The organism is Kitasatospora sp. NPDC085895 (genome assembly GCF_040702125.1).
Lineage (GTDB): Bacteria > Actinomycetota > Actinomycetes > Streptomycetales > Streptomycetaceae > Kitasatospora > Kitasatospora arboriphila.
Map to the genome: position 1 here is coordinate 55,964 of NZ_JBFBJY010000007.1, position 55,589 is coordinate 111,552.

The following is a 55,589-nucleotide window of genomic DNA, read 5'->3' on the forward strand; positions in this document are numbered from 1 at the left end:
GCGTCGAGTTGGAGGCCGGGTCGTACCGGCTGCGCGAGCGCTCCGACCGGGCGGCCTTCGCCAACGCGGCGGGCCCGCAGTCATGGAAGTCCTACCTGCACCCGGCGAGGGTCCGCCAGTGGCGGGCCGACCGGTCGGCGGGCGGACCGGCGGTGGAGTCGGACGAGCCGGTGCCGCACCGCTTCGCGTTCCTCGGGGTGCGCCCGTGCGATCTGCGGGCCATCGCCGTCCAGGACCGCGTGCTGGTCGGCGGCCGGCACCGCGATGCGGTCTACGAGGGACGGCGGACGGGGGCGTTCCTGGTCGCGGTCGAATGCACCGAGCCGGGCGGCACCTGCTTCTGCGTGTCCATGGGCACCGGCCCGGCGGCCGGCCCCGGCCACGACCTCGTCCTGACCGAGGTGGCGGACTCGGCGGGGCACCGGTTCTGGATCCGCAGCGGGAGCCCGGAGGGCGCCGAGGTCCTCGCCGCGCTGCCGCTGCGGCCCGCCGACGCACGGACCGTCGGCGCCGCACGCGAGGGCGTCTCCTCCGCGGCGGGACGGATGGGCCGCAGCATGCCGGAGGTGGACCTGCACCGGCTGATGGCCGGCACGCTGGACGCCCCGCGCTGGGACGAGGTCGCCGAGCGCTGTCTGACGTGCGGGAACTGCACGATGGTCTGCCCGACCTGCTTCTGCACCACGACCGAGGACGTCACCGACCTCACCGGCGACCACGCCGAGCGCTGGCGGGTGTGGGACTCCTGCTTCGACCTCGACCACTCGTACCTGCACGGCGGCCCGGTGCGCGCGTCCGCGCCGAGCCGCTACCGGCAGTGGCTCACCCACAAGCTCGGGACGTGGTGGGACCAGTTCGGTTCCTCCGGCTGCGTGGGCTGCGGGCGGTGCATCGTCTGGTGCCCGGTCGCGATCGACATCACCGAGGAGGCAGCGGCCCTGCACGACTGGGCCGGGCTGCGGGCCGACTCGGGCGGAGACGGGGACGGGCGGTCGTGACCCAACCGGAGCCACTGCTGGACGGCCTGTCCGACCTGCACCGGGCCCGCCTGCTCGGACTCGCGGACGACCGCGAATTCCCCGCGGACAGGCGCCTGTTCGACGAGGGCGGGGCAGCCGACCGGTTCTGGCTGCTCCGCTCCGGCGAGGTCGCCCTCGATCTGCACGTGCCCGGGCGCCGGCCACCGGTGGTCGAGACGGTCGGCGCCGGCCAACTGCTCGGCTGGTCCTGGCTCTTCCCGCCGTACCGCTGGCACCTCGGCGCCCGGGCTCTCGGCCCGGTCTCCGCGTGGGAGTTCCCCGCAGGGCGGGTGCGGGCGCTCTGCGAGGCCGACCCGGAGTTCGGCCTGCGGCTGACCGTGCACTGCGCCGCCGTGATCGCGGAACGGCTCCAGGCCGCCCGACTGCGCCTGGTGGACCTCTACGCACCGGACGGAGGCGGTCCGCCGTGAGCACCGTACCCGTCCCGTACCGGGTGCTCTCGTCCCGGCCGGAGACCTCGGACTGCGTCTCGCTCACCCTCGCCGCGGACGGCGCGTCCCTGCCGGCCTTCTCCCCCGGGCAGTTCGCGATGGTGTACGCCTTCGGCGTCGGCGAGGTACCGATCTCCGTCAGCGCCGTCGGCGACCGGACGGTCACCTTCACCGTCCGCGCGGTCGGTGCCGTGTCGGCAGCGATCTGCCGATCCGCTCCCGGCGGCGCCCTCGGGCTGCGCGGCCCGTTCGGCACCGGCTGGAACCTCGACGGGACGGACGGCTCCGATGTCCTGGTGGTCGCCGGCGGCCTCGGACTGGCGCCGCTGCGGCCGGCCGTGCACCGGCTCCTGGGCGGGGCCGGGCGCCTCACCGTCCTGGTGGGGACACGCACCCCGGCGGACCTCCTCTTCCCCGGCGAACTCGCCCGCTGGAGCGACCGGTGCCGGGTGGAGGTGACGGTGGACCGGCCGACTCCGCAGTGGCGGGGCAGCGTCGGGGTGGTGACCGCCCTGCTCGACCGGGTGGCCGTCGGGGCGGGCACCGCAACCGCCCTCGTCTGCGGGCCGGAGGTGATGATGCGGCGCACCGCGGATGCGCTGCTCGCACGCGGCATGCCGCCCGAGCGCATCCAGATCTCGCTGGAGCGCAACATGCGCTGCGGAACGGGACACTGCGGCCACTGCCAGCTCGGACCGCTGCTGCTCTGCCGCGACGGCCCGGTGGTCGACTGCGCGGTCTCCCGACGACTGCTCGCGGTGAGGGAGCTGTAGACATGGACGATGCCGACCGGCCGACCCTGGCGGTGTGGAAGTTCGCCTCCTGCGACGGCTGCCAGCTGACCCTCCTCGACTGCGAGGACGAACTGCTGCCGCTCGCCGGGCGGGTGAGCATCTCCCACTTCCTGGAGATGAGCAGCGCGGAGGGTACGGGCTCCCGGGGTCCGGCCGGCCTCGAAGGTGCAGGGCCGTACGACCTGTCGCTGGTCGAGGGCTCGATCACCACGGACGAGGACGCCCGGCGCATCCGGCGCATCCGCGCCGTCTCCCGCCGCCTGGTGACCATCGGCGCCTGCGCGACGGCCGGCGGTGTGCAGGCGCTGCGCAACTTCGCGGACGTCGCCGAGTTCCGCTCCGCCGTCTACGCCCGCCCCGAGTACATCGCCACCCTCGGCACCTCCACCCCGATCTCGGCACACGTCCCGGTCGACTTCGAACTGCGCGGCTGCCCGATCGACCGGCGCCAACTGATCGAAGTGATCACGGCGTACCTGGTGGGCCGCAAACCGGGCGTCCCGGCGCACAGCGTCTGTTACGAGTGCAAGATCCGCGGCACCACCTGTGTCACCGTGGCCCACGGCACGCCCTGCCTCGGCCCGGTCACCCACGCGGGGTGCGGGGCGATCTGCCCCACGTACGGGCGCGGCTGCTACGGCTGCTTCGGCCCGGTGGCCGACCCCAATCTGGCGTCGATGGTCCGCCAACTCGGCCGGGACGGCATGTCCGAGCTGGACGTCGTCCGCGTCTTCCGCACCTTCAACGCCGCGGCGCCCGAGTACGGTCCGGTGCCGGAGATCGCCGAAGGGCTCGGCGGGGAGGAACCGCAGTGAGCCACGGGTCGTCGCGGGTCCTGCGGTTGGACGCCCTGGCCAGGGTGGAGGGCGAGGGCGCCGTCCGGCTGCGCCTGAAGGGGCAGGAGGTCGTCACCGCCGAGCTGCGGCTCTACGAGCCGCCCCGCTTCTTCGAGGCCTTCCTGGTCGGCCGGGGACACACCGAGCCCCCGGATCTCACCGCCCGGATCTGCGGGATCTGCCCGGTCGCCTACCAGATGACGGCTTGCCAGGCGGTCGAGGCGGCCTGTGGGACCACCGTCGACGGACAGCTCGCGCGACTGCGCCGGCTGCTGTACTACGGCGAGTGGATCGAGAGCCAGTCCCTGCACGTCCACCTGCTGCACGCCCCCGACTTCCTCGGCTGCGCCGACGCCGTCGAGGTCGCCCGCGGACACCGGACGGCCGTCGAGCGGGGGCTGCGGATCAAGCAGGCGGGCAACGCGGTGGTGGAGGTGCTCGGCGGGCGCCCGATCCACCCGGTCAACGTCAGGGTCGGCGGCTTCCACCGGACCCCGTCACGGGCGGAACTCGACCCACTGGCCGAGCGGTTGCGCCGGGCGCGGGACGAGGCGCTGGAGGCCGTGGGCTGGGTCGCCGGGTTCGACTTCCCGGAGGCCTCCTTCGACGGCGAGTTCCTGGCGCTGCACGACCCGGGCGGTTACGCGATCGACTCCGGCGAGCCCGCCGTCCTGCCGCCGGCGGGGAGCCCGGGCGGGCCGCGGCGCCTTCCCGTCGAGGAGTTCGAGCACCGCGTCGTCGAGGAGCAGGTGCCCTACTCGACGGCGCTGCAGTCGCGGCTGGACGGCCGCCCGTACCTCACCGGCCCGCTCGCCCGCTACGCGCTCAACGGCCGCTGGCTCCACCCGGCGGCCGCGGAGGCGGCGCGCGGCGCGGGACTCGGCGATCCGACCCGGGGGGACCCCTGCCGCAACCCGTACCGCAGCATCGTCGTACGGGCCGTCGAGGTGGTGCACGCCCTGGAGGAGGCCCTGCTGATCATCGAGAGGTACCGGCCGCCGGAGCGGCCGTACATGGAGGCGCCTGCACGGGAGGCCGTCGGCTGCGCCGCCACCGAGGCGCCGCGCGGCCTGCTGTACCACCGCTACGCGCTCGGCCCCGACGGAACCGTCACCCGGGCCCGGATCGTGCCGCCCACCGCACAGAACCAGGCGGCGATCGAGGAGGACCTCCGCCGCCAGGTCGGGGCCCGGCTGGCGCGGTCCCCGGCCGCCGTCGGGGACGGGGAGCTGGCGGCGCTGTGCGAGCGGGCCGTCCGCAACCACGACCCGTGCATCTCCTGCGCCACGCACTTCCTCGACCTCAGCGTGGAGCGGGAGTGACCGGCCGGGTGGTGGTGATCGGGGTCGGCAATCCCTTCCGCCGCGACGACGGCGCCGGGCCGGCCGTGATCGAGTCGCTGCGGGCGCGCGGTGCGCCGGCCGCCGTGCTCGCCCTGAGCGACGGGGACCCGGGCCGGCTGCTGGACCTGTGGGGTCCGGCCGACACGGTGGTCCTCGCCGAGGCGGTGCGCTCCCCCACCGGCCGCCCCGGCCGCCTGCACACCCTCCGGGGCGGACGGGCGGCCTCGCTGGCGGCCGCGACGGCCAGCACCCACGGGCTGGGCCTCGCGGAGACGGTGGCCCTGGCCGCCGCCCTCGACCGGCTGCCGCGTGCACTGGTCGTCCACGCCGTCGAAGGCGCGGACTTCGCCCCCGGGCTCGGCCTCACCGACGCCGTCCGGGCTGCCCTTCCCGCCCTGGTGGGGCTGGTGGCCGGCTCCGTGCGGGCCGCCTGCGGGGCGGTGCCGCCGGTCGGCGACCTGCGGTGATGCCCGACCGTCGCGGCCGGGACGTTCTCCGCCGGGGACGGGGCCACCCGGCCCCGGCGGAAACCGCCACGGGGACCGAGACTGGAGGTGCCGTACCGTGGCCGAGCGTGCCGGGCCGGAGTGCCGGTCCGTCCGGAGAGGAGCACACCGTGCAACTCCGCACCGTCGAGGACGTCATGACCCACGACGTCGTCGCGGTCCGTCCCGAGACCGCGTTCAAGGTGATCGTGGGACTGTTCCACCGCCACGCCATCACCGCGGTGCCCGTGGTCGACTCCGGCTACCGCCCGGTCGGCATCGTGTCCGAGGCCGACCTGATCCGCGAGGAGGCGGCCCTGCCGGACGAGGACGCGTCGCGTTCCCGCCGGTTCCCGTCGCACGCCCCGCACCGGACGGACGGGGGGACGGCCGAGTCCTTGATGACGAGCCCGGTGGTCACCGCGCGCTCCGGATGGAGCCTGGTCGAAGCAGCCCGGCTGATGCACCGCAGGAAGCTCAAGCGGCTCCCCGTGGTCGACGCCTCGGGCCGGCTCACCGGCATCGTCTCCCGCAGCGACCTGCTCAGCCCCTTCCTCAGGCAGGACGACGACATCCGGGAGGAGATCGAGCGGGAGGTGCTGCTGGACGCCCTCCGACTCCCCGCGGACGCCGTGCACGTCACCGTCGACGACGGTGTGGTCACCCTGCGGGGCGCCGTCGGACGCAAGAGCCTCGTCCCCGTCGTCGAGGGCATGTGCCGCTCCCTCGACGGGGTGGTCGCCGTCCGGCAGGAACTGGGCCACCGCATCGACGACACCGGTGCCACCGCCGCGCCGCCCGCCGTTCGAGCCGCGCCCGGCCCTCACCCCGCCGCCCGGCCGTGAGCGGGCCTGCGGCCGCGGACAGGAGTGAACCGTGCACGAGGAGATCGCCGTCGGACTCGACGGCTCACCCGGAAGCAGGTCCGCCGCGCACTGGGCGGCCCGGGAGGCCCAGGTGCGGGAGGTGCCGCTGCGGCTCTTCCACGTGTGGGTCCTGCCGCCGATGACCGCTCAGCAGACCGCCCGGGAGGGCGAGCAGGCGCTCGCGGGAGAACGTCTGCTGCAGCACATGGAGAGCGAGTTGCGGGAGCAGTACCCGGATGTCCTGGTCCTGACCCGACTGGTGCCCGGCGAGTCCCCCGCCGAACTGCTGCCCGCCGCACGCGGGGCCGCACTCCTGGTGGTCGGATCCCGCGGGCTGGGCGCCGTACGCGGTCTGCTGCTCGGGTCGGTGGCCCTCCAGGCGGTCTCCCGCTCCGAGGTGCCGGTGGTCCTGGTCCGCGCGCCCGTGAGTGCGGCCGCCCCGCGGGAAGCGGCCGCACTCACGGGCGCGGTCGTGGCGGGCGTGAGTCTGCGGCCCGGACACGAGACCGTCCTGGAGTTCGCCTTCGCCGCGGCGGAACGCCACGGCGCGCCCTTGCTCGCCCTGCACGCGGGCGCCGGCGGACCACCGGACCGGGATGCGCTGACCGCAGCACTGCTGCCGTGGCGCGAGAAGCACGCCGGGGTCCGGGTGGTGGAGCGGTGTGTCCCGGACGGCCCGGCCCGCGCACTGGCGACGGGCACCGAACGGGCCCGGCTCGTCGTGGTCGGCAGGGGCGGACACCGCAGCGGCCCGACGCCCCGGATGGGGCCCGTCGCACATGCCGCCGTCCACCGCGCGCCCTGCCCGGTGGCCGTCGTCCCCCGCACCTGAACGCCACGGTCCGCGCGGACTCCGGGGCACGGGCCGCCGGCCGCGGCCGACGGGCAGGCGGTCGTCCTCGCCGGCGCGGCGGGCGGACCGCTCACGGCTTTCATACCCCAGGGGGTATCATCGGGACGGCAAGGACCAGTGACGTGAGACCGGGAGTTCCACCATGTGCCGACGGACGACGTGCCGCACCTGCGGCAAGGCCACCTACGCGGGGTGCGGGATGCACGTCGAGCAGGTTCTGGCCGGAATCCCCAAGGCGGACCGCTGCACCTGCAACAGGGCCGCCGGGAGCGGCCGCGGATTCCTGGCCAGGCTCTTCGGCCGCAGCTGAAGCGTCAGGCTTCGTCCCGCAGCTCCGCCACCCGGGCACCGAAGGCGCGCCAGCGGCGCTCGTTGTCGTGCACGAGCGCGGCCGACTCACTGAGCAGGTCCGCGGCACGGGCGACCAGCTCGGCGGCGGAGTAGAGCCGCTGCGGACCCGCCGGCCCCTCGGCGAGGTCCGCACGGAGGGCCGCCGGCCGGAGGTCGACCCGTTCGAGGATCTCCGCGGCCCGCCGCAGCAACAACCCGGCCAGGTCGGCATGGTGGGCCGCCTGCCAGTCGTCGGCGATGATGCGGTGCCGCTCGCCCAGCAGGTCCGCGAAGCCGGGGAGGTCGAGCAGCGCCCGCACACTGTCCCACGACGCCTGCATCGCCTCGGCGAGCCAGCGGGCACCCGACCCCAGGTCGTCCGCGGTCCGCACGAGATCCCGCTTGAGACGGGCGAGTTCGACCGGCTCGCCCTCGCCCTCCATGAAGAGGACACCGCGGAGCTGGATGCCCGCCGGCGAGGTGAGGTCCTCGGCGCCTTCGAACGGGTTCAGCGGCGAGGGCGTTGCCGGCCGGACCACGGACCAGCGGTCGGCCAGGGCCAACAGGGTCCTCGCGTCGCGTTGGAGCAGCACGGCCTGCTCCCGGGGCGCCGAGGCGTAGAACTCCTCGTGCTCACGGTGGAACCGCGCCAGGTTCGCCATCGTGTCGAGCAGCGCGGGCGGTGGGCGGCCCGGGCCGGGCGAAACGCTCCCGTTCATGCCCCCATCGTCGCGCGCCGCCCGACGGACGGCCTGCCGGGCACCCTCCGCGACGGCCGCCCCGCGGCAGCACCGCTCAGGCGAGGGCGAGGAAGAGCTTCTCGAGTTCGGCCTCGGTCATCGGCGGGGTGTCGCCGTCGGCCGCGGCCATGCACTGGCGCATACCGCTGGCCACGATCTTGAACCCGGCCCGGTCGAGCGCGCGGGAGACCGCGGCGAGCTGGGTCACGACGTCCTTGCAGTCGCGCCCGGCCTCGATCATCGCGATGACCCCGGCGAGTTGGCCCTGGGCCCGGCGGAGGCGGTTGAGGACCGCACCGACCGAATCGTCGTCGACCTGCACTGCTGCACCTCCACTACGTATCGCGTGAAAAGCCCAGTGTACCCCGTGGGGTATCCATGCGGAGATCACCACCGTCGGACGGCACGGCCCTGCCGCCGGGTCCGGGCCCGTTCGCCCCGGGTGAAATCCGGTTGACCACGGACCGCCGTACGGCTGCACTGTGGCGGGGCACCACATCGCCGTGGTGCCGGTACCCGGGGAGGCAGCGCCAGCCATGGAGATCCGTCCCACCGACGACCAGGACCTGGACGTCTTCGTCGACACGCTCCACGCCGCGTTCGGGCGGTTCCCGGAGACCCCCGTCGACGGCGGCGGGGTCTGGTGGGCCGCGCTGGAGATGGACCGCAACCTCATGGCCCTGGCGCCGGACGGGCGGCCCGTCGGCACCGCCGGCGCGTACTCCTTCGAGCTGACCCTGCCCGGCGGGGTCCTCGCCCCGGCCGCCGGGGTCACCGCCGTCGGCGTCCTGCCCTCGCACCGGCGCCGCGGCGTGCTCACGGCGATGATGCGGCATCAGCTCGCCGACCTGCGCGACCGCGGGGAGTTCCTCTCCGTGCTGCTGGCCTCCGAGGCCGTGATCTACCGCCGGTTCGGCTACGGACCGGCGACCTACACGGCCCGGGTGACGGTGCCGCGGCACCGTTCCGCCCTCGCGCACCGACGGGCCCCCGGAACGGCCGAGGCCCCTGCGGCCGCTCCGGTGAGCGACTCGGCGACCGACTCGATCGAGGTGGTGAAGCGCGCCGACTGCGGCGAGCTCCTCGAAGGGGTCTACGACCGGTACCGCCGCGCGCAGCCCGGCGCGCTGTCCCGGCCGCACCGCTGGTGGTCCTCCGGCGCGGGACAGCCGCCGATCGCCCCGGCGCCGCGGTACGTCGCCGTCCACCGGGACGCCGACGGCGTCCCGGACGGCTACGCGAGCTACTCGTTCGAGGCCGGGGCCCTGACCGTCGACGAGATCATCACCACCGGGGACGCCGTCACCACCGCCCTGGCCCGGTTCCTGCTCGACCACGACCTGGCCGACCGGGTCGCGTTCAAGCACGTCCCGACCGGGCATCCGCTGCGCTGGCAGTTCGAGGACTTCCGCGCCGCCGAGGTGACCGGCGACACCGACTGGCTCTGGGTCCGGCTGCTGGACGTCCCCCGGGCGCTCACCGCACGCGGCTGGTGCTCGGACGGCGAGCTCGTCCTCGACGTCGACGACCCGTTCCTCGGCGAGCGCGGCCGCCACCTGCTGACCGTCCGGGACGGCAAGGCCGACTGCGTCCCGACGGGCCGGGAGCCCGACCTGTCCCTGGACGTGAGCGACCTGGGGTCGATCTACCTCGGCGGCACCGCCCCGAGCACGCTGGTGCGCGCCGGGCACGTCCGGGCCCACCGCCCGGGTGCGGCCCTGCTCGCCGACGCCCTCTTCCGGGCCGAGCGCTCCCCGCACTGCCTGCACTGGTTCTGACCCCGCGTACGGTCGCCCGCCGGTGACGCCCACGCCGGCTCAGACCGCGGCCCGCCCGGCGGCCTGCCAGGCGCCGTAGCCGCCGAGCAGGTCGGACACGTCGGCGAAGCCGTGGTGGCGCAGCAGGCTGGCGGCGACGGAGGAGCGGTGGCCGCCGGCGCAGTGCAGGACGAGGGGCCGGTCGGCCGGGATCTCGGCGAGGCGGCCGGGCAGTTCGTTCAGGGCGATGTGCAGCGAGCCGTCCACCGCTCCCTCGGCGCGCTCGCCGCAGCTGCGGACGTCGACGACGAGCGGCGGGCGCTCGGCGGCGAGGGCGGTGCGCAGCTGGTCGACGGTGAGCCGGCCGGCGGGGGTGAGGTCGTCGGCGAACGCGGCGAGGGTGCTCCCGGGCTCGTCGAGGTGGCCGGCGGTGCGGTCGAAGCCGATGCGCGCGAGGCGGGTCACCACCTCGTCCTCGCGGCCGTCGGGTGCGACGACCAGGATCTCGGCGTCGGGCGAGAGGACGGTGCCGGCCTGTTCGGCGAAGCGGCCGTCGACGGGGACGTTGATCGCGCCGCACAGGTGTCCGGCGGCGAACTCCTGCGGGGTGCGGGCGTCGACGACGACCGCGCCCGCGGCGCGGCGGGTGCCGAACTCGTCGGCGGTGAGCGGCCGGTGGGCCCGGGCGGTGTCGAACAGGGCGCGCTCCCGGCGGTTGAGCACGGCGTCGTGGCCGAAGTAGCCGGGTGCCGCGGACTGGCCGGCGGTGACGATGGCGACGAACCGTTCCTCGCTCATCGGTGCGCAGGCGTAGTTGGTGGCGCGCTGGGCGCCGATGGTGGACTGCCGCTCGGTGGAGAGGTTCTTGCCGCAGGACGACCCGGCGCCGTGGGCGGGGAAGACCCGGACCTCGTCGGGCAGGGCCATCAGCTTGTGCTGGACGCTGTCGTAGAGCATCCGGCCGAGTTCGTCGGCGCCGGTGCCGGCGGAGGCCAGCAGGTCGGGGCGGCCGACGTCGCCGATGAACAGTGCGTCGCCGGTCAGCACGCCGTACGGGACGGTGTCCGCCGCGTGCTCGAAGACCAGCAGGCTGATGGACTCGGGGGTGTGCCCGGGGGTCTCCATGACCTGCAGGGCGACGTCGCCGAGGCTGATCCGCTCGCCGTCGGCGAGCTTGCGGATCGGGTATTCGGTCTCCGCGCGCCGCCCGTAGCCGATCCAGGCGCCGGTGCGGGCGGCCAGTTCCAGGTGTCCGGCCAGGAAGTCGGCGTGGAAGTGGGTGTTCACGACGGCCTCGACGGTGAAGCCGCGGGCCTCGGCGTCCGCGAGGTACTCGTCGACGTCCCGGCGCGGGTCGACCACGACGGCGCGGCCGGTGGTCTCGTCGGCGACCAGGTAGGACGCCTGGGAGAGGCAGTCCAGGTAGTACTGGGCGAAGAACACGTCGATCTCTCCTGACAAAAATACGGGTGGGGGTATCCCTTGCTCCCCAAGATACCCCCATGGGTATTATCGGAGGCAAGGGGCGGCGCTCATCGGCCGCCGTCGTCACGCGGCCCGTCCCCCTTCCCCCGCCAGGCCCGGCGCCGTTCCCGGCACCGGAGCGCCACGGCCCACCCGCCCTGCAGCACGACCACGGAGGCACGCCATGCTCCTGTCCCACCAGCCCCGCGCACCGCAGCCGACGCCCCCCACCGGGGCCGGGCTCCCCGTCGCCACGGCGGACGGCCTGCACGGGCGGGTCGCGTGACCGCGCTCGTGCTCGCCCTGGCCGCCGGTGCCGTCGTCGGCCTGGCGCTGGGCGGCCTCGGCGGAGGCGGCAGCATGCTCGCCGTCCCGGCCCTGATCTACCTGCTCGGCTTCACCCCCGCGCAGGCCGGCACCGCCAGCCTCCTGATCGTCGCCGTCACCTCGCTGACCGGCCTGCTCGCCCACGCCAGGGCCGGGCGGGTCCGCTGGCGCACCGGCCTGCTGTTCGCCGCGGCCGGCCTCCCGGTCGCGGCGGCCGCGGGGGCGCTGTCCTCGCACCTGCCCGCCGCCCTGCTCACCGTCGCGTTCGCGGCACTCGCGGGCACCGCCGCCTGGCGCATGCTCGCCTCCGCCCGCAAACCGAAGGACGCCGCACGGCACCGTCCGGAGGAGATACCGGACGACCGCCCGGCCGAGAGCGGGCCGGCCCGCTCGGCCACCGCAGGAGCCGGCCTCGGCGCCGTCACCGGCCTGCTGGGGGTGGGCGGCGGCTTCCTCGCCGTCCCCGCGCTGGTCTCCGTCCTCGCCTTCACGATGGCCGAGGCCGTCGGCACCAGCCTGCTGGTCATCTCCGCCAACTCGCTGGCCGCACTCGTCCCACGGGTCGGAGCGGCCGGCTCCCTCGACTGGGCCGTCATCGCTCCGTTCACCGCCGCCGCCGTGCTCGGCGCCTGGGACGGCAAGCGTCTGGCCGACCGCTTCAGCGGCCGCGCCCTGCAGACGGCCTTCGCCGTCGCGCTGCTCGCCGTCGCCGCCCTCATGCTCGTCGACGCCCTGCGCTGACGAACCCCCGTGCTCCGCCCGGTGCCCCCGCCCGGGCGGCCCGCCCCGCTGTCCCGGAAGGACTCCCCCGCACCATGACCACCCCCGTGACCGTCGCCCAGCTGCACCCCCGCCTCGCCGAGTTCACCGTCGTCGACGTCCGCTCCCCCGGCGAGTACGCCGCGGGCCACATCCCCGGAGCCCACAACATCCCGCTCGACCGGCTCGACGAGGCCCTGCCCACGCTGCGCGCCGTGGCCGATGGGGGCGGGATCGCCGTGGTGTGCGCCTCCGGCAACCGCTCCCGGACCGCCTGCGAGCGGCTCGCCGCCGAGGGGATCACCGCGCTCACGCTGACCGGCGGCACCTCGGCCTGGGCCGGCGGCGGCCACCCGCTCGACCGGGTCGCCGGCGCACCCGCCGTGTGGGCCATGGACCGGCAGGTCCGCCTGGTCGCCGGCGGCCTCGTCCTCGCCGGTGTGCTGGCGGACCTCGTGCGGCCCGGCGCCCGCTGGATCCCGGCCGCGGTCGGCGCCGGGCTCGCGTTCTCCGCCGTCACCAACACCTGCGCCATGGGCAACCTGCTCGGCAGGCTGCCCCACAACCGCTCCCGCCCGGCCGGCACCGATCTGGCCACGACCCTGGCCGGTCTCCGCGGCTGACCCCGCGGGGACCGGGTCCCGGGGACCGGCGTCCCGTGCCCGTCCGTCCAGGGGATCAGGGTCGAACGGCCCCAGCGCCGGACCGGTTCCCCGGCCGACGCTGGTGGTACGGGCGCAGGCGCAGCGACCCGCACGGCGGGTCACGCACCCCACCCGGCCGCATGCCCGGAGGAGGCGACGGAGCGATGACCGGAGGACCGGCCCACACGCCGATGCACACCAAGACCTGGACCCTCAAGCTCGACCTGTTCGAGGCGGGGGACACGACCACCGCGCACGGCGTGCTCGACACCGGCGACAACGTCCTGCAGAGCCGGAGCAGTGCCCGTCGCAACCCGCAGGACGCCGCCGTGCCCGAGATCGGCGACGAGTACGCGGCCGGGCGCGCCCTGATGGAGCTGGGGCATCAGCTCCTGGTCGCGGGCATGCACGACGCCGCCGCCAACACGCCCGCGGCCGGCAGCTGACCGGCGGAGCGCGGGAAGAGAGGAGCGAACCATGTCCAGGCCGCCGACCGGCAGCGGAACGGCAGGAGCCCCGGCCGGGCAACGGGGTGACATCGCACGGCGTGTGACGCTGTGCAGGGAACGGCTGGGGCTCAGCCGCCAGGAGGTGGCGGAGCGCGCCGGCATGGCCCTGGAGTACCTGGAGTACCTGGAGTCGTCCGCCGCGGTGCCCGACTCGGCACCCCTCACCAGGCTCGCCGGTGTCCTGGGCACCTCCGTCGGCGAGCTGCTCGGCGCCGGCACGGAGGTGCCGCCCGGGCGGACGGCAGCGGCCGCGCAGCCGGTGGTCGAGGAACTCGCACCGGCGGCCTGCTGGGCGAAGCTCACCCCCGGCGGGGTCGGCAGGGTGGTGCTGTCCACCGGGGACGGTCCGGTCGCACTGCCCGTCAACTTCCGGGTGATGGACGGTACGGTCGTCTACCGCACCGCGGAGGGGAGCAGCGTGTGTCCGGAGGCCGGCGCACGGCTCGCGTTCGAGGCGGACCGCATCGACGACGCGCTGGGTTCGGGCTGGAGCGTTCTGGTGAAGGGCACCGCCGTACGGCTGGACGAGCCGGAGGTCGTCGAGCATCTGGAACACCGCGGCCGGCCCGACCCGTGGGTCGGTGGGGGGAGGGACGTCTGGGTCCGGATCCGGACGTCGTCGGTGAGCGGCCGGCGGATCCGTCCCGGCGGATCCGCCGCCTCCCGATGACACGGTGACCGGTGCCGCCCGCCGTTCGCGGGCGGCACCGGTCACCGTGCGGCGGAGGTCACCGTACGGCGGGCCGCCGTCACGGGGACGGCGGCCCGGATCCGTCGGGCACACCCGGTCAGCTGCCGGCGTGGTAGGCCTGCGGGTGTTCGAGGCGGACGTCGGTGTCGTCCTCGACCCAGTCGAGGGACTGATGGACCGCCACCACTCCGTCGACGGCCCGGCACAGCTGCTCGGCGATCGGGATCAGGCTGCGGCGCGGGAGACGGCCGGCGACGGTCACGACGCCGTCGTGGACGGCGACCCGGACGGTCTCCGCGGGGGTCCAGAGGATCTGCCCGAAGACGTCGTGCACGATCTCCTCACGGATCGCCGCGTCGTTCCGCAGGAACACCTGGAGCAGGTCGCGCCGGCTGACGATGCCGACGAGCCGGCCCGCCTCGTCCACCACGGGCAGCCGCTTGACCTTGTGCCTGTCCATCTGCCGGGCGGCCTCCGGCACCGACCAGGTGGGCCGGGCGGTCACCGCCGGCGAGGTCATCAGCCCTCCGGCCGTCTCGGCCTCGGCGCGGGCACGGTCCTTCGGCGGCAGCCAGCGGCCCGGCGTCCGGCCCTCCGGGTCGGGCAGCACCGCCTCCTTGCGGATCAGGTCCGCCTCGGAGACCATGCCGATCGGCCGGTCCTGGTCGTCGAGGACCGGGACGGCCGTGATGTCGTTGCGGTGGAACAGGCCCACGACCGCCTTGAACGGCGTGTCAGGCCTCGCGGTCACCACTTCCTGGGTCATGACGTCGTGAACGCTCCGGTGCTGCATGGTCCTTGCTCCTCCCTCGTCGGGTCTGCCCCTCCACTGTGCGTCGGCGGTCCCGGCCGGTGCAGGGCCGTTCGGTCCTGCACGCCGGGCCGACCTGCCTCGGACGGCCCGTCGCGCGTCAGCCGCGGGACCCCGTACGGTCGGTGACCGAGACGACGCCGTCGATCGACCGGCAGAGCCTGTCGACGACCGCCGCCAGGTAGGGCGGGTCGATCGTGCCGCTGAGCGTGACCCGGCCCTGGTCGACCCGGAGGTCCACGGCAGCCGGGTCGACGCCGTCGATCGCGCCGAGCACCTCGTCGGCGATCTGCTCGGCGATGGCCCGGTCGTCCCGGAGGAAGACCTTCACCAGGTCGGCCCTGCTGACCATGCCGACCAGCCGGCCGTCCGCGTCCACGACGGGCAGCCGCTTCACGCCGTGCCTCTCCATCTGCCGGGCGGCGGCGACCACACTGGCGTCGGCGGTGATGCACACCGGCGGGGCGGACATCAGGCCGGCCGCCGTGGCCCGGTCACCCTCCCGGCGGGGTACGGCACGCATCTCGTCGGGATCGTCCTGGGCGGCCTGGGTGTGCAGCAGGTCCGCCTCGGAGACCACCCCGACCGGACGGTCCGCCCCGTCGACCACCGGTACGGCGCTGATGCGGTGCACCGCGAGCGTGGCTGCGATCTCGCGGAACCCGGTGTCCGGCGGGACGCGGACCACCTCCCGGGTCATGACGTCGGCCACCTGTCGGTGTCTCACGGTCGGTCTCCTCACCTCGTGCGCGGTTCCCTCTCCGTCCCCCCGGCCGGCCGTACGACGGGCCGGTCGGGGTCCGTGGACGGCGGACGTCGGGCTGTCCGTGTTCACGGCCTGCGGTCCTCACGTGCGGAAGAACGCCACCTTGAGCGCGCCCGTGCGGGCCGGGTCGGCGAACACGTCGTAGCCGTCCTGCATCTCGTCGAGCCCGAACCGGTGGGTCACGAGATCACCGGTGGACAGCCGGCCGGCGGCCAGCATGTCGAGCAGCAGAGGGGTGCTGCTGGTGTCCACCAGACCGGTGGTGATGGTGAGGTTCCGGATCCACAGGTCCTCGAGGTGGAGGGTTGCGCTCCTGCCGTGGACGCCGACGTTCGCCACCCGGCCGCCCGGCCGCACCAGGCGGGTGCAGAGTTCGAAGGTCTCGGGGAGTCCGACCGCCTCGATCGCGACATCGGCGCCGCGGCCGTCCCTGCCGAGCCCGTCCGAGGCCGCCCTCGCCATGTCGTCGGGGCTCAGGGCGCTGTCGGCGCCCGCCCGTCCGGCGGCCTTCCGCCGGCTCTCCGCGAGGTCGACCGCGATGATCCGGGCGGGGCTGTAGAGGCGGGCCGTCGCGATCGTCGCGAGCCCGACGGGTCCGGCGCCGACGACCACGACGGTGTCCCCCGGGCCGACCCGGCCGTTGCGGACCCCGACCTCGAACGAGGTGGGCAGGATGTCCGCGAGCATCAGCGCCGCCTCGTCGGTGATTCCGGCCGGCAGCCTGTGCAGCGAGTTGTCGGCGAACGGCGTACGGACGAACTCGGCCTGGGTTCCGTCGACGAGGTGGCCGAGGATCCATCCCCCTCCCCCCGTGCACTGGCCGTACGCGGCCTCCCGGCACGAGGCGCAGCGGCCGCAGGCGGAGATGCAGGAGACCAGGACGCGGTCGCCGGCCGCGACGGTGCGCACGCCCGGTCCGGTCTCGACGACCGTCCCGACGGCCTCGTGCCCGAGGACCCGCCCTTCTGCGACCTCCGGCACGTCGCCGTGGAGGATGTGCAGGTCGGTGCCGCAGATGGTCACCGCGTCCACGCGGACGATCGCGTCCTCGGGATCGGCGGGCGCCGGGTCGGGGATCTCGGCCCACAGACGGCGGCCCGGTCCGCGGTACGTCAGAGCCTTCATGTCCGGTCACTCCCTCGGACGTCCCGGCGTCGTCGCACGCTGCCGGACCTCCTTCCAGCGTGGTGCCGTCCCGACCGGCGTGCCATGGGCCGGACGGCCCGCCGGGCGGGTCGAGCGGCCCCACTGCCACGGCACCCGGGGCCACCGCCTCCTAGGCTGGAAGGCGGCCACCCGACCGGAGGGGAGGACCGCATGGGAACAGCCCGTGAGGACGACGCGTCCCCGCTGCCGCAGCTCCGTCTGGACGACCTGCTCGACGAGCTCCAGACCCGGTTGGACGCCGCCCGCAGCGCCCGCGACCGGGTGCACAGCCTGCTGGAGGCGGTGCTGGACGTCGGACGGGACCTCGAGCTCACCCAGGCCCTGCGTCACGTCGTCGAGGCGGCGGTGACGCTGGTGGACGCCGAGTACGGCGCCCTGGGGGTGATCGGGGAGGACCGGACCCTGTCCCAGTTCATCCCGGTGGGCGTGAGCGACGAGGTGCGGGAGCGGATCGGTCCGCTGCCGTCCGGCCGCGGGCTGCTGGGTGAGCTCATCCGCCACCCGCTGCCGCTGCGGATCGACGAGATCGCGGACCACCCGTCTTCGGTCGGCTTCCCGGCGAACCATCCCCCCATGCACAGCTTCCTGGGCGTGCCGATCCGAGTACGGAACAAGGTGTTCGGCAACCTCTACCTGACGGAGAAGCGCGGCGGCGGCGGGTTCGACGCCGAGGACGAGGCGGTGCTCGCCACGCTGGCGGTGGCCGCGGGCGTGACGATCGACAACGCCCGCCTGTACACGCAGGCGAGGCTGCGGGAACGGTGGCTGACCGCCGGCGCCGAGGTCACCAGCAGCTTGCTGTCCGGCGAGCCGGAGCAGGCGGTGCTCGACCTGCTGGTCACCCGCGCGTCGCAGATCGCGGGTGCGGACCTCGCGGTCGTGGCCTTCTGTCTCCCGCGGACGCAGGAACTCGAGGTGCGGATCGCGGTCGGCCTGTGCGGCTCCGACCACCAGGGTCTGGTCCTGCCCGTCAGCGGCTCGTTCATGGGAGCGGCGGTTCGTTCGGCCGGTCTCGTCGTCAGCACCGACGTCCGCAAGGATCCGCGGATCACCGCCGGACCGCCGCGCTGGGAGGGCCTGGGGCCCGCGCTCGCCGTACCGATCGGCACCGCCGAGGGCGGGATCCGCGGCGTGCTCATGCTCGCCCGCGCCGAGGGAGCACCGCTCTTCGACGCGGACGAGTCCGCCCCGCTGCAGGGATTCGGCGCACAGGCGGCCGTGGCGATGGAGCTCGCGGAGCGGCGCCGCGACTCCGAGCAGGTCGCCCTGCTCAAGGAACGCGACCGGATCGCCCGGGATCTCCACGACCTGGCCATCCAGCGGCTCTTCGCCACCGGGATGACCCTGCAGGGCGCCACCCGGTTCATCGAGCACCCGGAGGCCGCCGAGCGCGTGCTCCGGGCCATCGACGACCTCGACGAGACCGCGAAGACCATCCGGTCGACCATCTTCGGTCTGCGGGCCAAGCAGTCGGGACCGTCCGGCAAGGGGTTGCGGGCGAGGGTCGTGGAGGCCGTGGACCGGGCGGCCGCCGTTCTCGGTTTCACCCCGGCGCTGCGGATGACCGGTCTGATCGACGTCACGGTCCCGCCCGAGGCGGCGGAGGAGGCGCTGGCCGTCCTGCAGGAGGCGCTGTCCAACGCCGCGCGGCACTCCGGGGCCACCTCCGTGGAGGTGGGGCTCGCAGCCGGCGCCGACCTGGTTCTCACGATCACGGACAACGGAATCGGCCTGCCGGAGGGCGGACGGCGCAGCGGCCTGGCCAACCTGGCCGAGCGGGCGGCCGCCATGGGCGGCGGGTTCGACGCCCGGGTCCGCGCCGGGGGCGGCACGGAGCTGGTCTGGCGGGTTCCGCTGCCGGCCGCCTGAGGTCACTCCTGCGGGTCGATGCTCTCGGCCACCGGGAGCCTCGGCGTGGGTGCGCCTTCGGGCCCGTAGCCGAGCCTGAGGAGCATCTGCACGCAGCCGGGCCCGTGGGACGGGTCGCGGGTCGCCCACCGCTCGTGGGGCCGTTCGAGGGCCTGGTGCAGCATGGACGCGCGGACCTGGTGGACGGTGGCGACCAGGAGGACGTGCTGCAGGGCCAGGCCTGCGCGCAGCCAGTCCACCGGGCGGTCCTGGTGGGTGGACAGGACGGCCAGGCACGGATGGGCCTCGAAGACCGCGGGCGGCAGGTGGTCGGCGGGGTCGATGGCGGAGAAGTCCCGCACCGGCAGGTGGCCTGCGGCGTCCTGCGGCCCGAGGGCGCTGCGCGGGATGCCGAGCGGCGGTCCGCCGGGTTCCTGGATCCAGGCGCGGCTCTCGATGCGGCGCCCGATGTCGGTGGTGTTGGTCCGTTCCGCCTCGGCGGTCAGGTGCAGGAGCCGTTCGGTCTCCTCGGGGCCGGGGATGTCGAGCGTCGTCTCCTCCGCCCGTGCGGCCGCGACGAGTTCGGCGAGGACCGCGGGTGGGACGGGCGGGCCGGTGAACGGTGTGCGGATGGTGTGTCGGTGCCAGATCGCGCCGTACAGTTCGGCGGTGCTGGGCAGGGTGACGAGGGCCGGCCGGTCGAGTTCGACGGCTGCCAGCAGGTCGGGTTCGGCCGGGTCGGGCAGCATCCGCACCTCGGGCGCCCGGCCCAGGTGGCGGGCCGCGACGCGCAGGTTGAAGACCGCGGCTCCGACCGAGACGTGGAGGGCCTGGCCCCGCGGGTCGGTCCGGGGCAGCTTCCGCTCGCCGACGGCGCGCACCTCGAGGGTGGAGGTCTCGGGGCGCAGCTTGAAGTGCCACGGCTGGCTGTTGTGGATGGACGGTGCGGCGACCGCGGCGGAGACCAGGGTCTCCAGTGCGGCGGCGTCGAGGGCGACGGTGGACATGACGGCTCCTCCGGGTGTTCGGTCAGCCGGAGGCCGGCCGGTTCGCGTCCTGCGGGGCGTCCAAGCGCTTGCGGATGAGCCGGGTGGTGGGGCTCGTGACGGCGATGCCCCGCCCGTTCGCGCCGCAGTCGATCCGGCGCATCATCGCGGGCTCCTGGGCCAGCAGGGTCGGGGGCGGATGCCCTCACTCCCACGGTCCGCCCGCGGCGCCGGGTGCGCATGGGCCGAGCGGCCCGGTCCGCCGGGCCGGCCGGCTCAGTGCGCACGCGGCGAACGGTGCTCCGTGTCGACCTGTGCGGCCAGGACGGCGGCCTGGAGGCGCCTCTCGACCCCGAGTTTGGCGAGCAGCCGCGACACGTGGTTCTTGACGGTCTTCTCGGCGAGGTACAGCTCCTTGCCGATCTGCCGGTTGGTCTTGCCCTGCCCCACCAGGGCGAGGATCTCGCGTTCACGCGGTGTCAGCTGGTCGAGCAGGGCCCCGGTGTCGGTCTCGTCGTGGTGGCGCAGGCTCTCCATCAGCTTGCGGGTGGTGGCCGGGTCGAGCATCGACTCGCCCGCCGCCACCGTGCGCACCGCACTGACCAGGTCCGCGCTCTTGACCTGCTTGAGGACGTAGCCGGCCGCCCCGGCCATGATCGCGTCCAGCAGCGCGTCGTCGTCGTCGAAGGACGTGAGCATCAGGCAGACCAGGCCGGGCATCCGGTCCCGCAGTTCACGGCAGACGGTGACCCCGTCGCCGTCGGGGAGCCGCACGTCGAGCACGGCCACCCGGGGCTTGAGCGCGGGCACCCGTGCCAGTGCCTGGGCACAGGTGCCCGCCTCGCCGACGACCTCGATGTCGGGTTCGGCGTCCAGCAGGTCCTTCACGCCGCGGCGCACGATCTCGTGGTCGTCCAGCAGGAACACCCGTACGGGCTGTTCGGTGTCGCCCTCCCGGATCGGGTCCATGGCGGCCTCCCTGCACCTGTGTCGTCCCTTCCCCCGATTCTGCGCGTCCGCTCCCCGTACCGCTCAGGCCGGGACGCCCAGCCGGACTTCGGCGTCGACCACACCGGGCACGCCCTTCACCAGGTGTTCCAGCAGCGCGGCCGTCGCCGTGTCGGGGAGCGTGCCGGACAGTGTGATCCGCCCGTCGTCGGCGTGCACCCGCAGACCGGAGGCGTCCGCCGGGCGAAGGGCCGCGATCAGCTCGAAGCGGACCTGTCCGGCCAGTTCCGCGTCCTCGCGCAGGTGCACCTTGAGCAGGTCGCCCCGGCTGACGATGCCCACCAGGCAGTCCTCCGCGTCGACGACCGGCAGGCGCTTGAGGTGCATCCGCGCCATGGACCGGCCGGCCTCGGCGATGGGGCTGTCCGGGTGGACGGTCACGGCCGGCGCGGTCATCATGCCGCCGGCGGTCATGCCGCGGTGGGTCTCGGGTTCGCGGTCCTGGGCGGTCAGCAGGTCGGCCTCGGAGACGACGCCGATCACCCGCCCGTCGCCGGTCAGCACGGGTACGGCGCTGATCTGCCACTGCTGCAGGGTGTCGGCGATCTCCCGGAAGTCCGCGTCCCGTCCCACGGCGATGACCGCGTGGGTCATCACGTCGCCGACGGTGTTCCAGGTGTCGTTCATGGCGTGGTCCTTCTGGTGGGCGGCGCGGCCTCGTCGTGCAGGGTGCTGCGGGAGACCGGGCCGAGCAGGTCGGCGAAGTGCTGCAGGACGTCGAGGAAGAGGTCGTCGACGGTGATGACGCCGACCGGCACGCCGTCGCGCAGGACGGGCAGGCGGCGTACCCCGGTGCGGCGGAACGTCCGGTAGGCGGTGGCGAGTTCGTCGTCGGCGTCGACGGTGAGCGGCGGGGCCGACATCAGTCTGGCAACCGAGGTGTTGGCGTCCGTGTCCCCGGCCAGCACACGGACGACGAGGTCGCGGTCGGTGAGGACGCCCAGCAGGGCACGGCTGTCCGTCACCAGGACGCAGCCGATCGCCCGGTCCGCCATCAGCCGTGCCGCCTCGGCGGCGGTGCTGTCGGCCGGGACGGTCACCGGGGGCGAGATCATGAGGTCCGCGACGCGCACGGCTCGGCCTCCTCCACCGCGACGGTGACCTCGGGCGGGTGGGTCAGCGTGTTGTGGACGGTGCAGTGCGACGCCACGGCGAGCAGCCCGGCGGTCCGCTCCCCGGGCAGCCGAGGGGCGACGATCCGGACCTCCACCGAGGCGATCCTCGCCGGCCGGTCGGTCGCCATCCGGTGGTCCACGGTCACCCGCAGCCCTTCGCGGTCGATGCCGTGCCGGGCCAGGTAGCGGCCCGCGTAGTGGGCGACGCAGCCGGCGAGGGAGGCGGTGAACAGTTCGAGCGGTGTCGGCGCCGTGTCGGCACCGCCGGCGGCGACCGGCTGGTCGACGGTGAGCACGTGACCGCGGACGGAAACGGCGCACTGGTCGTCGCGCAGGTGGACCGCCTCGGTGCGCCCCGCTCCGCACGGGTCCCCGTCGGCCGCTTCGCGGACCAGCCCCGCGGCCACCTGCCCGGCCTCGGCACAGGTCAGCACGGCCCGCCCGGAACCCCCGAGGTCGAGCACCACCGCGCGGCCGGTGGCGGCGGTGTCGGCGCGGGTGACGAGGATCGACCGTCCGGCCGCGGTGGTCGTCGGGTGGGTCGGGGGCGCCATGGCGGTCCTCCGTGCTCCGGGCCGCCCGCGGGGACGCGGGCTTCTGCTCCCAGGACAGCGCATCCCGCGGGTGGCGGCCAGGGCCGGCCGGTTGTGCCCCGGCGGGCCCGTGGGTACCCCGTGGACGGGGCCGTTCGGCCCTCCCGTGCCGACCGGGGCCGACCGTAGCTTGGCAGCGAGGCACTGGCCGCTCAGGGGTGGAGGAAGCCATGCGATCCGCTGCTGCACACCGTCCGATCGTGCTGGGCGTCGACGGCCCGCCTCCGAGCCCGACCGCCGTGGCCTGGGCCGCGGACGAGGCCGACCGGTGGGGCCGGCCGCTGCGGATGGTCCACGCCGTCTCTCCGGCGCCGTACGGCTTCACCGGCGCCGAATGGGTCGGCAGCCTGAAGGAGCAGCACCGCGAGGGCGGCGTCGTCCTCGACAAGGCAGCCGTTCTGGCCCGTGAACGCCACCCGGCCCTGGAGATCACGACCGCCACCGTCGAGGGTGTCACGGACCAGGTCCTGTGCGAGGAGTCCCGGCGCGCCGACCTGGTGGTCGTCGGGTCGCGGCGGCTCAGCCGTGCCGAGGAGTGGCTGAGCGCCTCCTCGGTCACCGTCCCGCTGAGCGCCCAGGCGCACTGCCCGGTCGTCGTGGTCGGCGCACCGGAGCACTCGACCCAGCAGCCGCCGTACGTGGTGGTGGGGGTGGACGGCAGCCGTTCGTCGGCCGCCGCCGTGGACTTCGCCTTCGGCCTGGCGGCACGGCGCGGCGCGGAGCCGCGGGCCGTCTGGGCGTGGCACCGTCCGCCGTTCCTGCCGGTCGACGAGCGCACCGCCGTGCTGACCCTCCGGCGGCAGCTGTCCGAGACCGCGACCGGGCGGGGCGAGTCGTACCCTGACGTCCGGCTGACCCACGAGGTGCTGGTGGGGCACCCGGTCGAGCAGTTGGCCGCGGCGTCGGCGCACGCCCTGGCCGTGGTGGTCGGCCGGCGCGGCCACGGCGGGTTCACCGGCATGCGTCTGGGCTCCGTCCCTCACGGGCTGCTGCACCACGCGCACTGCCCGGTCGTCACCGTCCCGCCGCCCGCCGACCACCGCCGCTGACGTGTCCGGCGAACGGGCCGGCACCCTCCGGTCACCCCCGGTGGGGACCGGGCCGGAAGGCCCGGACCCGCGTGAGCCGGTCACGCTGCTCTTCCGTGACCTGCGGACTTCTCCGGACGGCCGGCGAGGAGTCCGGCCACCACCCGCTGCCGGTGCTGCTCGCCCGGCACGGCTGGAGCGCCCACCGGCTGATCCACGCCCTGGGTGTCGGGGAGCACGCGGCGGCCGACATCGTGGCGCACGCGCAGCGCATCGCCGCGGGACACGGGCGCCCTCCCGAGGACGGCACTCATCACCCCGGGTGACCGGCGACTCCGGGCCGTCCGGCCCACCGGTCCGGGGCCCCGGGGCCCTGGGAGCCGGAAGGCGGCCGGACGGAAGGTGGAGGCACCGGCACCCGCCGAGGAGGTGGCAGCAATGCCCCGGACCATGATCGTCAAACGCCCCGGCGCCCAGCCCCGTCCACTCCCGCCGCTCGACCTGCGCACGCCGTCGGGCCGTCGGCTGCCCTACTGAACCGTCCGGGAGGAGCCATGCGCCGAGTGATCCGGTTCGCCGACCTCGAACGGGGCGATGTCGGCCTGGTGGGAGGCAAGAACGCCTCCCTGGGAGAGCTGGTCGGGCACCTCGGGCCGGCCGGTGTCCGCGTGCCCGACGGCTTCGCCACGACGGCCGACGCCTTCCGCGAGTTCCTGGCCCGGGGCGGTCTGCGGGACGAGGTCGCCGCACAGTTCGACCGGCTGCGTGGGGGCGGCCCGCTCGCCGACGTCGGCGCCGCCGTCCGGGCCGCCGTCCTGGCGACACCTCTGCCCGAGGCGCTGGCCGAGGAGATCACGGACGGGTACGCACGGCTGGGCCGGGAGGCGGGCCGGACGGACCCCGACGTGGCCGTGCGCAGCAGCGCCACTGCCGAGGACCTGCCGGAGGCGAGCTTCGCCGGGCAGCAGGAGACCTACCTCAACGTCCGCGGGCCCGAGGCCCTGGTGGACGCCTGCCGGCGGTGCTTCGCGTCGCTGTTCACCGACCGGGCGATCGACTACCGCGAGCGGCTGGGGTTCGACCACCTCGCGGTGGCGCTGTCGGTCGGCGTGCAGCTGATGGTCCGCTCGGACCTCGGAGGATCGGGCGTGATGTTCACCCTGGACCCGGAGAGCGGGTTCCCGGAGGCCGTCGTGGTGAGTGCGGCCTGGGGGCTCGGCGAGACGGTGGTCAGCGGCCAGGTCGACCCCGACGAGTACCTGGTGTTCAAGCCCCTGCTGAAGGACCCGGGGCTCGATCCGGTGCTGCAGACGGTCTGCGGCCCCAAGCGGCACAAGTCGGTGTACGGCGACGAGGGCCTCACCCGGATCGTCGAGACCTCGGCGGAGGAGCGCGGCGCCCTGGTGCTGGACCACGGCGAGGTCCGGCGGCTGGCCGAGTGGGCGGTCGCCGTCGAGGAGCACTACGGCTGCCCGATGGACCTGGAATGGGCGAAGGACGGCCGCACCGGACAGCTGTTCGTCGTCCAGGCCCGGCCTGAGACCGTGCAGTCGCGGCGCCGCGGGACCGTTCTGCGGCGCTACCGGCTGACCGGCACCGGCGAGCGGCTGGTGGACGGCATCGCCGTGGGCGAGGCGATCGGCGTCGGCCCGGTCAGCAGGCTGAGCAGCCCCGTCGAGATCGGCCGCTTCCCCGCCGGCGCGGTCCTGGTCACCACGATCACCGACCCCGACTGGGAACCGCTGATGAAGAGGGCCTCGGCGATCGTCACCGACCACGGGGGACGCACCTCGCACGCGGCGATCGTCAGCCGCGAACTCGGCGTACCGGCCGTGGTCGGCACCGGCCGGGCGACCGAGGTCCTCGACGACGGACAGGAGGTCACCGTCTCCTGCGCGGAGGGCGCCGAGGGCCACGTCTACCGCGGCCGCGTCGACTTCGAGGAGTCGGAGACCGACCTCGGCTCGCTGCCGGCCACCCGGACCAAGGTGATGCTGAACCTGGCGGACCCGGCGGCGGCGTTCCGCTGGTGGCTCCTGCCCGCGGACGGCGTGGGGCTCGCGCGGACGGAGTTCGTCGTGGCCCACCAGGTCCGGGTGCATCCCCTGGCCCTGCTCCACCCCGACCGGCTCTCCCCCGAGGACCGGCGGCTGGTGGACGCGCTGAGCGACGGCCACCCCGACCGCACCGAGTACTTCGTCGACCGGCTGGCCCAGGGCGTCGCACGGATCGCCGCCTCCCGCTGGCCCGACCCGGTGGTGGTGCGCACCAGCGACTTCAAGACCAACGAGTACGCCCGGCTGGTCGGTGGTGCCCCGTTCGAGCCCGTCGAGGCGAACCCGATGATCGGGTGGCGCGGCGCGAGCCGGTACTACGACGACCGCTACCGGGAGGGCTTCGCCCTCGAATGCCGGGCGCTGCGCCGGGTCCGTGACGAGATGGGGCTGACCAACCTGGTGGTCATGATCCCCTTCTGCCGTACCCCGGAGGAGGCCGACCGGGTGCTCGCGGTCATGGCGGACAACGGCCTGGAGCGGGGCCGCAACGGGCTCCGGGTCTTCGTGATGGCCGAGATCCCGGCGAACGTCCTGCTCGCGGAGGAGTTCGCGCAGCGGTTCGACGGCTTCTCCGTCGGCAGCAACGACCTGACGCAGCTCACCCTCGGCGTCGACCGCGACTCCGACCTGCTCGCCCACCTCTTCGACGAGAGCAACCCGGCGGTCACCCGCAGCATCGAGACGCTGATCGCCACCGCCCACGCGGCCGGCCGCCACGTCGGCCTGTGCGGCCAACGCCCCAGCAACGACCCCGCGTTCACCCGCTTCCTGGTCGACGCCGGGATCGATTCGATCTCGGTCACCCCGGACAGCTTCGCCGCCGTCAAACAGCAGGTCGCGGCGGCGGAGCACGCCCGGCACCGCACGGAGCGAGGACCGCTGTGAACACCACCGCACCCCCGTCCCCGGCCCCGCGCCCGGGCCTGCTCACCTTCCTCGGCGGCGTCGGCACCGTCACCGGCAGCACGTTCCTGGTCGAGACCGACCACGCGCGGCTCATGGTCGACTGCGGGCTCTTCCAGGGCCTCGCCGAACTCCGCCGCAACCGCCCCGTCCGCTGCCGCTCGACCCGGCCGACGTCGACGCCGTCGTCCTGACCCACGCCCACCTGGACCACTGCGGCCACCTGCCCGGACTGGTCCGCGACGGGTTCCGCGGCCCCGTCCTGACCACCCCGGACACCGCCCGGCTCGCCGAACCGGTCCTCCGCGACAGCGCGCACCTGCTCCGTGAGGAAGCCGACCACGCGAACGGGCACGGCTGGTCCGAGCACCGCCCCGCCGAGCCGCTGTACGACGGCAAGGACGTCGAGAACACCCTGCGGATGTTCGACCCCGTCCCGCTCGACACGGACGTCGAGATCGAGGCGGGGACGGTCCTGCGCCTCGAACGGGCCGGGCACATCCTCGGTTCCGCCCGGGCGCACCTCACCCTGGAGGACGGGCACACCCTTGCCGTCAGCGGCGACCTGGGCCGCCCGTCTCTCCAGCCTCTCCTGTCCGGGCCTGCCCTCGCAGTCTCCGCAGGTAGGGGTCGAAGGAGGGCCTGGGCTCGACCCGGACCCGGGCGTCGACGCAGACGACCCCGTCGGGCCGGGCGATCAGCGGGTTGAGGTCCACCTCGACGACCTGCGGCAGGTCGCAGGCCAGCGCGGAGACCGCGGTGAGCACCCCGCGCAGGCCCGCCGGGTCCGCGCCGGGCGCTCCGGGCCGGCCGAGCAGCAGGGGCGCCGCCCTGAGGTCCGCGGGCATGGTCTGCAGATCGCGTTCGGTCAGCGGGGCGAAGCGGGTGGTGCGGTCGCCGAGGACGTCGGTCGCGGTGCCGCCGAGGCCGAGCAGGACCAGCGGCCCGAACACCTCGTCCTGCACCGCGCCGACCAGCAGTTCGAGGCCGGGTGCGGCCATGGGCTGGAACACCACGCCGGCCGTCCGGTCGCCGAAGCGGTCGTGGAACTCCCGGTAGCACTCCCGTGCCCGGGTCTCGCCGACGATGCCGAGGCTGACGGCGCCCTCGGCGCTCTTGTGCACCTGGTCCGGCCAGTACGCCTTGGCCGCGAGGCGGCCCTCGTGGCCGAGCGGGCCCAACTGCCGGGCGGCATCGGCGGCCTCGTCCTCGGTCCGTGCCAGGACGGCGGTGGCGAGCGGCAGCCGGTAGCGGCCGAGCAGGTCGGTGGTGGTCTCCGGGTCGAGCCATCCGCCGTCGGGCCGGGCGGCCAGGTACGCGTCGACCAGACCCCGGGCGCCGGCGGTGTCGGCGGCCGGCGGGGCGGCCGGGGCGGAGGGCGGTTCGGCCAGCCATCGCGCCCGGTCCCGGGCGTGGGCGAGGGCCCGCGCGGCGGCGGCCGGGTCCGTGTAGGAGGGCAGAAGTCCGCCGTCCGCGCAGGTCCGGTACCGGACGGGCACCTCCTGGTCCAGCAGGACGGCCGCGACCGGCAGCTGCCGGCGGCCCGGGCCGTCCAGCAGGGCGTGCAGCGGTCGGTCGGCGTCGTGCTGGACGAGCGCGGTCGGCACGAGGCAGACCAGCAGGGCGTCGACGGTGTCGGCCCGCGCGAGCGCGTCGAGGCAGGCCCTGAGTTCGGCCGGGTCGACGTCCGCGGTGGTGTCGACCGGGTTCGCCGTCCCCGCCCCGGCGGGCAGCAGGCCGCGCAGCTCGGCGACGGTGTCCGCGGGCAGCGGCGGCAGTTCGAGCCCGGCCTCGGCGCAGGCGTCCGCGGCGAGGATGCCGATCCCGCCGGCGTTCGAGACCACCGCCACGCGTCCGCGGCCGTCGGGCAGCGGCTGGGCGTGCAGCAGGGCGGCGGCCCCGACGAGTTCGGCGATGCTGTGCGCGGCGGTGATCCCGGCCAGGCGGAAGAGCGTCTCCCGGGTGACGGTCGGCGTCGCGGCGGCGGCCGTGTGCGAGGCGGCGCCGCGCCGGCCCGCGTCGGAGCGCCCGGCGTCGACGGTGAGCACGGGGAGGGTCCGGGTGACCCGCCGGGCCGTCCTGGCGAAGGCGCGCGGGCTGCCGAAGGACTCCAGGTGCAGCAGGGCCAGGTCCGTCCGGCCGTCGCTCTCCCACCACTGCAGCATGTCGTTGCCGCTGACGTCGCACTTGTCGCCGAGCGAGACGAAGGTGGAGACGCCGATGCCCAGCCAGGCGAGGCGTTCCAGCAGGGCGATGCCCACGCCTCCGGACTGCACGGCGACCCCGGCGGTGCCGGGCAGCGGGAACGCCCCGCCGAACTCGGCGTCCAGCCGGACCCCCGGGTCGGTCTGGACGATGCCCAGGCTGTTCGGCCCCACCAGGCGCATGCTGTGCCGCCGGCAGCTGTCCACCAGCTGCCGTGTCTGCGCCGCGTCCACGCCGGAGGCGAGCACCACGAGGGCCTTCGCACCGGCGCGGCCGCACTCCTCGGCCGCGCCCGGCACGGCCGCCGCCGGCACGGCCAGCACGGCGAGCTCCGGTGCCCCGGGCAGGACGGCGATCCCCGGGTACGCGGGCTCGCCCGCGATCACCCCGGTGTGCGGGTTCACGGCCCACACCGGCCCGGTGAAGCCGCCGCGGCGGAGCTTCAGCAGCACCGTGCGGCCCACCGACCCGGCGCGGCGGGACGCGCCGACGACCGCGACCGACCGCGGGCGGAGCAGGGCGGCGAGGCTGGCCAGGTCGGCCGTCCGGCCGCGTTCCTCGACGGCGCGCAGGTACCCCTCGTCGTCCTCGTCGAGCGGGACGCGCACCCGGATCTCGCCGTGGTCGAGGTGCCGGTGGACGGGCAGCCCGAGGTCGGAGAAGACCTTGTGCACGGCCCGGTTGCCGGCCAGCGTGTCGGCGACGAACTCGTGGATGCCGCGTTTGCGGGCGGCGTGAACGAGGTGCTCGACGAGCAGGGTGCCGACGCCGCGGTGGTGCCAGGCGTCGGCGACCGCCATCGCCAGCTCGGCGCTCCCACCCGGTCCGGTGGCTTCGCAGTCCGCCTCTCCCACCAGTTCGCCGTCCGCCCAGGCACCGAGGGCGAGGACGTCGGCCCGACCGGGTCCGCACAGCCGGTCGGCGACCATCGCCGCGGACCGGCGGCTCGTGCCGAGGAACCTCATCCGGCGGCTCTCGTCGGACATCCCGTGCTCGTGCAGGTCCAGGACGGCGGCCCGGTCCCCGGCCCCGACGGGCCGGACGAGGACGGTCGTCCCGTCGGCGAGCAGTGCCTCCGCCGCGGACACCGGCGGCTCGGTGACGGACATGACGACTCCCTCCGTCCGGCCCTGCACCGCTCGTGCGGCCCCGGGCGCTGCTCCCTCCACCGTCCTCCCGTGCGGGAGGTACGGCCAGGGCCGATGGGCCCGCAGCCGAGTCTTCACATGGCGCTCGGGTGGACGAATCAGGGGCGCGGGGAACTGCGCAGTCCGGGATCGGTGCTCCTGAGGAATCGGGCTCACCCCTGGTCCGAGACGTGGCCCCATCCGAATCGCACGGTTCCCCGCGCCCCTGGATCGACCACCGGGCGCCCTTCCTACCGCTCGCCGCCGGTGCCGGGCCGGTCCGTGCGGCCGGACCAGAGCGGTTCGACCGCCGTCCAGTCGTCCTCCCACGCGTCGGCGGCCCGGTGGTCGAGCACACCGCGGCGCAGCACGAAGACGGCGGTGGACACCGTGCCCGCGGCGGCCAGTGCCATCAGGCCGTAGCTGGCCGCCGACACCGCCAACTGGCTGTCGGGCGGGACCGGTTCGGCGGCGGCGCCGGCGTCGTCCACCCAGATCGGCACCTGCGTGCCCTGCGGCGTGCCGCTCGGGACCGTGACGGTTCCCGTCCTGGTCGCTCCGGCGAGGGTCCAGGTGGCCCGCGCGGTGGCGGCGTCGAGCGGCCGGTCCCCGGTGTCGACGGCCGCCGCGAGGGTCGTGGCGGTCACCTGGTGGCGGTGCGGGGCCGTCCGTCGGGCGTCGGCCCGCATGTCGTGCAGCAGGACCTGGGCGGTCACCAGGGCGGCGGCGACCGAGAGGACGGCGAGCAGCACGGCGCCGACGAGCAGCCGGCTGCGGGCGCGGTCCGCCGTGCGGCAGAGCGGGTTGCGGTCGAGGCCGGCGGCCCGGCGCAGGTGGCGGAGGACCGGGCGGCCCGCCTCGGACGGGCGGGGCGACATGGATGCGGCGGACATGGCACGCCTCCTCGGGTCTGCTGCCGGGGCAGTGTCGTGACGGACCGTCAGCCCTCGGCCGGGCCGGCTTCGTCCGCGCGGAGTTCGGCGCCGATCTCCTGTGCCCAGCGCCGGATGTGCTCGGGGCTCCGGAAGTCGCCGCCCTTGCCGTGCCGGACCATGCTGCGGGCGACGAAGCCGGGCGTGTCGGCGGTCAGGCTGCCGCCGAAGGTGACGTGCCCCCGCGCGTGGAGGTGCTCCAACTCCTCGGCCACCTGGGCCACCGGCGGGATCTCGTGCTGTTCGGCAGAGCTGTCGACCGGCCCGCTGCTGAACAGCCAGACCGGCCGCCGTGCCAGTTCGTCGGCGTGGCGGTGGGCGCAGCGGAGCGCATCGCGCTGCCAGTGGTTCATGTAGAGCGCGCTGCCGAGGACGACGGCGTCGAAGTCCGCCACGGTGGTGACCTCGGCTGCGGGGACGACCTCGGTCGCGAAGCCCTCCTCGTCCAGGACCCGCCCGATCTCCTCGGCGATGCCGGCCGTGGCGCCGTGCTTGCTGCCGTACGCCACGAGGACCCGCTGCTTCGTCATGGTGTGCCTCCCGCGGAATCGGTCCCCTGAGGGGCCGGCCGGGCTTGTGCTTCCAGTTTCGTCCCGGTCCGGTCCGCGGCGACAGGGCCGCGTGTCCCGTTCCCGGGGCCGAACGGTCCCTGCCTGCAGGGGAGGCCGGGGTGTGCGATGGAGGGACCGGGACCCACGGGAGCAGGAGGGTGTCGTGCAGGTCTCGTCGGTTGCGCGAGTGCGCACGGTTCGACCCGGCGGAATGCCGATGCGCTCGCCGAGCGGCCGGTACGGCGAGCACACGGACCGGGACGGGGTGGACGCGTGGGCGGCGGCCGTCGCGGCGGAGCTCCGGGGGGGGCGGCGGGCGGCTGAGGGCGGTCAGTCCGGGAGGCGGACGGCCAGGGCGGGCCTGATCCGTGCGGCGCGCCGGGCCGGGCCAGCTGCGGCGAGCAGGGAGGCGGCGAGGGTGAGGGCGGCGAGGACCGCGATCTGTGCCCATTCGACGGGGAAGCCGCCGTCGAGACCGGTGAAGGCGGAGCTCTTCTGGTACATCAGCCAGGTGGTGAGGACGCCGAGGGCCGCGCCGAGCAGGGTGCCTTCGAGGGCGACGAGTCCGCTCTCCCACAGGAAGGACCGTTCGACGGTGCGGGCCTGGCAGCCGAGGGCGCGCAGCACGCCGATGGTGCGGCGGCGTTCGCGGACGGCGCGGACCATGACGACGCCGAGCCCGGTGATGCCGATCAGCAGGCCGAGGGCGAGGAAGCCCTGCATGAGCCGGAAGAAGGCGGTGTTGGCGGCGAACAGCCGGTGCACGTCGGCGGCGATCGGGGTGGCGACCAGGCTCGCGGAGAGGTGGCTGCCCTGCAGCCGGCCGGCCAGGTCCTCCGGCGATGTGCCGGGGGTGGTGCGGATCAGGGCGGCGGCGGTCTGCGCCTGCGGCCCGAACTGCGTACGGACGGCCTGCTCGCCCGTCACCAGCGGGTAGACGGTGGCGCTGCTGCCCGTGCCGGGGTAGAAGGCGAGGCCACTGGTCAGCACCCCGGCGATGGTCTTCGGCTCGGCGCGGCCGGTCACCGGGTCGGTCAGGGTGAGGGTGTCGCCGGGGGCGTAGAACTTGCCGCTGGGGCCGCCGGTGTGGCCGAAGAAGTTGTCCAGGACGACGTAGTCGGGGTGGGTGGCGAGGGCGTCCCAGACGGCCTTGTCGTCGGGCAGGCCGGGCAGGCGGTCGCGGAAGGCGATGCCGCTGGTCGCACCGTCGGGCACGCCGACGACGGAGGTCTCCAACGGCGCGGGGGTGCGGTGGCCGGGGTCGGTGGCCTGTCCGCGGGCCTCCAGCAACGGGGCGACGGCCTCGATCTGCCGGGCGAGCGGGCCGGTGCGCAGGTCCGTCAGGGGGTTCGCGGCCCGGGGGTTGTAGTCGACGCGGAGGGTGTAGCCGGCGGTGGCGTCGGCGGCGGCCTGGTCGATGCTGGCGTTCATGATGCCGCTGATCTCGGTGAGCAGTACCAGGACGAGCACGATCAGGGTGTACATCACCATGGTCGAGCCGGTGCGGAACCGTTTGGCCAGCGGGTACGCGGCGGCGAGCCGGGTGGCGAGCCCCTGCTGGGTGGGGCGGTCCGTCAGGCGCCGCAGCGGCCGCAGCACGGTGTGCTGGTTCTCGCTGACCAGGACGACGGCGGAGAAGGCGGCCAGGGTGCCGAGGATGACGTAGACGGCCATCGACGGCGTGTCGAAGACGCGGGGGCGGATCACGCTCGCCGCCAGCGTCCACAGCAGGACCAGCGCGGCCGCGATGCTGGTGGCCGCCCGGCGCGGCATCACCCTGGACGCGGCGGGCACCGCGAACGCCACGGCCAACGCGGGCAGCAGGTAGGTCTGTTCGGCCTGGCTCCGGGCGAGGGCCGGGACGGCGGCCAGTGCGCAGAGCAGGCTCAGGGCCGTGGAGACGGCGACCCGGCGGCGGCGCGGCCGGCGGCCGGACTCGACCGGCAGGTCGCGTACGGCGGCGATGACGTTGAAGCGGCTGATCCGCGCGCTGGTGGCGGCGATCGCGGCCAGGGCGATCACCAGGCCGAGCGCGGCGCCGTTGACGAGGCTGGTGGGGGTGACGGCGAAGGCGATGTCGAGGCCGCTGCCGTCGACCGACCAGCTGCGGAAGATCTGGGCGGCGGCCACGGCGACGCCCCAGCCGACCGCGATGCCGACGGCCACGCCGGGCAGTGCGGCGGCCAGTGCGTAGAGGGCCCCTTCGATGCTGAACGAGCCGACCAGGTGGGCCCGTTTGAGCCCGACCGCGCGGAGCATGCCCAGCTGGGTCTTCCGCTCCTCGGCGAGCATCACGAAGATGTTCACCAGCAGCAGGGCGCCCGCGATGATGCTGAAGCTGCCGATCATCAGGAAGAGCGCGCCCAGGGCGTCGCCCGTCGCGGCGGCCTGGTCGAGGACGGTGTGCTTGGGGGTGTCGACGGCGGCCCGGCCGGCGTCCGGACCGAGCGCACTGCGGATCTCGGCGGTGACGGGGCCGGTGAGCCTCTCGCCCGTCTCGACGCCGCCGCGGTTGGACACCAGGGTCACCGCGTGCGTGGCGCCCGCTCCGGCGGCGTCCAGCGTGCCGGGCGGCAGGAAGGCGTTGCGGTTGACCCGTCCGCCGAGTCCCGTCCCCGCGAGGCCCTGCTGCGGGACGACCCGGGCCACCGTGAACTCGGCGGCGTGTCCGTTCAGGTACAGCGTGACGGGACGGCCTGCGCCGGTCTTCAGCGACCGGGCGAGGGTTTCGTTGAGCACGACCTGGCCCGGAGGCGGTGTCGGTCCGGCGAGCCCGGAGGGGCCGCCGTCGGCGCCGAAGCGGGCGGCCGCGTCGAAGTCGATCTGCCAGGCCAGCACCCGGGGTTCGGCCACGGGCTGTGCGGTGTGGGTGTTGACCGCCGCGGCCTGCGCGACCTCGGCGGTGAGCAGGCCGTCGACGTCGGGATCGGCCGCCAGCGGCCGGAGCCGGTCGGCGATCGCGCGTCCCGCGGCCGGGTCGGTGCTGACGATCCGTTCGTCGACCGGTCCGAGGGTGCGGTAGGCCTCCTGGCGGACGGAGAAGTTCAGGGTGTCGCCGACGACGAGTGCGCCGACGATGATCGCGGTGCCGAGGACGGATCCGGTGACGACCAGGGCCGCCTCCGTCCGGCGCCGGGCGACCTGGCGCAGTGCCAGGCGGCGCACCACGGGCTTGCGGACGGCGACGAGCAGCAGCGTCAGCAGGGCGGCCCCGAGGACGCCGAGGAGCGGGAGGAGGAGGTTCGGGTACATGGTCAGCCCGTCGACTGCAGCTCGGGTTGGCGGGTGTCGGAGACGAGCCGCCCGTCGCGCATCCGGATGACGCGGGGCAGCCGGGCGCCGATGGCCTCGTCGTGGGTGACCAGCACGATGGTCTGGCCCTCGTCACGGTTGAGGGTGTGCAGCAGGTCCATCACCTGGGCGGCCATGGTGCTGTCCAGGTTGCCGGTGGGTTCGTCCGCCCAGACCACGGCGGGCCGGGCGACCAGGGCGCGGGCGATGGTCACGCGCTGCTGCTCGCCTCCGGAGAGTTCGCCGGGCCGGTGCGCGGTGCGGTGGCCGAGGCCGACGCGGTCCAGCATGGCTTCGGCCCGGGCACGGGCCTCGCGCGGCGCGGTGCCGGTGAGCAGCAGCGGGAGTTCGACGTTCTCGGCGGCGGAGAAGACCGGGATCAGGTTGAAGGCCTGGAAGACGAAGCCCATCGCGCGGGCGCGGTGCTCGGTGCGTTCGGCGTCCGACATGGCGAACAGGTCGCGGCCCTCGACCTCGACCCGTCCCGCGTCGATGTCGTCCAGCCCGGACAGGCAGTTGAGCAGGGTGGTCTTGCCCGATCCCGACGGGCCCATCACGCCGACGAGTTCACCGGGCAGGACGGTGAGGTCGAGGTCACGCAGCGCGGTCACCTCGACGGTGCCGGTCCGGTAGACCTTGCGGACGCCGGTGGCGGCCAGCAGCGGCCGCGGTGCGTCGCTCGTCGGGGTGGACATGGCCGTCTCCTCGGTGCGGGCGGTCCCCGACTCCCAGCCTCGTCCGGCGGGCAGCCGGCCCCAAGTACCGACCGGCCCGATGCCCGCGGCGGACGGGCCCGCCGGTCGGCGGGGCCGGTCGGCCCGGGCAGGGTGCCCGCCCGACCCTGGCGTCGCCGGCGGATCCCTGCTGGTCTGGAGCCGGGGCCCGGCGCACCCGGGAACGCTTCGAGGACGGAGGCCCGCCATGAAGGCCGACATCGGCGACCGGGTCATCGTGAACGCCACCCGGCCCGGCGCCGCGCGCCGCGACGGCGAGGTCGTGGCACTGCACCACCCGGACGGCAGCCCGCCGTGGGACGTCCGCTGGTCGGAGTCCGGCCGGGTGTCGATGTTCTTCCCCGGTCCGGACACCCAGCTGCACCACTTCGAGCACCCGGGGCGGGACCTGCGGCCGGCCGGTGTGCTCCACACCTTCGCCGACTGAGGCCTCGGCCGCGTCGGGTGCGCGGCCGGCGGCCGCTTCCGGGGAGCGCGGCCATGCGCGGCCCCGACTCCAGGGCCACCTGCGCCGCGCCCCGCGGACGCGGCCCGGACCGCCGGGGGTCCGGGCCACGGGAGACGGGCGTACGGGTGTGCTCACCCGTGCGGCACGACGGCGACCGGGCCGTGGGCGTGGTGCAGCACCGTGTGCGCGGTACCGCCGAGCCGCGGGGCCGCGGGGAGCAGCCGGGGTGTCCGGCGGCCCAGCACCACCAGGGCGGCCGAGCGTGACGCCTCGACCAGGGCACGCCCGGCCGGCCACCCGGTCACCTCGGCCTCGGCCCTGACCTGGGGGTACTTCTCCCGCCAGCGCGCGAGCGCGTCCTGGAGCCGCACCGTCTCGGACGCGGCCATCGACTCCCTGATCTCCGGCCGGGCCCTCGGGGTGTCCGTCACGTAGGGCCCGGCGGGCAGGGTCACGCTCTCCAGCGCCCGCAGACCGGTGCCGTACTCGGCCGCCCGCGCGAAGGCGAAGGCCAGGACCTCGTCGCAGGGCCTGCTGCCCTCCACACCGACCACCACGTCGCCGCCCGTACCGCCGGCGTCCGCGCCCGACCGGACCAGGATCACCGGGCACGCGGCGTGCGCCGCCGCCTGCAGCGCCACCGACCCGAGGACCAGCCCCGCGGCCCCGCCCCGCCCGCGCGAACCGAGCACCAGCATCCCCTCCCGCTCCCCTGCGGCGGCGAGCGCGTGGGCCGGGCTCCCGGGCACGTGCTCGCAGCGGATCTCCAGATCGGGCAGTGCGTCCACGAGACGGTTGCGGAGCGCGCGCACCTCCTCCGGCAGCGGTTCGGCCGGGTCGCCGGGCTGCTCCGACAGCGGGGCCTCCGGCCCCCCTGCGTGGATCATCCTCAGCGTCCGGCCGCTGCGCCGGGCCTGCCGGGCCGCCCACTCGGCCGCCGCCGTGCTCTCCGCGGAGCCGTCGACCCCCACCACCACGGACTGATTCATGATCACGTCCTCCTTCGTTCGGTGTCGCGCGGCACCGGTGCGCGCGCGACCTCGTCCCTGCAGGACAGGTTCTCGGCGAACGCCCGGCGGCCACAGGGGCCGGGCAGCCCCGGACCGGGCCCGAAGGTCCCGGTCCGGGGCTGCGCCGAGGATGTCGATGTCGCGGTCAGCCGCTCCAGCTCCAGTCGGCGACCTCGGGCAGGTCGGTGCCGTGTTCGCGGATCCAGTCGTGGTGGTGGGTTCGCCGGTCGGCCATCTCCTGTCGCACGGCGGCGGCGCGGACGGCGAGGCCGGGGACGCGGTCGATGACGTCCATGACCAGCCGGTAGCGGTCGAGGTCGTTGCGGACGACCATGTCGAAGGGCGTGGTGGTGGTGCCGGACTCCTTGTATCCGCGCACGTGGAGCTGGGCGTGGACGGCCCGGCGGTAGGCGAGGCGGTGGATCAGCCACGGGTAGCCGTGGTACGCGAAGACCACCGGCCGGTCGCGGGTGAAAAGGGCGTCGAACTCGGAGTCCGGCATGCCGTGCGGGTGCTCCTCGGCGGGCATCAGCCGGGCCAGGTCGACCACGTTGACCACCCGTACGGCCAGGTCGGGCAGGTGGCGGCGCAGCAGGTCGGCCGCGGCCAGGACCTCCTGGGTGGGGACGTCGCCGGCACAGGCCAGGACCACGTCGGGTTCGCGGCCGCCGTCGTCCGTGCCCGCCCACTCCCAGATTCCGGCGCCCCGGGCGCAGTGGGTGCGGGCCTCGTCCAGCGTGAGCCAGTCGGAGCAGGGCTGCTTTCCGGCGACGACGACGTTGACGTAGTCGCGGCTGCGCAGCACGTGGTCGGCGGTGGCGAGCAGGGTGTTGGCGTCCGGCGGGAAGTAGACCCGGACGGCCTCGGGGCTCTTGTTGAGGACGTGGTCGACGAAGCCCGGGTCCTGGTGGGAGAAGCCGTTGTGGTCCTGGCGCCAGACGTGCGAGGTGAGCAGGTAGTTGAGCGAGGCGATCGGCGCCCGCCAGGGCAGGGCGCGTGTGGTGCGCAGCCACTTGATGTGCTGGTTCACCATCGAGTCGACGATGTGGACGAACGCCTCGTAGCAGGAGAACAGGCCGTGGCGCCCGGTGAGCAGGTAGCCCTCCAGCCAGCCCTGGCAGGTGTGTTCGGAGAGGATCTCCATGACCCGGCCGTCCCGGGCGAGGTGTTCGTCGACGGGTAGCGTGTCGGCCTGCCAGGCCTTGCCGGTGGCGGCGTAGACGGCCTGGAGCCGGTTGGAGGCGGTCTCGTCCGGACCGACCAGGCGGAAGTCCCGGCGGTCGGCGGTTGCGGCCATCAGGTCGGCGAGCAGACCGCCCAGGACCTGGGTCGGTTCGTGGCGGGTGGTGCCCGGCTTGTCCACCGGAACCGCGTAACGGTCCAGGTCCGGCAGCGGCAGGTCGCGCAGCAGCAGGCCGCCGTTGGCGTGCGGGTTGGCCCCGAGCCGGCGGGTGCCGTCGGGTATGCACGCCAGCACGTCGGCCGCGGGCCCGCCGTGCTCGTCGAAGAGTTCCCGGGGACGGTAGGAGCGCAGCCAGGCCTCCAGCTGGGCGAGGTGCCCGGGGTGGTCCCGGACGTGGTCGAGCGGCACCTGGTGGGCCCGCCAGGTGCCCTCCACCGGCAGGCCGTCGACCTCGGCCGGGCCGGTCCATCCCTTCGGGGTGCGCAGCACGATCAGCGGCCAGTGCGGGCGCCGGGTGGACCCGTCGGTGCGGGCCTCGTACTGGATCGCGGCGATCCGGTCCAGGGCGGTGTCCATGGCCTCCGCCATCGCCCGGTGGACGGCTGCCGGGTCGGCGCCGGTGACGTACAGCGGGAGGTGGCCGTAGCCGCGCAGCAGGGCGTCGAGTTCGCCCTCGGGCAGGCGTGACAGCACCGTCGGGTTGGCGATCTTGTATCCGTTCAGGTGCAGGATCGGCAGCACCGCGCCGTCGTGCACCGGGTCGAGGAACTTGTTGCCGTGCCAGGAGGCGGCCAGCGGGCCGGTCTCGGCCTCTCCGTCGCCGATCACGCAGGCGACCAGCAGACCGGGGTTGTCGAAGGCCGCGCCGTACGCGTGCGAGAGCGCGTAGCCGAGCTCGCCGCCCTCGTGGATCGAGCCCGGGGTCTCCGGCGCGACGTGGCTCGGCACCCCGCCCGGGAAGGAGAACCGGCGGAACAGCCGGGCCATGCCCGCCTCGTCCCGGCTCACGTCCGGGTACGTCTCCGAGTAGCTGCCGTCCAGCCACGAGTTCGCCAGCACGGCCGGGCCGCCGTGTCCGGGGCCCCAGACGCAGATCGCTTCCAGGCCGCGGTTCCTGACGACCCGGTTGAGGTGGGTGTGCACCAGGTTCAGTCCCGGCGAGGTGCCCCAGTGCCCCAGCAGCCGCGGTTTGATGTGCTCGGGGCGCAGCGGCTCGCGCAGGAGCGGATTGGCCATCAGGTAGATCTGTCCCACCGCGAGGTAGTTGGCGGCCCGCCAGTGGGCGTCGAGCGACCGCAGCTCCTCCTCGGACAGGGCGCCGGGCTGCGTGCTTGGGGTAGCGGGCATGTCGGCTGCCTCCTCGGCATCGGTCCGGGCGGCCGCCGCGCGGCGGCCCGGGCCATCGTCACCCGCTGCGACCGCCCGGGCACAGGGCCGATCGGTCCCCGGAACCCGATCCGGGTCGGGACCTGTGGCCCCCGCGAGCAGCCCGATCCGCGCCGCACCACGACAACGTGCAGGAACCGGGGACGGCCCACACCGTCCCCGGTTCCGCGTTCCGTTCCCGGCCGGCCCCCCACGGCCACCGGGTCGGACCGGTGTCGCTACGACACGGGAGTGATCAGGCCGTAGTGGCCGTCGTGCCGGTGGTGGAGCACGTGGCCGCGGCCGGTCTCGACGTCGATGAAGAACACGAACGGCAGACCGCTCAGGTCGAGCCGCTCGACCGCGTCGGCGACGGTGAGTTCCGGCGCGCCGACGGTGCTCACCGGCAGGCCCGGGACCTGCTCGGCCCGGGGACCGCTCGTGGCCAGCCGGTACCCGCCGTCGGCGGCGTCCCGGTGCACCACGCTGTCGCCACCGCCCGCCGTGTCCGTGAACAGGTGGAAGTCGTAGTCCATCGCCTCCAGTTCGAGCACCGCCTCCCAGGCGGTCTGCCGTGCCGGGCCGTAGGACGTGTGCCGCACGATCCTGCGGTCCCCGGTGCTCCGGGCGGACCGCTGCGGGCGGTGCCCGTGGCCGGTGCCGTCGGCCCCGGTGTCCGGGGCCGTCCCGTGGCGGCGGTGGTGGTCGTGGTGCCGGCGGACGCGGGCGATCCGCGCGTTCAGCCGGTCCTGGAGCAGGTCGATCGCCTCCTGCATGGTGGCGGCCGCCACGTGGGCCCGTACGGGCCTGCCGTTGAGGTCGACCACGGCCTGGGCTCGGGAGGGCCGGGCCACCGCGTGGTTGGGCTCCTGGGTGAGCTTCACCCGGGCGGCGAGGACGGGCTCGTCGAGCCGCTCCAGCACGGCGAGCAGCTTCGTACGGGCGTAGTCGGGCGCGACCAGGGTGACCTCGCCGCGGGTCTCCACCAGGACGCCGGGGGCGGACCGGGGCTGCAGACGGTTCATCAGATTTCCTTTCCCGGTGGGTTCAGACAGCCGTGCGGGACACTGCCGGGCCGAGGGCCGCAGGTCCCGTCGGCGCGGACCTCCGTCCCGTGTCCCCGGCCGGGGACAGCGCGCGGACGGTGGTGCCGGTGGTGCCGACGAGCGCGCCGAGGGCGTCGTCCAGCGGGCCGATGACGGCGGGGCGGCCGGTCCGTTCGGCGAAGGCGGCCGCGGCCTCGGCCTTGGGACGCATGGAGCCTTCGGGCAGGTCGAGTGCGCGCAGTTCACCGGGGGTGGCCGTGGTGAGCGGGCCGGGGCGGGAGGCGCCGAAGCGGGTGAACACGTGGGTGACGTCGGTGAGGATCAGCAGGGCGTCCGCGTCGAGCTGCTCGGCGAGCAGGGCGGCGGTGAGGTCCTTGTCGACCACGGCCTCGACGCCGCGGACGCGCCCGGTGTCCGGATCGCGGACGACCGGAATGCCGCCGCCTCCGGCGGCGACCACCACGGTTCCGGTGGCGAGCAGTGCGTGGATCGCCGGCATTTCGGTGATCGCGACCGGCCGCGGAGAGGGCACCGTGCGGCGCAGACGGTCGCCGTCACGGGCGGTCGTCCAGCCGCGTTCGGTCCCCATCAGCCTGGCCTGGCGGTCGGTCAGCTGTCCGCCGACGAACTTGGTCGGCCGACGGAACGCCGGGTCGTGCGGATCGACCTCGGTGTGGGTGACCAGTGCGGTCACGCTCCGCCCCGGCAGGCGGGCCGCCAGCTCGCGGACGAGCAGGGTGCCGATCATGCCCTGGGTCTCGGCACCGACCACGTCCAGCGGGTAGGGCACGGTCAGGGCCGGGTCACTCTCGCTCTCGGCGGCGAGCAGGCCGACCTGCGGACCGTTGCCGTGGGTGATCACCACCTCGTGTCCGGCGAGGACGAGTTCGGCCAGTGACCGGGCGGCGTCGTGGACGTGGTGCTGCTGGACGGCGGCGTCGGGGTGCTCCCCGCGCCGGAGCAGGGCGTTGCCTCCGAGGGCGGCGACGATGCGCATGATCACTCCCTCCCGAGGGTGGCGACGAGGATCGCCTTGATGGTGTGCATGCGGTTCTCGGCCTGCTCGAAGACCAGCGACGCCGGCGACTCGAACACCTCGTCGGTCACTTCGAGGCCGTCGAGTCCGTGCTGCTCGGCGAGTTCGGCGCCGAGGTCGGTGCCGCGGTCGTGCAGGGCGGGCAGGCAGTGCAGGAAGGCGGTGCCGGGGTTGCCGGTCGCGGCCATGACCCCTGCATTGACCTGGTACGGCAGCAGCAGGTCGATGCGCTCCTTCCACCGGCCGTGGTCCTCCCCCATCGAGACCCAGACGTCGGTGTACAGGTAGTCGGCGCCGCGCACGGCCTCGTCGACCTCCTCGGTGAGGGTGAGCCGGGCGCCGCTGTCCCGGCCGCGCAGCAGGCACTCCTCCACCAAGGACGGGTCGGGCCAGAGCTCGCGCGGCGCGGCGACGCGCACGTCCATCCCGAGCAGACTGCCCATCGCCATCAGCGAGTTGGCGGTGTTGTTGCGGGCGTCGCCCAGGTAGCAGAAGGAGATCCGCTCCGGCGGCCTGCCACTGTGCTCACGCATGGTGAAGACGTCGCAGAGGCTCTGGGTGGGGTGGCACTCGTCGGTCAGGCCGTTGTAGACGGGGACGCCGGCGTGCGCGGCGAGTCCGGCGACGGTGGCCCGGGCGAAACCGCGGTACTCGATGCCGTCGTACATCCGGCCGAGCACGCGGGCGGTGTCGGCGACGGACTCCTTGTGGCCGATGTGGGAGCTGTCGGGGCCGAGGTAGGTGGTGGTGGCGCCCTGGTCGGCCGCGGCGACCTCGAAGGCGCAGCGGGTCCGGGTGGAGTTCTTCTCGAAGATCAGCGCGAGGCGGCGGCCGGTCAGCCGCGGGGTCTCGGTGCCGGCCCGTTTGGCGGCCTTCAGCTCGGCGGCGAGGTCGAGCAGGTGGTGGATCTCGGCCGCGGTGAAGTCGAACTCGGTCAGGTAGTGGCGGCCGTTCAGGTTGACGGTCATGGCGGGTTCGTCCTCCGGGTGGGTCAGTCGACGGGATCGCGCTGGATCGGGCAGCTCATGCAGCGGGGGCCGCCGCGGCCGCGGCCGAGCTCGGAGCCGGCGATGGTGACGATCTCGATGCCCTGCTTGCGCAGGTGGGTGTTGGTGGTGGTGTTGCGCTCGTAGCCGACGACGACGCCGGGTTCGAGGGCGAGGAAGTTGCTGCCGTCGTCCCACTGCTCGCGCTCGGCGGCCCGGGCGTCCTGCTCGGCGGAGAGGAGGCGGATCTTGTCCACGCCGAGCGACTCGGCGAGGGAGGCCGCCAGGTCGGCGTCCGGGGTGACCTCGAGGCCGCTGGGCCGTTCGGGGGCGGGGGTGAGGGTCCACGAGCGCAGCCGGTCGGCCAGGCCGGGGTGGACCGCGAAGGTGTCCCGGTCGATCATCGTCAGAACGGTGTCGAGGTGCATGAACGCCCGGCTCTCCGGCAGCCGCACGGCGATCACCCGGTGGGCGGCGCCGAACAGGAAGAGGTTCTGGGCCAGCAGCTCGACCGCCTGCGCGGTGGTGCGCTCGCCCATGCCGACCATGACCACCCCGGGGGCGAGGACGTGGACGTCGCCTCCCTCCAGGCTCGGACCGGGGCCGACCGCGGTGCCGTCCAGCAGCGGCGGCGCGGTCTCGGCGAACAGCGGGTGGAAGCGGTAGATCGCCGCCGTGTGCAGGGTCTCCCGGCGGCGGGCGGGCCTGGCCATCGGGTTGAGGCTGTAGCGGGCGCCGATCCAGCAGGAGTTGTCGCGCGGGAAGAGGTGGTTGGGCAGTGGCGGGAGGGCGAAGTCCTGCTCGCCCAGCGTGTTCCAGAGCAGGCTGTGCGGCCTGCGGATCGGCAGGTCGTTCTTGAGGACGCCGCCGATCAGGTACTCGGCGAGCGTCGTGCCGTCGAGCTGCTCGCACAGCTCCCGCACCGGCTCCACCAGGGCCGGGCCGACGGCGGCCGGAGTGACGACCTGGCCCAGCAGCCAGGCACGGGCGGGTGCCAGGTCGAGGGTCTCGGCGAGCAGCTCGGCGTAGTGGTGGACGCGGACGCCGTGGTCGCGCAGCACCTGGGCGAAGGCGTCGTGCTCCTCGCGGGCCCGTTTGACCCACAGGATGTCGTCGAAGAGCAGCTCGTCGACGTTGCGCGGGGTGAGCCGGGAGAGTTCCAGGCCGGGGCGGTGCAGGATCACCTGGCGCAGCCGGCCGGCTTCCGAGTCGACACGCAGAGTGGACATGTCGGTGTGCTCCTTGGTTCTCAGTGCTGGTGGCGCGGCGTCAGCGCGCGACGGAGGAGGGTGGGCAGGCCCGCACGGCGTGCACCGCGGGCCGCCGCGGGCAGCGGCTCCCCGTGCCCGGCCTGCGCGGTCCCGGTGGGCGAGGTCCCGGTGGGCGAGGTCCCGGTGGGCGAGGTCCCGGTGTGCGGAGTTCCGGTGGGGGCACCGGTTCCGGCCGTGCGGGTGCGCGGGCGCTTCAGCCAGATGTACGCGGGGATGCCGAGCAGGATGGTGAACAGGCCGTAGTAGACGGTCTGGTAGCCGCTGCCCTGGATGGACCAGTAGCAGAACGCCAGGGCCGCGACGGCGACGGTGGTGTCCCGGACGAGGCGGCGCCGGTCGCGCTCCTCACGGCCGTGCTGCACGAGCCAGAGCAGCTGGGCGGCGGCCGCGACCAGGTACGGGACGGCTGCGGTGAGCACGCTCAGCAGCACGATCCCGGTGAAGACCTGGGTGAAGCGGGTGTAGCTGACCACGGTGAGCACCGAGGCGAGGACGGTCGCCGAGAGGATGCCGAAGGCCGGCACGCCGGCGCGCCCGCGGACCTTGGTGAAGGCGGACGGGAAGAGTCCGTCCCGGGCGGCGGCCATCGGCATCTCGGCGCAGATCAGCGTCCACCCGTTGAGTGCGCCGATGCCGGAGACGATCGCCGCCGCCGCGACCAGGTCACCGGCCCAGTGGCCGCCCGCGACGGTGTTCACCGCGTCCGTGAACGGCGCGGTGGAGGAACCGAGTCGGGCGTGCGGCACGGTGCCGAAGACGGCCAGTGTGCCCAGCAGGTAGATCGCGGCGCACGCCAGCGTGCCGTACACCGTGGCACGCGGGACGTTGCGCCTGGGATCGCGGACCCGTCCGGCGGCCACCGAGGCGGTCTCCAGGCCGATGTAGCTGAACAGGGCGATCGCCCCCGCCGCCGACACCGCCCCGAGCGCCGACGTCCCGCTGGCGTTGAAGGCACCGAAGTTCCCGGACTTCACGAACAGCAGGCCGACCGTGCCCATGAAGGCCAGCGGCAGGAACTTCAGCACCGTGGTGACGATCTGGAACGCGCCGACGGCCCGGACGCCCGTCAGGTTGACGACGGCCGGCACCCACAGGCCCGCGAGCGCGATCGCGATCGAACCACCGGTGTGGTGTCCCTTGTTGACGAACACCTCCACGTAGCCGACCCAGGCCACCGCGATGGCCGCGTTGCCCGCCCAGGCGGTGATCCAGTACGACCACGCGGTGAGGAACCCGGCGAACTCCCCGAACGCCTCCCGGGCGTAGACGTACGGTCCGCCGCTTCCCGGCACCCGCTCCGACAGCCGGCCGAAGGTCACCGCCAGGGCCAGGGCTCCGATCGTCACCAGGGCGAACGCCACCAGGGCGATCGGCCCGTACGGGGCGAGTGCGGACGGCAGCGCGAAGACGCCGGTGCCGATGACGCTGCCGACCACCAGTGCGGTCGCCGCCGGCAGGCCGAAGCCGCCGGCCGTGCCGGACGGGCCGTCATCCGGGTTTCTCCGCAGGGCCTTTCCACGGCCGTGTAGGGACATCACGCGCTCCTTTGCGGTGTGCTCGGGGAAGCGGGCGGACACTGCTGTGCCCGTGACCCACGGTGAAGATCCTCGGAGAGAGGCCGGGTGCCCTCCCAGGGACCGACGGCCCTGTCCTCCTCGCCGGCAGTCCCGTCGCCCGTGCCCCGATGGTCCCGGCCGGGGCGGTCGGGCTGACGGTTCGTCGCCGGACCGGACACGCCGTCCCGCTCGCGGAGCCGTGGCCGGTCAGGGACCACCGGCCCTCCGGTCGGCCCGGTCGGTCCCTGTGCCTGCCCGGACCGTGGCCCGCAGAGTTCTCGAACGAGACCTGCGGGAGCCCTTGGCCCTGCACCACCCGGCTGCCGAAGAGCGGGTGGCGGCGGTCCGCTCCCGACCGTGCACCCCCGTCCGCAGAGGAGTCCCCGATGGCCGGCACCCACGTCACCCGCGTCACCCGCGTCACCCGCCCATGGCAGCGCCACCTGCGCCGGGCTCTCGGCACCGAGCACAACGCCCTGGCCCGGGCCGCGGACCGCTCCCGCAGCCGCTCGCTCGTCCTCGCCGTGCTCGCGGTCGTCGTGGCGGCCCTGCTCGGCGCCGTGGCTGCCCGAGCCGACCTCGGCTCGGCCGAACGGCGTGCCGAGGCGGCGGCGCCCCGCCTGCACCGCATCGACGCGGTCCTGCTCACGCCGGCCCGGAACTCCGGTGGCACGGCCGATGCCGTGGCCGGCCGCTACCGTGCCGCCGCGGCCTGGACCTACCCCGCCGGACAGCACAACACCGGCACCGTCCAGCTGGACCGGCCGACCCAGACGGGCGCCACGACGACCGTCTGGGTGGGCGACTCCGGGCAGCTCGCCCCCGCGCCGCCCAGCACCGCCGATCTCGTCTCCGACGCGGTGAGTCTCGGCCTGTTCGTCTTCGGCTGCCTGTCCCTCCTCACCGCCTGCGTCCTCGGTCTCCGCCTGACCGGTCTGAACCGCCGGGCGGACGCGGCCTGGCAGCACTCGTGGGCCGAGCTCGAACCCGTCTGGAGCGGACGAGCCGCCCGCGAGCCCGGCAACGGCGAGGCCCGCCGCGGCTGAACCGGACCGCCCCGGAGGCTCGGGCCCAGGCCCGCGTCCGGCGCGCCGTCCACGACCCGCCGCTGTCCGCGGTCCGCGGGTCGGGTCACCTGCCCGGTGCAGGCATCGGGCAGGTGACCGGGTCGGTGGCGCCCTGGTCGAGGCGGAAGGGCGGGTACACGTCGGTCATCAGCGCCGCGTACGCGACGACGCGGAAGACCCAGCGGTTCAGCCCGACGATCAGGTCGAAGATGCCCGCCGGATAACGGGCGGTGAAGGCCGGCGGCACACCGGCGAAGAGGGCGAGCAGACCGATCAGACCGCCGCCGCCCCGGTCTCCTGCGCCGCCGAGGAGGAAGCCGAGGACGGCGTCGTGCGGGAGCGCCAGCAGCCACCACTTGACCAGCACCAGCCCCCGGGACAGCCGCTCCGGGCCGTCAGGATGCACGTTCGCTCCTCCCGACCGAGGCCCTCCCCGTCCGGTCGGGACGGCGTCTGCGCGCAGTGTCCGGACCTGCACTTCCGTCGTGCGATGAACGGGCAGCCGTCGCGCGACGGACTCGCGGCCCGCACACGGGGGCGGTTCACAGCCGGGCGACGACGAGGACCGTGTCGTCGGTGGCTCCGCCCGGCGGCAGCAGGTCGGCCAGCACGCTGTCGGCCAACGCCTCGGGAGGGTCGGATGCCCTCGCCGCGAGCGCCCGGGCAAGACGGTCGAGGCCGACGTCGATGTCCTCGCGGCGCCGCTCGACCAGGCCGTCGGTGTACAGGACGAGGGTGTCGCCCTCCTCGAAGGCGACGGTGGCCTGGGGCCGTGAGAGGTGTTCCGGGCGGGCACCGAGCGGGGGGTCCGTGGCCCGGTCGAGGAATTCGAAGGAACCGTCGGACCGCAGCAGCACCGGCGGCGGGTGGCCGGCGCTGCTGTAGGTGACCGTTCCGACCCCGTGGTCGATGAAGGCGGTCGCGGCGGTCGTGTTCTCCGCGCCCTCGACGGAGCGCGAGTACAGGCCGAGTACCTCGAGGGACTGCGCCGGGCCTTCGGTGACGCGCGAGGCGGCGCTGAGGGCGCTGCGGAGCTGGCCCATGACACCGGCCGCGGCGAGCCCGTGCCCGACGACGTCGCCGACGGCGATCGCCGTGCGGTGCCGGGGCAGGGCGACCAGGTCGTACCAGTCGCCGCACACGTTCAACGTGCCGACGGCCGGCCGGTACCGCACGGCCGCCCGCAGCTGTTCGAGCGGTGCGGGAGCCGGCAGCATCGCCGCCTGCAGGGCGAGGGCGACCTCGCGTTCGCGGGCATGGGCCTCACGCAGGCGCTCGTTCAGCGCTTGGAGTTCGCGGGCCCTGGTGTAGAGCTCGGCCTCCAGGACGCGGGCGCGGTTCCCCTCGGGGTGGCCGTGCGCCTTGATCAGTTCCGTGATCTCCTCGACCCGGTGCACCAGGAGCGCCACCCTGCCGTCGGGCCCGAGCACGGGCGCGTTGACCGGGCTCCAGTAGCGCTCCTGCCACTCGCCGGGCCGCTCCAGGCTCTCGACGTCGTACCGCTGGAGCGCCATGCTGTCGCGTTCGCCGGTCGCCAGGACGCGGTGCAGCGAGGCCCCCAGGTTGCGTGCTCCGGTGGCTTCGGGGTCGTTCGGGTTGTCCGGGAACACGTCGAACAGGTACCGGCCGACGAGTTGGTCGCGCGTCCGCCCGGAGAGCTGCAGGAACTCCTCGTTCGCGTCCGCGTACACCAGGTCTGGGGTGAGCAGGGCGACCATGCCCGGCAGGGCCCGGAAGACCGCCGCGTAGTCGATCACCTGTCCTTCGCCGGCTCTCGGTCGGAGTCCGGACGGACGACGACCACGGGGCAGCGGCCGTGGTGCACGCAGTGCTGACCGACGGAGCCCAGCAACGCCTCGGCGAAGCCGCCGTGGCCGCGGTTGCCGACGACCAGCAGGTCGGCCCCCTCGGACGCCTCCAGCAGGGCGGCTGCGGGATGGCCCTGTACGACGAGCTGTCGGACCTGACCGTCGCCGCCGGTGACCTTGCCGACGGCCTCGGCCAGGCAGCGACGCGCATCGCCCTCCAGGTCGACGCCCTCCAGGATCGGCGACGGCCAGCCGTAGCCGGTGGGATAGTCCCAGGCGATCAGCGCGTCGACCGTGCCGCCGACCAGGCCGGCCTGGCGGACGGCCCAGCGCAGGGCCTGCTCCGCGGCCGGCGAGCCGTCCACGCCGACCACGATCCGCGGTGCCCTGCCGGTTCCGTCGTCCACTGCGCACCTCCGTGTTCGCGGCCGCCGTCCGCGAGCGGCACCGGCCGTGCTCCGAGCTCGACCGGTGATCGAGCGAGCCGCACCATCACGCGCCGGTCCGGCGGCGCAGGCCGCCTTCCACGCTACGCACACCGGCGGCCCCGCTCCTCGCCGAAGGCTCCGCCATCCGGACCATGCGGCCCGGCAGCACCACCCGCGCGGGCGGTCGATCCGGCCGACCGGTTCGAGAACGCCTCACGTCCCGTCGTGCGGTCCGCCGCCCCGTCGCCTCCGCCACCGGTGCCACCAGTGGTGCCGGACGGTCCGGTCCGCACCGGGCGGCTCCGGAACCAGGGCGCCGGTCTCCGTCTGCGGGGGCACGCCACGGGTGGCGGGCGGGTGCGGGGCGTGGAGGGCGGCCAGTCTGCGGTAGAGCTCCTGCTCCTCCTCGGCGGGGTGTCCCGGTACGCGGACGGCGACCGACACCCGGAGGCTGCCCCGGCCCCGGCCCTCGGCGCGCGGCAGGCCCAGGCCGGGCAGGTCGAGCACGGCCCCCGGCTGGGTACCGGGCGGAACGGTGAGCGGGACGGGGCCGTCCGGCCCGGGGACGGTCGGCGTCGCGCCGAGAACGGCCTGGTGCACCGGGATCTCCAGCCGGTACCACAGGTCCGCCCCCTGGCGGGTGAAGCGCGGATCGGCGGCCGTCCGCACGGTCACGTACGCGTCGCCCGGCCGCCCGCGCGCGCCCGGCGGCGGCATGCCCCTGCCGGGCAGCCTGAAGATCGTGCCCTCCGCGACGCCGGCCGGGATCCGGAAGCTGACCGGGTCCTCGACGACCGCCCTGCCCGAACCGGCGCAGTTGCTGCAGGGGTGCCGGACCACGGTGCCCCGGCCGCCGCACGCCCGACAGGTCGCCACCTGCTGCAGGACGGTGCTGCCGCGGCGGCGCTCGGTGACCTGCTGACCGCTGCCGCGGCAGCGGGGGCACTGCCGCGGTGCACCGTCGGCGGCACCCGTCCCGCCGCAGTCCGGGCAGGCGGCGGGCCGGCGGACGGTCACCGCCCCGGTGGATCCGGTCATCACGGCCGAGAGCGGCACGGTCAGTTCGAGTTCGATGTCCGCGCCCCTTTCCGGAGCCGATCCCGCGCCACCGCCCGGCGGCGCCCCGAACGGGCCGTCGAACAGGTTGCCGAAGACGTTGCCGCCCCCGCCGAAGGCCCTGTCCCCGGTGCCGCCTCCGAACACGTCACCACCGAACACGTCGCCGAGGTCGAGCCCCGCCAGCAGGTCCTCGACGGACACGGCGGTGGGCCGGGCCGTGCCGCGCCGGTCGTACTCGTCGCGCCGCTCCGGGTCCGACAGCACGCCGTAGGCCTCCGCGACCTCCTTGAACCGGTCCTGCGCGCCCGGTTCGGTGCTGAGGTCGGGGTGGTAGCGGCGGGCGAGCTCGCGGAAGGCCCGCTTCAGCGTCTTCGGGTCCGCATCGCGGGGCACGCCCAGCACGTCGTAGTAGTCCCTGCCACGGGTGGTCGCCATGGATCCAGCGTCGCTCCCGCGCCGCTCTGCCGTGAGGGCCGACCGGCCCCACCGACCCGGCGGCCGGACCCCGTCCACGGGCGCGGGCCTCCGGCGCCCGGCTATCCGTGCCGCATGGTCGGGTCGAACCGGGTGGCGGCGAAGGCGACCAGCGCGGCGGCGGCGACGGCCGTGCCGAGACCGGGTCACGGGACGGCGCCGTGCCGAGCACGTCCTGGAGGGCCGGGCAGGTACGGGGCTGCGAGGCTGAGCGCCGTCGCCAGGACGCCGAGGCGCAGCACGCCCTGCCACAGCAGCCCGGCGCCCAGGGCGTGCTCGCGCGGGGATCTCGGCGGTCGGCTCATGGTCCGCGCGGCGACCGGCTCGGCGCCCACCGCCACACCGGTCAGGCCGTGGGTCAGCAGGTTGATCCACAGGATCTGGCCGGCCCGCAGCGGCAGCGGGAGTCCCACGGCGGGGCCGAGCAGCATGACGAGGACCTCGGCCGCACCGCCCGACATCGCGAACAGCAGGAAGCGGCGGATGTTGTCGTTGACCCGCCGGCCCTCCTCGATCGCGGAGACCACGGTGGCCAGTTCGTCGTCCGCCGGCACCAGGTCGGCGGCCTGCCGCCCGGTTCATCGATGCGGGAACGGTGCGACAGGGGGCGCCAGGTGTCGGCGGCGAGAGTGGAGGCCAACGGTCCCGCGTGAACACCCTCTGGAGTGCGGTCATGGACTTTCGCGACGAACTCCCCGTCGACCACCGGCTCGCCCGGGTCTACCGGATCGGCGCCGGCCTCTGCGGCGCCATGCTGCTCGTCTTCGGCTGCCTCGGCCTCGCCGACGGCCTCGACTTCTTCAGCACCGACGGGCAGAGCATCGCCGGCCTGTCCAGCAACGGCCTGCTCAGCCTCGTCTCGATCGTCACCGCTGCCGCGCTGATCACCGGCGCGGTCATCGGCGGCAACACCGCCTCGACGATCAACATGACGGTCGGCGTCCTCTTCGTGCTCAGCGGATTCGCCAACCTGGCGCTGCTGGACTCCGACGCCAACCTCCTGGCGTTCCGCATGCCCAATGTGCTCTTCAGCTTCGCCATGGGACTCGTCATCGCCACCTTCGGCATGTACGGCCGGGTCAGCGGCAAACTGCCGCTGGACAACCCCTACTGGCGGCACCGCCACCCCGAGACGGTCGCCACGGGCCGTACCGCGGCCCTGAGCACGGCCGCACCCCGGCACGGGATCAGCGGACCGACGGTTTGAGACGGACCGGCAGCCCGGGCCCGCACAACGGGCCCGGGCTCTGCGCCGTTCCGGGCGCCGTCGCCCGGTGGCGGTGGTTCCGTTCGGCGGCAGCGTACGGCGCACGGTCGCGGGCCGTCCCTCCGGAAGTCCGGTCGTCGGCGCCCGACGTTCGGGCGGCGCCCTTCCCGCGCCACGGCGGCGCCACGGTCGGCACGGGCGAGCCCTACACCGGATGGCGCGAGTTCCGCAGGTACGGCGGCCGGGGCGGGCTGTCCGGGCCGACCGGGGTCGCGGAGGCCAGGAAGAGCGGCGCGCCGGTGAGGACGGCCGCGACCGCGTCGACCGTGAGCCGGTGCCAGCCCCCGGCGTCGCGCAGCATGGCGTGGCCTCCGCGCGGCATGGCCACCGTTCCCACGCGGGCGCGGGCGGCAGCGGCGCGCCGGGCCAGCGCCCAGGACTGCTCGGCCGAGGTCACGCGGTCGTGCTCGTCGTGGAGGATCACCAGGCTCCGTCCGGCCAGATGGGCGACGGGCTCTCCCGGCGGGCACCAGGGTGCCAGCGCGACCACGCCTCGGACGCCGGGGCCGTCGGCAACGGCGATCGCCGCCCGGCCGCCCATCGAGTGGCCCACCAGGGCGACGGGACGACCGGGTGCGAGGGCGGCCACGCCCGCCAGGGCGCGGCGCGCGTCCTGGACCGGATGGGCGGCCGGGCCGTTCCAGCCACGGTGGCGGTAGCGGACCCTGGCGAGCAGCACGACGTCGCCCGGCAGCCCCCGGCGCAGCGCCCGCGCGAACAGGTCCATGCGACGCGCGGGCAGGTTGAGGCGGGTCGGGGGGCCGAGCGAGTCGGCGCGGCCGCCGTGCAGCAGGACCACCACGGCCCTCGGGTCGGCGGGGACGTGCAGGAGGTCGAGCGCGCCGGCCGTCGGCGCTGCGGTGGGCCTGGTCATCGGCTCTTCTCCTGTTCGGGCCGGCGGAGTGGAGGGGCGCAGCCCCGGCAGGGAGCGGCGCAGGGGCCGGGGCTGCTCCCTGCCGGGCGGTCAGGACGGGGGCACGAGGACGGTGTCGACGATGTGGACGGTGGCGTTCGCGGTCCGAACGTTGCCGCACAGCACCTTCGCGTTGCCGTTGACGGTGAAGTCCGCTCCGGAACCGGTGGCGTTCACGGTGCTGCCTTCGCAGGCTCTCGTGGTCGCCGGGCAGTGCGCTCGGAGCGAGCCGCTCGGGCACGACGTGGCAGGACCTGCTGCGGGACACGGCGGACACGAAGGTGCTCCTCACGACAGGGCCTGGGCCGGACGCAGCGCTGCTTCCGACCGGACGGGTGTGGCTGCGTTGTTCGGTCCCGGGGCGGACGGCTCGCGCCGGTGCCCGGTGGATGCCGCGATCACCTGCCACATGAGCCCTTCGGCACCGGCGGGGCCGGGGATTGGTGGAACCTCTGTACCAGCCGGACGCGTGAGGTGGCGATGGTCGCCGCCCGGTCCCGTCGTGCGGGGAGCACGCCGGGATCCGTGTCGTGCGGCCCACGGACGGCGGGCCTGCCACGGGTCGGGCCCGGTTGCGCCGAGGCCCCGATCCACGGCCGGCGGGTGCTGATCCGTTGCCCGGACGGTCCCGGGTCGGCGCACGAACCGGAGCGGTTGCCCGCCCGTCGGGATGCGCCCACGCCGCGGTCGGAGCCGGGCGTCCCGGCCGCGCGCCCGTCGGACCGTTCGCCGCAGTTGCTCCGTCGAGGCCACGGCGGGTGCTCCGTCCGGGGCCCGCACGGCGGGTGCCTGACGCCCGTTCACCCCGGGCCGCCGCTCCGGCCGGCGCAGCAGCACGCCGGACCCGCACGCCCGGGCCCGTGGTGCAGCATGCGCGGAAGCGCCGCCCCCGACTCGGTGCAGGATCGCTGCGAGTACGGGCCGGCAAGGGATCCACCGATGGTGGGAGACAAGAACCTCTCGCCAAGGAGCAGATCATGTCTGTCGTTAGGAAGCTTCACGAGGCCGGTCTGACCAGCGAGCACGCCTACACGGCCGCGTTCGCGTCGATCGGTCTGTCGCTGCTCAGCTGGGGCATCTCGATGAAGGCGGAACAGGCCGGTGTCGAACGGGCCGACCGCTGGGGCATCTTCGTCGGTGAGTGGGCGCCGACGTTCTTCGCCCTGGGCCTCGCCCTGGCGAACCACGAGAAGACCTCGGCCGATGCCTTCGGATAGACCCACCGGGCGGCACCTGCCGCCCGCCACCGCCCGAGGCACGCCCCGCTCCGGGCGGCCGACGGCCGTTCAGTGCCAGGCGGTGTTCCGGTCCTGAGTCGCGGGCCCGGGCCCGGGACGGTCCGGCCGCTCACCGTCCGTCTCGTCGCTCCCCCGTCGGCACCGCCCTCGGCGGCGGTATCGTCCAGCGGTGTGCTTCCCCCTCCGGCTCCGGGGCACTGCACCGGGCCTCTCCGTGCCGGGCGGTCAGCGGGCCGGGTCGGGGACGCCGGTACCCGCCCGCCGGTGGTCGAGGAGGCAGTTCACGCCGACGACGCCGTCCACGCTCCGGCACAGCCGCTCCACCACCGGTACCTGGCCGCGGTGGTCGACGGTGCCGGTCAGGGTGACGAGCCCGTCGCGCACCCGGACGTCGAGGGTGTCCGGGTCGATGTCCAGCGTGCGGCGGAGGACGTCGTGCCGGATCTCCTCGCGGATCGCCCGGTCGTGGCGGAGGAAGACGCGCAGCAGGTCGCTGCGGCTGACGACGCCCACGAGCCGTCCCGCCTCGTCGACGACCGCGAGCCGCTTGAGCCCCTTGCCCTGCATCAGCCGGGCGGCCTCGACCACCGTCCACTCGGGACGGGCGCACACCGCCGGCGCGGTCATCAGGCCCTCCGCGGTGGTGGCCCGGCTGCGGGCGCGTTCCGCGGCCGCCAGCTGCGGGGTGAGCAGCAGTCCGGCGGGGTCCTCCCGGGCGGCCTCGTTGAGCAGCAGGTCGGCCTCGGAGACCAGGCCGAGCGGCCGGTCCTCGTCGTCGAGCACGGGCACGGCGGTGATGTCGTGCTCGGCGAGCAGCCGGACGATCTCCTTGAAGGCGGTGTCGGGCCGTACGTGGACGACGGCGGAGGTCATCAGCTCTCCGACCAGGCGGTGTCGCATGGGCTCTGTTCCCTTCTGGTTCCGGCGGCCCGGGCGGCCGCCGCGTCGGTACGGTCGTGCACGGCCGTCGCTCCTCACGGGTCCGGCCTGTCCCCTCAACCATGCTGTGTCCGGCGGCGGTTGGTGAGGGCCGTGCGGGCCCGCCGCGCCGGGACCTTCAGCCCGTCCGCGCGCCCGCACCGCCGGCCCGGGGCGGGTCACGACGCGGCGGCGGGGCGTCAGACGACGTACAGGCCGTGGGCGGCGAACACCGCGCGGGCGGCGGCGGTCTGCCCGGCGGTGGGCACGGGCGTGTCGGCGAGCGTGAACTCCAGGCCGAGTGCGCGCCACTTCTCCGCGCCGAGCCGGTGGAAGGGCAGCACGTCGACCCGCGAGACGTTGCCCAGCGAGGCGGTGAAGGCGGCCACGCCCTCGACGTTCTCCGGGCGGTCGGTCAGCCCGGGGACGAGGACGAAGCGCACCCACACCTCCTTGCCGAGGTCGGCCAGCCGGCGGGCGAAGGTCAGCGTCGGTCCCAACTCGCGGGCGGTCAGCCGACGGTAGAGCGAGCGGTCCCACGACTTGATGTCCAGCAGGACGAGGTCGGTGTCGGCGAGCAGCGCGTCGGTGGCCCGGGAACCGAGGTAGCCGGAGGTGTCCAGTGCGGTGTGCAGGCCGAGTTCGTGCTTGAAGCGGTGCAGGAGTTCCCCGGTGAAGACCGACTGCAGCAGCGGCTCGCCGCCGCTGACGGTGGCGCCGCCGCCGGAGACGGCGATGAAGTCGACGTACTTGGCGGCCTCCCCGACGACCTCGTCCGCGAGGACGCGCCGCCCGTCCCGCATGTACCGGGTGTCGGGGTTGTGGCAGTACTGGCAGCGCAGCGGGCATCCGGCGAGGAAGGCCACGAAGCGGGTGCCGGGGCCGTCGACGCCGGTGGAGAGGTCCCAGGAGTGGAACATCCCGCCCGGCTCGCGGCGGGTGACGGCGGCGGCCGGTGTGGCGGCGGACCCGGGCCGGTCCGGTGTCCTCACGGGAACGGGGGTTTCGGACATGGCAGGCTCCCGGGGTGCGGCGGGCCGCTGCTACAGCGAGCCGTGGAAGGTGCGGTTGACCACGTCGAGCTGCTGCTCACGGGTCAGCCGGACGAAGTTGACCGCGTAGCCGCTGACCCGGATCGTCAGCTGCGGGTACTTCTCCGGGTGCGCCATCGCGTCCAGCAGGGTGTCGCGGTTCAGCACGTTGACGTTCATGTGGAAGCCGCCGCAGGCGGTGTAGCCGTCCAGCACGCCGACGAGGTTGCGCACCCGCTCCTGCTCCGTGCGGCCGAGCGCGTCGGGGGTGACGGTGCTGGTCAGCGAGATGCCGTCCTCGGCCTGCGCGTACGGCAGTTTGGCCACCGACAGGGCACTGGCGACGTACCCGTGGCGGTCCCGGCCGTTCATCGGGTTGGCGCCCGGGGAGAAGGGCTCGCCGGCCCGCCGGCCGTCCGGGGTGGCCCCGGTCTTCTTGCCGTAGACCACGTTGGAGGTGATGGTCAGCACCGACTGGGTGTGCTCCGCCTGCC

Annotated in this window: 55 protein-coding genes and 3 pseudogenes (2 of these 58 running past the window's edge); 24 read left to right on the forward strand and 34 right to left on the reverse strand. The window is 74.8% G+C overall.

The features are described from left to right. The 9 genes from AB0442_RS06435 to AB0442_RS06475 all read left to right on the forward strand — a co-directional run. On the forward strand, positions 1–998 hold the 3' portion of the coding sequence (locus AB0442_RS06435) for a 4Fe-4S dicluster domain-containing protein (protein WP_366160992.1). The gene continues 184 nt to the left of window position 1, outside the view; the window shows 998 of its 1,182 coding nt (coding positions 185–1,182); its start codon lies beyond the left edge, outside the window; the stop codon is at positions 996–998. Then, on the forward strand, positions 995–1,450 hold the full coding sequence (locus AB0442_RS06440; RefSeq protein WP_366160994.1) for a cyclic nucleotide-binding domain-containing protein: 456 nt from the start codon (positions 995–997) through the stop codon (positions 1,448–1,450). The genes AB0442_RS06435 and AB0442_RS06440 overlap by 4 nt, the downstream gene beginning before the upstream one ends. Continuing rightward, entirely contained in the window at positions 1,447–2,244 is a 798-nt protein-coding gene (locus tag AB0442_RS06445) for an FAD/NAD(P)-binding protein (protein WP_366160996.1), read from the forward strand. The genes AB0442_RS06440 and AB0442_RS06445 overlap by 4 nt, the downstream gene beginning before the upstream one ends. 2 nt (positions 2,245–2,246) lie before the next feature. After that, on the forward strand, positions 2,247–3,080 hold the full coding sequence (locus tag AB0442_RS06450; RefSeq protein ID WP_366160998.1) for an oxidoreductase: 834 nt from the start codon (positions 2,247–2,249) through the stop codon (positions 3,078–3,080). Further along, positions 3,077–4,423, forward strand: a complete 1,347-nt coding sequence (locus tag AB0442_RS06455; protein WP_366161000.1) for a nickel-dependent hydrogenase large subunit — start codon at positions 3,077–3,079, stop codon at positions 4,421–4,423. The genes AB0442_RS06450 and AB0442_RS06455 overlap by 4 nt, the downstream gene beginning before the upstream one ends. Next, positions 4,420–4,911, forward strand: coding sequence for a hydrogenase maturation protease (locus AB0442_RS06460; RefSeq protein WP_366161002.1), 492 nt, complete (start codon positions 4,420–4,422; stop codon positions 4,909–4,911). Before AB0442_RS06455 ends, AB0442_RS06460 begins: the two co-directional genes overlap by 4 nt. Before the next feature lie 149 nt (positions 4,912–5,060). After that, positions 5,061–5,774, forward strand: a complete 714-nt coding sequence (locus AB0442_RS06465; RefSeq protein ID WP_366161004.1) for a CBS domain-containing protein — start codon at positions 5,061–5,063, stop codon at positions 5,772–5,774. Positions 5,775–5,805: 31 nt separating this feature from the next. Then, positions 5,806–6,627: a universal stress protein gene (locus AB0442_RS06470; protein WP_366161006.1), complete on the forward strand. Its 822-nt coding sequence runs from the start codon at positions 5,806–5,808 to the stop codon at positions 6,625–6,627. A gap of 163 nt (positions 6,628–6,790) precedes the next feature. Then, a complete protein-coding gene (locus AB0442_RS06475; RefSeq protein ID WP_366161008.1) occupies positions 6,791–6,958 on the forward strand; it encodes a hypothetical protein in 168 nt (55 codons plus the stop codon). 4 nt (positions 6,959–6,962) lie between these two features. Here the strand turns inward: AB0442_RS06475 and AB0442_RS06480 are convergent, their stop codons facing one another. Beyond that, a complete protein-coding gene (locus tag AB0442_RS06480) occupies positions 6,963–7,697 on the reverse strand; it encodes a hypothetical protein (RefSeq protein WP_366161009.1) in 735 nt (244 codons plus the stop codon). Positions 7,698–7,773: 76 nt separating this feature from the next. Continuing rightward, positions 7,774–8,040: a metal-sensitive transcriptional regulator gene (locus AB0442_RS06485; RefSeq protein WP_263107000.1), complete on the reverse strand. Its 267-nt coding sequence runs from the start codon at positions 8,038–8,040 to the stop codon at positions 7,774–7,776. Between the two features lie 214 nt (positions 8,041–8,254). Between AB0442_RS06485 and AB0442_RS06490 the strand changes: the two genes are divergently transcribed. Next, a complete protein-coding gene (locus AB0442_RS06490; protein ID WP_366161011.1) occupies positions 8,255–9,496 on the forward strand; it encodes a GNAT family N-acetyltransferase in 1,242 nt (413 codons plus the stop codon). 39 nt (positions 9,497–9,535) lie between these two features. On the opposite strand, the gene AB0442_RS06495 is transcribed toward AB0442_RS06490, so the two are convergent. Next, positions 9,536–10,918 carry a rhodanese-like domain-containing protein gene (locus tag AB0442_RS06495; protein ID WP_366161012.1) on the reverse strand — a complete coding sequence of 461 codons (1,383 nt, stop codon included), beginning with the start codon at positions 10,916–10,918 and terminating at the stop codon, positions 9,536–9,538. Between the two features lie 303 nt (positions 10,919–11,221). Here AB0442_RS06495 and AB0442_RS06500 point away from each other — a divergent pair, with 303 nt between their 5' ends. The 4 genes from AB0442_RS06500 (at position 11,222) to AB0442_RS06515 (ending at position 13,848) form a co-directional block, all read left to right on the forward strand. After that, on the forward strand, positions 11,222–12,007 hold the full coding sequence (locus AB0442_RS06500) for a sulfite exporter TauE/SafE family protein (protein ID WP_366161014.1): 786 nt from the start codon (positions 11,222–11,224) through the stop codon (positions 12,005–12,007). 74 nt (positions 12,008–12,081) lie between these two features. Further along, positions 12,082–12,648: a rhodanese-like domain-containing protein gene (locus tag AB0442_RS06505; protein WP_366161015.1), complete on the forward strand. Its 567-nt coding sequence runs from the start codon at positions 12,082–12,084 to the stop codon at positions 12,646–12,648. Positions 12,649–12,833: 185 nt separating this feature from the next. Beyond that, positions 12,834–13,115: a dsRBD fold-containing protein gene (locus AB0442_RS06510; RefSeq protein ID WP_366161017.1), complete on the forward strand. Its 282-nt coding sequence runs from the start codon at positions 12,834–12,836 to the stop codon at positions 13,113–13,115. 103 nt (positions 13,116–13,218) lie between these two features. Beyond that, on the forward strand, positions 13,219–13,848 hold the full coding sequence (locus tag AB0442_RS06515) for a pyridoxamine 5'-phosphate oxidase family protein (protein ID WP_366161018.1): 630 nt from the start codon (positions 13,219–13,221) through the stop codon (positions 13,846–13,848). Positions 13,849–13,966: 118 nt separating this feature from the next. Here AB0442_RS06515 and AB0442_RS06520 read toward each other — a convergent pair whose 3' ends face one another. The 3 genes from AB0442_RS06520 to AB0442_RS06530 all read right to left on the reverse strand — a co-directional run bounded on the left by AB0442_RS06520 (position 13,967) and on the right by AB0442_RS06530 (position 16,571). Further along, positions 13,967–14,662 (reverse strand): CBS domain-containing protein, encoded by a 696-nt coding sequence (locus AB0442_RS06520; RefSeq protein ID WP_366161020.1) that lies wholly within the window; start codon positions 14,660–14,662, stop codon positions 13,967–13,969. 118 nt (positions 14,663–14,780) lie between these two features. Beyond that, complete coding sequence (locus tag AB0442_RS06525; RefSeq protein ID WP_366161022.1) at positions 14,781–15,407, reverse strand: CBS domain-containing protein; 627 nt, start codon at positions 15,405–15,407, stop codon at positions 14,781–14,783. Between the two features lie 120 nt (positions 15,408–15,527). After that, positions 15,528–16,571, reverse strand: a complete 1,044-nt coding sequence (locus tag AB0442_RS06530; RefSeq protein WP_366161024.1) for an alcohol dehydrogenase catalytic domain-containing protein — start codon at positions 16,569–16,571, stop codon at positions 15,528–15,530. 192 nt (positions 16,572–16,763) lie between these two features. On the opposite strand from AB0442_RS06530, the gene AB0442_RS06535 reads away from it, so the two are divergent. Next, positions 16,764–18,482 carry a GAF domain-containing protein gene (locus AB0442_RS06535; protein WP_366161026.1) on the forward strand — a complete coding sequence of 573 codons (1,719 nt, stop codon included), beginning with the start codon at positions 16,764–16,766 and terminating at the stop codon, positions 18,480–18,482. A 2-nt stretch (positions 18,483–18,484) separates the two neighbouring features. Here the strand turns inward: AB0442_RS06535 and AB0442_RS06540 are convergent, their stop codons facing one another. The 6 genes from AB0442_RS06540 to AB0442_RS06565 form a co-directional block, all read right to left on the reverse strand. Beyond that, positions 18,485–19,468, reverse strand: coding sequence for a hypothetical protein (locus AB0442_RS06540; protein ID WP_366161028.1), 984 nt, complete (start codon positions 19,466–19,468; stop codon positions 18,485–18,487). 22 nt (positions 19,469–19,490) lie between these two features. After that, the gene (locus AB0442_RS06545; protein WP_366161029.1) at positions 19,491–19,613 is read right to left on the reverse strand and encodes a hypothetical protein; all 123 of its coding nucleotides are present in this window, start codon (positions 19,611–19,613) and stop codon (positions 19,491–19,493) included. A gap of 110 nt (positions 19,614–19,723) precedes the next feature. After that, a complete protein-coding gene (locus AB0442_RS06550) occupies positions 19,724–20,416 on the reverse strand; it encodes a response regulator transcription factor (protein ID WP_366161031.1) in 693 nt (230 codons plus the stop codon). Between the two features lie 63 nt (positions 20,417–20,479). Further along, positions 20,480–21,082, reverse strand: a complete 603-nt coding sequence (locus AB0442_RS06555) for a CBS domain-containing protein (protein ID WP_366161032.1) — start codon at positions 21,080–21,082, stop codon at positions 20,480–20,482. Continuing rightward, entirely contained in the window at positions 21,079–21,528 is a 450-nt protein-coding gene (locus AB0442_RS06560; protein WP_366161033.1) for a CBS domain-containing protein, read from the reverse strand. The genes AB0442_RS06555 and AB0442_RS06560 overlap by 4 nt, the downstream gene beginning before the upstream one ends. Then, positions 21,507–22,124 carry an OsmC family protein gene (locus tag AB0442_RS06565; RefSeq protein WP_366161034.1) on the reverse strand — a complete coding sequence of 206 codons (618 nt, stop codon included), beginning with the start codon at positions 22,122–22,124 and terminating at the stop codon, positions 21,507–21,509. Before AB0442_RS06565 ends, AB0442_RS06560 begins: the two co-directional genes overlap by 22 nt. A gap of 209 nt (positions 22,125–22,333) precedes the next feature. On the opposite strand from AB0442_RS06565, the gene AB0442_RS06570 reads away from it, so the two are divergent. From AB0442_RS06570 to AB0442_RS06590, 5 genes and pseudogenes are all read left to right on the forward strand, one after another. Then, positions 22,334–23,212: a universal stress protein gene (locus AB0442_RS06570; protein WP_366161035.1), complete on the forward strand. Its 879-nt coding sequence runs from the start codon at positions 22,334–22,336 to the stop codon at positions 23,210–23,212. Positions 23,213–23,307: 95 nt separating this feature from the next. Next, positions 23,308–23,517, forward strand: coding sequence for a hypothetical protein (locus AB0442_RS06575; protein ID WP_366161037.1), 210 nt, complete (start codon positions 23,308–23,310; stop codon positions 23,515–23,517). Positions 23,518–23,745: 228 nt separating this feature from the next. Beyond that, a complete protein-coding gene (gene ppsA, locus AB0442_RS06580) occupies positions 23,746–26,133 on the forward strand; it encodes a phosphoenolpyruvate synthase (RefSeq protein ID WP_366161038.1) in 2,388 nt (795 codons plus the stop codon). After that, complete coding sequence (locus tag AB0442_RS06585; protein ID WP_366161039.1) at positions 26,130–26,345, forward strand: hypothetical protein; 216 nt, start codon at positions 26,130–26,132, stop codon at positions 26,343–26,345. The genes ppsA and AB0442_RS06585 overlap by 4 nt, the downstream gene beginning before the upstream one ends. Beyond that, positions 26,306–26,692: pseudogene (locus AB0442_RS06590) on the forward strand (MBL fold metallo-hydrolase); the annotation flags it as partial. The gene AB0442_RS06585 and the pseudogene AB0442_RS06590, both read left to right, overlap by 40 nt. 13 nt (positions 26,693–26,705) lie before the next feature. Here the strand turns inward: AB0442_RS06590 and AB0442_RS06595 are convergent. The 5 genes from AB0442_RS06595 to AB0442_RS06615 form a co-directional block, all read right to left on the reverse strand. Then, entirely contained in the window at positions 26,706–29,465 is a 2,760-nt protein-coding gene (locus tag AB0442_RS06595; RefSeq protein WP_366161041.1) for a GNAT family N-acetyltransferase, read from the reverse strand. A 269-nt stretch (positions 29,466–29,734) separates the two neighbouring features. Continuing rightward, on the reverse strand, positions 29,735–30,376 hold the full coding sequence (locus AB0442_RS06600; protein WP_366161043.1) for a hypothetical protein: 642 nt from the start codon (positions 30,374–30,376) through the stop codon (positions 29,735–29,737). A 47-nt stretch (positions 30,377–30,423) separates the two neighbouring features. After that, positions 30,424–30,945 carry a flavodoxin domain-containing protein gene (locus AB0442_RS06605; RefSeq protein WP_366161044.1) on the reverse strand — a complete coding sequence of 174 codons (522 nt, stop codon included), beginning with the start codon at positions 30,943–30,945 and terminating at the stop codon, positions 30,424–30,426. 351 nt (positions 30,946–31,296) lie between these two features. After that, positions 31,297–34,218: an FtsX-like permease family protein gene (locus tag AB0442_RS06610; protein WP_366161045.1), complete on the reverse strand. Its 2,922-nt coding sequence runs from the start codon at positions 34,216–34,218 to the stop codon at positions 31,297–31,299. A gap of 2 nt (positions 34,219–34,220) precedes the next feature. After that, positions 34,221–34,952 (reverse strand): ABC transporter ATP-binding protein, encoded by a 732-nt coding sequence (locus AB0442_RS06615; RefSeq protein ID WP_366161046.1) that lies wholly within the window; start codon positions 34,950–34,952, stop codon positions 34,221–34,223. Positions 34,953–35,178: 226 nt separating this feature from the next. Here AB0442_RS06615 and AB0442_RS06620 point away from each other — a divergent pair, with 226 nt between their 5' ends. After that, positions 35,179–35,418, forward strand: a complete 240-nt coding sequence (locus AB0442_RS06620; protein WP_052390738.1) for a DUF1918 domain-containing protein — start codon at positions 35,179–35,181, stop codon at positions 35,416–35,418. 152 nt (positions 35,419–35,570) lie between these two features. Here the strand turns inward: AB0442_RS06620 and AB0442_RS06625 are convergent, their stop codons facing one another. The 7 genes from AB0442_RS06625 to AB0442_RS06655 all read right to left on the reverse strand — a co-directional run bounded on the left by AB0442_RS06625 (position 35,571) and on the right by AB0442_RS06655 (position 44,871). Then, entirely contained in the window at positions 35,571–36,428 is an 858-nt protein-coding gene (locus AB0442_RS06625; RefSeq protein WP_366161047.1) for a universal stress protein, read from the reverse strand. Between the two features lie 166 nt (positions 36,429–36,594). Next, on the reverse strand, positions 36,595–38,979 hold the full coding sequence (locus AB0442_RS06630; protein ID WP_366161048.1) for a phosphoketolase family protein: 2,385 nt from the start codon (positions 38,977–38,979) through the stop codon (positions 36,595–36,597). Between the two features lie 257 nt (positions 38,980–39,236). Then, positions 39,237–40,022 (reverse strand): HPF/RaiA family ribosome-associated protein, encoded by a 786-nt coding sequence (locus AB0442_RS06635; protein ID WP_366161050.1) that lies wholly within the window; start codon positions 40,020–40,022, stop codon positions 39,237–39,239. A 22-nt stretch (positions 40,023–40,044) separates the two neighbouring features. After that, a complete protein-coding gene (locus AB0442_RS06640; RefSeq protein WP_366161052.1) occupies positions 40,045–41,040 on the reverse strand; it encodes a carbamate kinase in 996 nt (331 codons plus the stop codon). 2 nt (positions 41,041–41,042) lie between these two features. Further along, positions 41,043–42,047: an ornithine carbamoyltransferase gene (gene argF, locus AB0442_RS06645; protein WP_366161053.1), complete on the reverse strand. Its 1,005-nt coding sequence runs from the start codon at positions 42,045–42,047 to the stop codon at positions 41,043–41,045. A 23-nt stretch (positions 42,048–42,070) separates the two neighbouring features. Then, entirely contained in the window at positions 42,071–43,294 is a 1,224-nt protein-coding gene (locus tag AB0442_RS06650; protein ID WP_366161054.1) for an arginine deiminase, read from the reverse strand. A gap of 20 nt (positions 43,295–43,314) precedes the next feature. Next, entirely contained in the window at positions 43,315–44,871 is a 1,557-nt protein-coding gene (locus AB0442_RS06655; RefSeq protein WP_366161056.1) for an amino acid permease, read from the reverse strand. A gap of 407 nt (positions 44,872–45,278) precedes the next feature. On the opposite strand from AB0442_RS06655, the gene AB0442_RS06660 reads away from it, so the two are divergent. Next, complete coding sequence (locus AB0442_RS06660; protein ID WP_366161057.1) at positions 45,279–45,938, forward strand: hypothetical protein; 660 nt, start codon at positions 45,279–45,281, stop codon at positions 45,936–45,938. 85 nt (positions 45,939–46,023) lie between these two features. On the opposite strand, the pseudogene AB0442_RS06665 reads toward AB0442_RS06660, so the two are convergent. The 5 genes and pseudogenes from AB0442_RS06665 to AB0442_RS06685 all read right to left on the reverse strand — a co-directional run. Then, a pseudogene (locus AB0442_RS06665) lies at positions 46,024–46,350 on the reverse strand (DUF4389 domain-containing protein); the annotation flags it as partial. Between the two features lie 151 nt (positions 46,351–46,501). After that, on the reverse strand, positions 46,502–47,716 hold the full coding sequence (locus AB0442_RS06670; protein ID WP_366161058.1) for a SpoIIE family protein phosphatase: 1,215 nt from the start codon (positions 47,714–47,716) through the stop codon (positions 46,502–46,504). Next, positions 47,713–48,174: a universal stress protein gene (locus AB0442_RS06675; protein WP_366161060.1), complete on the reverse strand. Its 462-nt coding sequence runs from the start codon at positions 48,172–48,174 to the stop codon at positions 47,713–47,715. Before AB0442_RS06675 ends, AB0442_RS06670 begins: the two co-directional genes overlap by 4 nt. A 234-nt stretch (positions 48,175–48,408) precedes the next feature. After that, positions 48,409–49,689 (reverse strand): DnaJ C-terminal domain-containing protein, encoded by a 1,281-nt coding sequence (locus tag AB0442_RS06680; protein WP_366161062.1) that lies wholly within the window; start codon positions 49,687–49,689, stop codon positions 48,409–48,411. A 185-nt stretch (positions 49,690–49,874) separates the two neighbouring features. Further along, positions 49,875–50,282, reverse strand: coding sequence for a cation transporting ATPase C-terminal domain-containing protein (locus AB0442_RS06685; RefSeq protein WP_366161063.1), 408 nt, complete (start codon positions 50,280–50,282; stop codon positions 49,875–49,877). 119 nt (positions 50,283–50,401) lie between these two features. On the opposite strand from AB0442_RS06685, the gene AB0442_RS06690 reads away from it, so the two are divergent. After that, complete coding sequence (locus tag AB0442_RS06690) at positions 50,402–50,935, forward strand: DUF4383 domain-containing protein (RefSeq protein ID WP_366161065.1); 534 nt, start codon at positions 50,402–50,404, stop codon at positions 50,933–50,935. Between the two features lie 205 nt (positions 50,936–51,140). Here AB0442_RS06690 and AB0442_RS06695 read toward each other — a convergent pair whose 3' ends face one another. Beyond that, positions 51,141–51,869: an alpha/beta fold hydrolase gene (locus tag AB0442_RS06695; RefSeq protein ID WP_366161066.1), complete on the reverse strand. Its 729-nt coding sequence runs from the start codon at positions 51,867–51,869 to the stop codon at positions 51,141–51,143. A 90-nt stretch (positions 51,870–51,959) separates the two neighbouring features. After that, positions 51,960–52,103: pseudogene (locus AB0442_RS06700) on the reverse strand (fasciclin domain-containing protein); the annotation flags it as partial. Between the two features lie 782 nt (positions 52,104–52,885). On the opposite strand from AB0442_RS06700, the gene AB0442_RS06705 reads away from it, so the two are divergent. After that, the gene (locus tag AB0442_RS06705; protein WP_366161068.1) at positions 52,886–53,125 is read left to right on the forward strand and encodes a hypothetical protein; all 240 of its coding nucleotides are present in this window, start codon (positions 52,886–52,888) and stop codon (positions 53,123–53,125) included. Between the two features lie 246 nt (positions 53,126–53,371). On the opposite strand, the gene AB0442_RS06710 is transcribed toward AB0442_RS06705, so the two are convergent. The 3 genes from AB0442_RS06710 to pflB all read right to left on the reverse strand — a co-directional run. Beyond that, positions 53,372–54,046, reverse strand: a complete 675-nt coding sequence (locus AB0442_RS06710; protein ID WP_366161070.1) for a CBS domain-containing protein — start codon at positions 54,044–54,046, stop codon at positions 53,372–53,374. A gap of 218 nt (positions 54,047–54,264) precedes the next feature. Further along, positions 54,265–55,077, reverse strand: a complete 813-nt coding sequence (gene pflA / locus AB0442_RS06715; protein ID WP_366161072.1) for a pyruvate formate-lyase-activating protein — start codon at positions 55,075–55,077, stop codon at positions 54,265–54,267. Positions 55,078–55,107: 30 nt separating this feature from the next. Further along, positions 55,108–55,589, reverse strand: partial view of a formate C-acetyltransferase gene (pflB, locus tag AB0442_RS06720; RefSeq protein ID WP_366161073.1) — the end only. It continues 1,786 nt past the right edge of the window; the window shows 482 of its 2,268 coding nt (coding positions 1,787–2,268); its start codon lies off the right edge, out of view; it ends in the stop codon at positions 55,108–55,110.

Bases quoted from the DNA above. Each gene is read 5' to 3' on its own strand.
- AB0442_RS06450 (WP_366160998.1), top strand. From the start codon at position 2,247: ATGGACGATGCCGACCGGCCGACCCTGGCGGTGTGGAAGTTCGCCTCC.
- AB0442_RS06475 (WP_366161008.1), top strand. From the start codon at position 6,791: ATGTGCCGACGGACGACGTGCCGCACCTGCGGCAAGGCCACCTACGCG.
- AB0442_RS06480 (WP_366161009.1), bottom strand. From the start codon at position 7,697: ATGAACGGGAGCGTTTCGCCCGGCCCGGGCCGCCCACCGCCCGCGCTG.
- AB0442_RS06490 (WP_366161011.1), top strand. From the start codon at position 8,255: ATGGAGATCCGTCCCACCGACGACCAGGACCTGGACGTCTTCGTCGAC.
- AB0442_RS06505 (WP_366161015.1), top strand. From the start codon at position 12,082: ATGACCACCCCCGTGACCGTCGCCCAGCTGCACCCCCGCCTCGCCGAG.
- AB0442_RS06510 (WP_366161017.1), top strand. From the start codon at position 12,834: ATGACCGGAGGACCGGCCCACACGCCGATGCACACCAAGACCTGGACC.
- AB0442_RS06520 (WP_366161020.1), bottom strand. From the start codon at position 14,662: ATGCAGCACCGGAGCGTTCACGACGTCATGACCCAGGAAGTGGTGACC.
- AB0442_RS06530 (WP_366161024.1), bottom strand. From the start codon at position 16,571: ATGAAGGCTCTGACGTACCGCGGACCGGGCCGCCGTCTGTGGGCCGAG.
- AB0442_RS06535 (WP_366161026.1), top strand. From the start codon at position 16,764: ATGGGAACAGCCCGTGAGGACGACGCGTCCCCGCTGCCGCAGCTCCGT.
- AB0442_RS06540 (WP_366161028.1), bottom strand. From the start codon at position 19,468: ATGTCCACCGTCGCCCTCGACGCCGCCGCACTGGAGACCCTGGTCTCC.
- AB0442_RS06545 (WP_366161029.1), bottom strand. From the start codon at position 19,613: ATGATGCGCCGGATCGACTGCGGCGCGAACGGGCGGGGCATCGCCGTC.
- AB0442_RS06550 (WP_366161031.1), bottom strand. From the start codon at position 20,416: ATGGACCCGATCCGGGAGGGCGACACCGAACAGCCCGTACGGGTGTTC.
- AB0442_RS06555 (WP_366161032.1), bottom strand. From the start codon at position 21,082: ATGAACGACACCTGGAACACCGTCGGCGACGTGATGACCCACGCGGTC.
- AB0442_RS06565 (WP_366161034.1), bottom strand. From the start codon at position 22,124: ATGGCGCCCCCGACCCACCCGACGACCACCGCGGCCGGACGGTCGATC.
- AB0442_RS06570 (WP_366161035.1), top strand. From the start codon at position 22,334: ATGCGATCCGCTGCTGCACACCGTCCGATCGTGCTGGGCGTCGACGGC.
- ppsA (WP_366161038.1), top strand. From the start codon at position 23,746: ATGCGCCGAGTGATCCGGTTCGCCGACCTCGAACGGGGCGATGTCGGC.
- AB0442_RS06595 (WP_366161041.1), bottom strand. From the start codon at position 29,465: ATGTCCGTCACCGAGCCGCCGGTGTCCGCGGCGGAGGCACTGCTCGCC.
- AB0442_RS06600 (WP_366161043.1), bottom strand. From the start codon at position 30,376: ATGTCCGCCGCATCCATGTCGCCCCGCCCGTCCGAGGCGGGCCGCCCG.
- AB0442_RS06605 (WP_366161044.1), bottom strand. From the start codon at position 30,945: ATGACGAAGCAGCGGGTCCTCGTGGCGTACGGCAGCAAGCACGGCGCC.
- AB0442_RS06610 (WP_366161045.1), bottom strand. From the start codon at position 34,218: ATGTACCCGAACCTCCTCCTCCCGCTCCTCGGCGTCCTCGGGGCCGCC.
- AB0442_RS06615 (WP_366161046.1), bottom strand. From the start codon at position 34,952: ATGTCCACCCCGACGAGCGACGCACCGCGGCCGCTGCTGGCCGCCACC.
- AB0442_RS06620 (WP_052390738.1), top strand. From the start codon at position 35,179: ATGAAGGCCGACATCGGCGACCGGGTCATCGTGAACGCCACCCGGCCC.
- AB0442_RS06625 (WP_366161047.1), bottom strand. From the start codon at position 36,428: ATGAATCAGTCCGTGGTGGTGGGGGTCGACGGCTCCGCGGAGAGCACG.
- AB0442_RS06630 (WP_366161048.1), bottom strand. From the start codon at position 38,979: ATGCCCGCTACCCCAAGCACGCAGCCCGGCGCCCTGTCCGAGGAGGAG.
- AB0442_RS06635 (WP_366161050.1), bottom strand. From the start codon at position 40,022: ATGAACCGTCTGCAGCCCCGGTCCGCCCCCGGCGTCCTGGTGGAGACC.
- AB0442_RS06640 (WP_366161052.1), bottom strand. From the start codon at position 41,040: ATGCGCATCGTCGCCGCCCTCGGAGGCAACGCCCTGCTCCGGCGCGGG.
- argF (WP_366161053.1), bottom strand. From the start codon at position 42,047: ATGACCGTCAACCTGAACGGCCGCCACTACCTGACCGAGTTCGACTTC.
- AB0442_RS06650 (WP_366161054.1), bottom strand. From the start codon at position 43,294: ATGTCCACTCTGCGTGTCGACTCGGAAGCCGGCCGGCTGCGCCAGGTG.
- AB0442_RS06655 (WP_366161056.1), bottom strand. From the start codon at position 44,871: ATGTCCCTACACGGCCGTGGAAAGGCCCTGCGGAGAAACCCGGATGAC.
- AB0442_RS06660 (WP_366161057.1), top strand. From the start codon at position 45,279: ATGGCCGGCACCCACGTCACCCGCGTCACCCGCGTCACCCGCCCATGG.
- AB0442_RS06680 (WP_366161062.1), bottom strand. From the start codon at position 49,689: ATGGCGACCACCCGTGGCAGGGACTACTACGACGTGCTGGGCGTGCCC.
- AB0442_RS06690 (WP_366161065.1), top strand. From the start codon at position 50,402: ATGGACTTTCGCGACGAACTCCCCGTCGACCACCGGCTCGCCCGGGTC.
- AB0442_RS06695 (WP_366161066.1), bottom strand. From the start codon at position 51,869: ATGACCAGGCCCACCGCAGCGCCGACGGCCGGCGCGCTCGACCTCCTG.
- AB0442_RS06705 (WP_366161068.1), top strand. From the start codon at position 52,886: ATGTCTGTCGTTAGGAAGCTTCACGAGGCCGGTCTGACCAGCGAGCAC.
- AB0442_RS06710 (WP_366161070.1), bottom strand. From the start codon at position 54,046: ATGCGACACCGCCTGGTCGGAGAGCTGATGACCTCCGCCGTCGTCCAC.
- pflA (WP_366161072.1), bottom strand. From the start codon at position 55,077: ATGTCCGAAACCCCCGTTCCCGTGAGGACACCGGACCGGCCCGGGTCC.